The organism is Citrobacter freundii complex sp. CFNIH4 (assembly GCF_002934505.1).
Lineage (GTDB): Bacteria > Pseudomonadota > Gammaproteobacteria > Enterobacterales > Enterobacteriaceae > Citrobacter > Citrobacter freundii.
This window is the reverse complement of record NZ_CP026231.1, coordinates 3,090,135-3,147,805: the sequence shown is the minus strand read 5'-3', so window position 1 is coordinate 3,147,805 and position 57,671 is coordinate 3,090,135. Positions and strand designations below refer to the sequence as shown.

The 57,671-nt window shown below is 51.7% G+C and carries 39 protein-coding genes, 1 other RNA gene and 3 pseudogenes (1 of these 43 only partly in view); 22 read left to right on the top strand and 21 right to left on the bottom strand.

What is annotated here, in order from left to right:
• Window positions 1-17 precede the first annotated feature (17 nt).
• Entirely contained in the window at window positions 18-908 is an 891-nt protein-coding gene (locus tag C2U41_RS16075; protein WP_103849169.1) for a LysR family transcriptional regulator, read from the top strand.
• 76 nt (window positions 909-984) lie between these two features.
• Here C2U41_RS16075 and C2U41_RS16070 read toward each other — a convergent pair whose 3' ends face one another.
• The 3 genes from C2U41_RS16070 to C2U41_RS16060 are packed head-to-tail and all read right to left on the bottom strand — an operon-like array spanning window position 985 to window position 3,936.
• A complete protein-coding gene (locus C2U41_RS16070) occupies window positions 985-2,499 on the bottom strand; it encodes a tripartite tricarboxylate transporter permease (protein WP_003826025.1) in 1,515 nt (504 codons plus the stop codon).
• Between the two features lie 10 nt (window positions 2,500-2,509).
• On the bottom strand, window positions 2,510-2,944 hold the full coding sequence (locus tag C2U41_RS16065) for a tripartite tricarboxylate transporter TctB family protein (protein ID WP_103849168.1): 435 nt from the start codon (window positions 2,942-2,944) through the stop codon (window positions 2,510-2,512).
• Window positions 2,945-2,958: 14 nt separating this feature from the next.
• A complete protein-coding gene (locus tag C2U41_RS16060) occupies window positions 2,959-3,936 on the bottom strand; it encodes a Bug family tripartite tricarboxylate transporter substrate binding protein (protein WP_003839716.1) in 978 nt (325 codons plus the stop codon).
• Window positions 3,937-4,089: 153 nt separating this feature from the next.
• On the opposite strand from C2U41_RS16060, the gene tctD reads away from it, so the two are divergent.
• A complete protein-coding gene (gene tctD / locus C2U41_RS16055) occupies window positions 4,090-4,764 on the top strand; it encodes a transcriptional regulator TctD (protein ID WP_003826032.1) in 675 nt (224 codons plus the stop codon).
• Window positions 4,751-6,202 carry a sensor histidine kinase gene (locus C2U41_RS16050; RefSeq protein ID WP_103849167.1) on the top strand — a complete coding sequence of 484 codons (1,452 nt, stop codon included), beginning with the start codon at window positions 4,751-4,753 and terminating at the stop codon, window positions 6,200-6,202. The genes tctD and C2U41_RS16050 overlap by 14 nt, the downstream gene beginning before the upstream one ends.
• Here the strand turns inward: C2U41_RS16050 and C2U41_RS16045 are convergent.
• From C2U41_RS16045 to C2U41_RS16030, 3 genes and pseudogenes are all read right to left on the bottom strand, one after another.
• Window positions 6,195-7,268, bottom strand: a complete 1,074-nt coding sequence (locus C2U41_RS16045) for a fimbrial protein (RefSeq protein WP_103849166.1) — start codon at window positions 7,266-7,268, stop codon at window positions 6,195-6,197. The genes C2U41_RS16050 and C2U41_RS16045 overlap by 8 nt on opposite strands.
• Before the next feature lie 10 nt (window positions 7,269-7,278).
• Window positions 7,279-8,883: pseudogene (locus C2U41_RS16040) on the bottom strand (fimbria/pilus outer membrane usher protein); the annotation flags it as partial.
• A 146-nt stretch (window positions 8,884-9,029) separates the two neighbouring features.
• Window positions 9,030-10,010 (bottom strand): IS5-like element ISKpn26 family transposase, encoded by a 981-nt coding sequence (locus tag C2U41_RS16030; RefSeq protein ID WP_032170067.1) that lies wholly within the window; start codon window positions 10,008-10,010, stop codon window positions 9,030-9,032.
• 68 nt (window positions 10,011-10,078) lie between these two features.
• On the opposite strand from C2U41_RS16030, the pseudogene C2U41_RS16020 reads away from it, so the two are divergent.
• The 9 genes and pseudogenes from C2U41_RS16020 to C2U41_RS15980 form a co-directional block, all read left to right on the top strand.
• Window positions 10,079-10,372 (top strand): annotated as a pseudogene (locus C2U41_RS16020) (polysaccharide biosynthesis/export family protein); the annotation flags it as partial.
• Window positions 10,373-10,374: 2 nt separating this feature from the next.
• Window positions 10,375-12,504 (top strand): GumC family protein, encoded by a 2,130-nt coding sequence (locus C2U41_RS16015; protein WP_003839730.1) that lies wholly within the window; start codon window positions 10,375-10,377, stop codon window positions 12,502-12,504.
• A complete protein-coding gene (locus tag C2U41_RS16010) occupies window positions 12,501-13,712 on the top strand; it encodes a lipopolysaccharide biosynthesis protein (protein WP_046670403.1) in 1,212 nt (403 codons plus the stop codon). The genes C2U41_RS16015 and C2U41_RS16010 overlap by 4 nt, the downstream gene beginning before the upstream one ends.
• Window positions 13,709-15,079, top strand: coding sequence for a capsular biosynthesis protein (locus C2U41_RS16005; protein WP_103849201.1), 1,371 nt, complete (start codon window positions 13,709-13,711; stop codon window positions 15,077-15,079). The genes C2U41_RS16010 and C2U41_RS16005 overlap by 4 nt, the downstream gene beginning before the upstream one ends.
• A gap of 4 nt (window positions 15,080-15,083) precedes the next feature.
• Window positions 15,084-16,073, top strand: a complete 990-nt coding sequence (locus tag C2U41_RS16000) for a glycosyltransferase (RefSeq protein WP_046670405.1) — start codon at window positions 15,084-15,086, stop codon at window positions 16,071-16,073.
• A gap of 14 nt (window positions 16,074-16,087) precedes the next feature.
• Window positions 16,088-17,299, top strand: coding sequence for a glycosyltransferase family 4 protein (locus C2U41_RS15995; RefSeq protein WP_044699634.1), 1,212 nt, complete (start codon window positions 16,088-16,090; stop codon window positions 17,297-17,299).
• A gap of 1 nt (window position 17,300) precedes the next feature.
• Complete coding sequence (locus tag C2U41_RS15990; RefSeq protein ID WP_103849202.1) at window positions 17,301-18,413, top strand: glycosyltransferase family 4 protein; 1,113 nt, start codon at window positions 17,301-17,303, stop codon at window positions 18,411-18,413.
• A 2-nt stretch (window positions 18,414-18,415) separates the two neighbouring features.
• Entirely contained in the window at window positions 18,416-18,823 is a 408-nt protein-coding gene (locus C2U41_RS15985; protein WP_032938074.1) for a hypothetical protein, read from the top strand.
• Window positions 18,824-18,853: 30 nt separating this feature from the next.
• A complete protein-coding gene (locus C2U41_RS15980) occupies window positions 18,854-20,245 on the top strand; it encodes a DUF4832 domain-containing protein (protein ID WP_057102117.1) in 1,392 nt (463 codons plus the stop codon).
• A gap of 46 nt (window positions 20,246-20,291) precedes the next feature.
• Here C2U41_RS15980 and galE read toward each other — a convergent pair whose 3' ends face one another.
• The 3 genes from galE to C2U41_RS15965 all read right to left on the bottom strand — a co-directional run bounded on the left by galE (window position 20,292) and on the right by C2U41_RS15965 (window position 23,165).
• Window positions 20,292-21,308 (bottom strand): UDP-glucose 4-epimerase GalE, encoded by a 1,017-nt coding sequence (galE, locus tag C2U41_RS15975; RefSeq protein ID WP_057102116.1) that lies wholly within the window; start codon window positions 21,306-21,308, stop codon window positions 20,292-20,294.
• A gap of 67 nt (window positions 21,309-21,375) precedes the next feature.
• Window positions 21,376-22,314: a glucosamine inositolphosphorylceramide transferase family protein gene (locus C2U41_RS15970; RefSeq protein ID WP_057102115.1), complete on the bottom strand. Its 939-nt coding sequence runs from the start codon at window positions 22,312-22,314 to the stop codon at window positions 21,376-21,378.
• A gap of 215 nt (window positions 22,315-22,529) precedes the next feature.
• Window positions 22,530-23,165 carry a carbonic anhydrase gene (locus C2U41_RS15965; RefSeq protein ID WP_003037157.1) on the bottom strand — a complete coding sequence of 212 codons (636 nt, stop codon included), beginning with the start codon at window positions 23,163-23,165 and terminating at the stop codon, window positions 22,530-22,532.
• Between the two features lie 258 nt (window positions 23,166-23,423).
• Between C2U41_RS15965 and C2U41_RS15960 the strand changes: the two genes are divergently transcribed.
• Window positions 23,424-23,951 carry an anti-virulence regulator CigR family protein gene (locus C2U41_RS15960; protein WP_103849203.1) on the top strand — a complete coding sequence of 176 codons (528 nt, stop codon included), beginning with the start codon at window positions 23,424-23,426 and terminating at the stop codon, window positions 23,949-23,951.
• Between the two features lie 78 nt (window positions 23,952-24,029).
• On the opposite strand, the gene C2U41_RS15955 is transcribed toward C2U41_RS15960, so the two are convergent.
• A complete protein-coding gene (locus tag C2U41_RS15955; RefSeq protein ID WP_044713271.1) occupies window positions 24,030-25,778 on the bottom strand; it encodes a sigma-54 interaction domain-containing protein in 1,749 nt (582 codons plus the stop codon).
• 381 nt (window positions 25,779-26,159) lie between these two features.
• Between C2U41_RS15955 and dpaL the strand changes: the two genes are divergently transcribed.
• The 6 genes from dpaL (at window position 26,160) to C2U41_RS15925 (ending at window position 34,285) form a co-directional block, all read left to right on the top strand.
• A complete protein-coding gene (gene dpaL / locus C2U41_RS15950) occupies window positions 26,160-27,374 on the top strand; it encodes a diaminopropionate ammonia-lyase (protein ID WP_044699678.1) in 1,215 nt (404 codons plus the stop codon).
• A 32-nt stretch (window positions 27,375-27,406) separates the two neighbouring features.
• Window positions 27,407-28,591, top strand: coding sequence for a YgeY family selenium metabolism-linked hydrolase (locus C2U41_RS15945; protein ID WP_103849204.1), 1,185 nt, complete (start codon window positions 27,407-27,409; stop codon window positions 28,589-28,591).
• Between the two features lie 67 nt (window positions 28,592-28,658).
• Window positions 28,659-30,251 carry an N-acyl-D-amino-acid deacylase family protein gene (locus tag C2U41_RS15940; protein ID WP_103849205.1) on the top strand — a complete coding sequence of 531 codons (1,593 nt, stop codon included), beginning with the start codon at window positions 28,659-28,661 and terminating at the stop codon, window positions 30,249-30,251.
• Between the two features lie 78 nt (window positions 30,252-30,329).
• Complete coding sequence (locus C2U41_RS15935) at window positions 30,330-31,616, top strand: MFS transporter (protein ID WP_003839760.1); 1,287 nt, start codon at window positions 30,330-30,332, stop codon at window positions 31,614-31,616.
• A 469-nt stretch (window positions 31,617-32,085) separates the two neighbouring features.
• Window positions 32,086-32,700, top strand: coding sequence for an acid-sensing system DNA-binding response regulator EvgA (gene evgA, locus C2U41_RS15930; RefSeq protein WP_103849206.1), 615 nt, complete (start codon window positions 32,086-32,088; stop codon window positions 32,698-32,700).
• Window positions 32,701-32,704: 4 nt separating this feature from the next.
• Window positions 32,705-34,285 (top strand): transporter substrate-binding domain-containing protein, encoded by a 1,581-nt coding sequence (locus C2U41_RS15925; RefSeq protein ID WP_233901269.1) that lies wholly within the window; start codon window positions 32,705-32,707, stop codon window positions 34,283-34,285.
• Here the strand turns inward: C2U41_RS15925 and C2U41_RS15920 are convergent.
• The 8 genes and pseudogenes from C2U41_RS15920 to smpB form a co-directional block, all read right to left on the bottom strand.
• Window positions 34,207-35,375, bottom strand: a protein-coding gene (locus C2U41_RS15920; RefSeq protein ID WP_100216202.1) for an IS3 family transposase whose coding sequence is annotated in 2 segments (ribosomal slippage) — window positions 34,207-35,126 and window positions 35,126-35,375 — 1,170 coding nt in all. Because the reading frame shifts where the segments join, the coding sequence is not laid out codon by codon here. The genes C2U41_RS15925 and C2U41_RS15920 overlap by 79 nt on opposite strands.
• A gap of 56 nt (window positions 35,376-35,431) precedes the next feature.
• Window positions 35,432-35,998 (bottom strand): integrase arm-type DNA-binding domain-containing protein, encoded by a 567-nt coding sequence (locus C2U41_RS15915; RefSeq protein ID WP_181013982.1) that lies wholly within the window; start codon window positions 35,996-35,998, stop codon window positions 35,432-35,434.
• Window positions 35,999-36,163: 165 nt separating this feature from the next.
• Window positions 36,164-36,527, bottom strand: a transfer-messenger RNA (tmRNA) gene (gene ssrA, locus C2U41_RS15910).
• A 72-nt stretch (window positions 36,528-36,599) separates the two neighbouring features.
• Complete coding sequence (locus tag C2U41_RS15905; protein ID WP_103849174.1) at window positions 36,600-37,763, bottom strand: HlyD family efflux transporter periplasmic adaptor subunit; 1,164 nt, start codon at window positions 37,761-37,763, stop codon at window positions 36,600-36,602.
• A gap of 7 nt (window positions 37,764-37,770) precedes the next feature.
• Entirely contained in the window at window positions 37,771-39,957 is a 2,187-nt protein-coding gene (locus tag C2U41_RS15900) for a type I secretion system permease/ATPase (protein WP_060855078.1), read from the bottom strand.
• Window positions 39,954-41,363 carry a TolC family outer membrane protein gene (locus tag C2U41_RS15895; protein ID WP_003845860.1) on the bottom strand — a complete coding sequence of 470 codons (1,410 nt, stop codon included), beginning with the start codon at window positions 41,361-41,363 and terminating at the stop codon, window positions 39,954-39,956. Before C2U41_RS15895 ends, C2U41_RS15900 begins: the two co-directional genes overlap by 4 nt.
• Window positions 41,364-41,463: 100 nt before the next feature.
• Window positions 41,464-52,349: pseudogene (locus tag C2U41_RS15890) on the bottom strand (BapA/Bap/LapF family large adhesin).
• A 582-nt stretch (window positions 52,350-52,931) separates the two neighbouring features.
• Complete coding sequence (gene smpB, locus C2U41_RS15885) at window positions 52,932-53,414, bottom strand: SsrA-binding protein SmpB (RefSeq protein WP_003031211.1); 483 nt, start codon at window positions 53,412-53,414, stop codon at window positions 52,932-52,934.
• A gap of 154 nt (window positions 53,415-53,568) precedes the next feature.
• Between smpB and ratA the strand changes: the two genes are divergently transcribed.
• Window positions 53,569-54,012: a type II toxin-antitoxin system toxin RatA gene (ratA, locus tag C2U41_RS15880; protein WP_003031213.1), complete on the top strand. Its 444-nt coding sequence runs from the start codon at window positions 53,569-53,571 to the stop codon at window positions 54,010-54,012.
• Complete coding sequence (locus tag C2U41_RS15875; protein ID WP_003839823.1) at window positions 53,996-54,292, top strand: RnfH family protein; 297 nt, start codon at window positions 53,996-53,998, stop codon at window positions 54,290-54,292. Before ratA ends, C2U41_RS15875 begins: the two co-directional genes overlap by 17 nt.
• Before the next feature lie 50 nt (window positions 54,293-54,342).
• Here C2U41_RS15875 and bamE read toward each other — a convergent pair whose 3' ends face one another.
• The 3 genes from bamE to nadK form a co-directional block, all read right to left on the bottom strand.
• Window positions 54,343-54,687 carry an outer membrane protein assembly factor BamE gene (bamE, locus tag C2U41_RS15870; RefSeq protein ID WP_003826401.1) on the bottom strand — a complete coding sequence of 115 codons (345 nt, stop codon included), beginning with the start codon at window positions 54,685-54,687 and terminating at the stop codon, window positions 54,343-54,345.
• A 149-nt stretch (window positions 54,688-54,836) separates the two neighbouring features.
• Entirely contained in the window at window positions 54,837-56,498 is a 1,662-nt protein-coding gene (gene recN / locus C2U41_RS15865; protein WP_032937967.1) for a DNA repair protein RecN, read from the bottom strand.
• An 85-nt stretch (window positions 56,499-56,583) separates the two neighbouring features.
• The gene (nadK, locus tag C2U41_RS15860; protein WP_003031220.1) at window positions 56,584-57,462 is read right to left on the bottom strand and encodes an NAD(+) kinase; all 879 of its coding nucleotides are present in this window, start codon (window positions 57,460-57,462) and stop codon (window positions 56,584-56,586) included.
• A 122-nt stretch (window positions 57,463-57,584) separates the two neighbouring features.
• On the opposite strand from nadK, the gene grpE reads away from it, so the two are divergent.
• Window positions 57,585-57,671: the start of a nucleotide exchange factor GrpE gene (grpE, locus tag C2U41_RS15850; protein ID WP_003031221.1), read on the top strand. It continues 507 nt past the right edge of the window; the window shows 87 of its 594 coding nt (coding positions 1-87); its start codon is at window positions 57,585-57,587; its stop codon lies off the right edge, out of view.

Sequence of the window (57,671 nt, the reverse complement as noted above, 5' to 3'; positions counted from 1 at the left end):
AATCAGGGGTTTGCAATATGGATAAGTTACGCGGCATGGAAACGTTTGTCGCCGTGGTGGAGAGCGGGAGCTTTACTTCTGCGGCGACGAGGCTCGAGATGTCTGCGGTGATGGTGGGAAAATATATCGCCCAACTGGAAGCGCAGCTCGGCACGCGTCTGCTGGAGCGCAATACGCGTCGCCAGAGTCTGACCGATGCCGGACGCGTCTATTTTGAAGAAGCCCGTCGCGTGCTGGAGCAGGTATCGATAGCCGAACGTTCGGTAGAGCGTCTGCGGCTGGCACCAACAGGGACGCTGCGCATAAGCGCGCCCACGTCTTTTGGCGCTTGCGTGATCTCGCCACTGGCCGCTGCGTTTTTACAGACCTGGCCAGAGGTGCGCATTGAACTGGATCTAACCAACCGGATGGTTGATCTGGTTAATGAAGGTGTCGATCTGGCGATCCGCATTGGCGATATCCATCAGACTGACGTGGTGGCGAAATACCTGTGTCCCTATCGTATGGCAATTTGTGCTTCGCCAGAATATCTTGCCCGCCATGGCACCCCCCGGACGCCCGCGGATCTGGTGGATCATCTGTGTCTGTCCCATACCGTGTGGACGGCTCGCAACGAGTGGATACTGCCTGGCGTGACGGGGGAAGTCAGATGGAAACGCGATGCGATCCTGCGCTGTAACGATGGTCATGGCCTGCGTATGGCGGCGGTAGCGGGGGCTGGGCTGTTATTGCAACCGGAGGTGCTGTTGGCAGAAGAGCTGGCTACTGGCAAGTTGGTTCGTATTCTTGAAGGATTTACGCCACAGCCGCGACCGATTCATTTGCTGTGGCGACAGGATTTGCGTCCGTTGCCCAAGCTGACACGGTTTGTTGAGCACCTGCTGGAAGGAATGCGAAGTTTGCGCTGAAGATGAAAATGCCGGATGGCGCTGCGCTTATCCGGCCTACAGTGGCGATTAATCGTAGGCCGAACAAGGCGCGTTACTAACCGATATCCACCTGCGGTTTGCTGTTGCGTTTACGGATCATGCGCAGCACCGGCGGGACCACGATAACCAGTACCGCCATCACCAGCAGCACTTTCGCCACGCCGCTGGCCCACAGAATATCCATACTCCCGTTACTGATAGACAACGCCCGGCGCAGGTTCTGCTCCAGCATTTCCCCGAGAACGAAGCCCAGAATCAATGGCGACATTGGGAAGTGCATTTTACGCAAAATGTAGCCCAGCACGCCGAGGGCGACCATCAACACCAAATCGAAGGTAGTGCTGTGGACAGCGTACACACCTACCGCGGAGACTGCCGCAATAGCGGGTACCAAAAACCACAGCGGAATGGTCAGCATGCGGGTAAACAGACCGATCAGTGGAATGTTCATCACCAGCAGCATTACGTTAGCGATCAGCAGCGCCGCAATCAGCCCCCAGACGATATCCGGCTGTTCAGTGAACATCGCCGGCCCCGGGGTGATGTTGTACAGCGTCAGCGCACCCATCATCACCGCCGTGGTACCGGAGCCCGGCACGCCGAGCGTCAGCATTGGGATGAAAGAGCCGCAGGCCGAGGCGTTGTTGGCGGCTTCTGGTGCCGCTACGCCACGAATATCCCCCTTGCCAAAGCTGTCGCTGTTGCCGCTGAGCTTTTTCTCGGTCATGTAGGTGATGGCACTGGCAATGGTGGCGCCAGCGCCAGGCAGAACGCCGACGAAAAAGCCAATCACTGATGAACGCAGGGTGGCTCCTACGCACTGTGCGCCTTCTTTGGCGTTGAACAACATGCGGCCCGTTTTACGCACCAGCGTCTGGCCACTGCTGGTATGTTCCAGCATTAACAGTATTTCAGAGACAGAGAACAGCCCAATCACCACTACGATAAACTGCACACCGTCGGAGAGATGGACACTGTCAAAAGTAAAGCGATAAACCCCGGTGTTGGCGTCTACGCCGACGGTCGCAAGTCCGAGACCGATAAGCGCTGCCAGAAATGATTTCAGCGGATTTTGCGCCATCATGCTGCCGAGACAGGCAATGGCGAAAACCATTAAGGCAAAGTATTCTGCCGGACCGAAGGCCAGCGACCATTGGGCTAACGCCGGGGCAAACAGAATGATGCCGCCGATGGCGATAAGTGAACCAAAGAAAGAGCTGACCGCCGAGATAGAGAGCGCCACGCCGCCGCGTCCTTGCTGCGCCATCGGATAACCATCCAGCGCGGTCATAATCGCCGCCGCATCGCCGGGAACATTCAGCAGGATGGAGGAGATGCGCCCGCCATATTCACAGCCAATGTAGACCGTAGCCAGCAGGATCAGCGCGGATTCTGCGGGCAGATGCAAAGCAAAGGCCAGCGGCAGCAGGATCGCCACGCCGTTGATTGGCCCAAGGCCAGGCAGCAAACCCACAATGGTGCCTACAAAACAGCCTATCAAGGCGATGACCAGGTTTTCCGGCGTCATTGCCACCGCGAAACCCTGAGAAAGATAAATCCAGGTATCCATCGTTTCTCCGTTAACCCAGCCAGGCGCCGAGTGGTAAGGTGACGTCAAGCAGTCGGTCAAAGGCATACCACAGCAGAATGCCGAGCACCGCGCCGGAAATACCCGCAGCCGGGATGGTTGCGCCGAACAGCATGCCAATCACCACGGTGAGAATGGCAGTGGAGATGGGAAAACCGAGCCACTCAAAACCCCAGGCGTACATCAACAGAACAATTACCATCGTCAGCAGCTTTTGCAGCACGTGGCGACGGGGCCAACTGATGGTATCCGGATGGCGCAACAGCAGCGCCACGGCGCATACCAACATCAGACTGATAATGCCCAGCGGGAAGGGACGCGGCCCTACGGGTTCATAGCTGTATTCGCTGCTGATTTGCCAGGCCACGAACAGCCCGGCTATGCAGAGCAACAGCCAGATACCTGCAAAAATACGATCGCTCATCATCTTTGCCTCTGCGTTTACTTCGCCAGACCGAAGGCTTTCGCCTGCTCACGATAATCCGTAACCTGTTTTTTCACGTAGTCGTCGAGCTGTTTGCCGCTCATGTTGAACTCAAACAGACCGCGCAGATCGCGTTGTTTTTTAAACTCATCGGTCTGCTGGAGTTTGTTAAAGGCATCAACCCACCACTGATACTCAGCGTCGCTGACTTTTGGCCCAACGTAGAAGCCACGAATGATAGGCCACACGAGGTCATAACCCTGCTCTTTGGCGGTTGGCACGTTGGCTAACTGGCCCGGTAGGCGTTCATCAGAGAACACCGCGAGCACGCGGATTTTGTCGCCGCTGAGGTAGGGCACCATCTCACTGAGATCGCCGGAAACCACCTGTACGTGATTTCCCATCAATGCGGTAACCGGTTCGCCACCGCCTTCAAAAGCCACATAGCGCATCTTATGCGGATCGACATTGGCTTTTTGCGCCAGCAGCGCCGACTTCATCCAGTCCTGGCTACCGATAGAAGCACCTGCGCCAATGACCACGCTGTTAGGGTCTTTCTCCATTGCCGTAAGCAGATCTTTCAGCGTCTTCCATGGCGCATCCTGACGTACGGCAATCATGCCGTAGTCGGTGCCGACACTTGCCAGCCAGCGGACATCATCCACACCGTAGCGACCAAACTTGCCCTGAGACAGGTTCAGCAGGGAGCCGCCGGAGAAGGCCACCACGGTTCCCGCTTCAGCCGGGCGTTGAGCGACGATAGCGTTATAGGCCACGGCACCAACGCCGCCGGGCATGTAGGTTACGCGCATCGGTTTTTCGATAGCGCCGGTTTCCATCATGCTCACCTGAATCAACTTACAGGTGAGATCGAAACCACCGCCGGGTTTAGCAGGGGCGATACATTCAGTGCGCGATGGCGCTTGTTCGGCCAGTACAGAGGTACTCATCAGTAAAATGCTTGCAGTAAGGGTACGAAGTAACTGTTTTTTCATTGTTTATCCTCACGCCGGAAAACCGGATTTTCGGGTACGGAAGAAGATTTTTGTGATTATGTGAGCCGATGTGTAGCAGTTCGGTTGCGTGATTGTTAAAACATTAACCTTTCAATTCCCTTTCAATGCGGCAGAAACTTTACAGGATGTGATATGCGTCTCTTATTAGCGGAAGATAACCGTGAGTTAGCTCACTGGCTGGAGAAAGCGCTGGTGCAAAACGGTTTTGCCGTTGACTGCGTTTTTGATGGCCTGGCGGCCGATCACCTTTTACATAGTGAAACGTACGCGCTGGCGGTGCTGGATATCAATATGCCGGGGCTGGACGGCCTCGAAGTCGTTCAGCGCCTGCGTAAACGCGGACAGACGCTTCCCGTTCTGCTGCTTACGGCGCGCAGCGCGGTGGCCGATCGGGTGAAGGGACTGAACGTCGGGGCCGATGATTATCTGGCAAAGCCGTTTGAAATCGAGGAGTTGGATGCCCGGCTGCGGGCCTTGCTACGGCGCAGCGCGGGGCAGGTACAAGGCATCCAGCAACTGGGGGAACTGGCGTTTCACGATGAAGGCTATTTTCTCTTGCAGGGGCAGCCGTTGGCGCTCACGCCGCGCGAACAGGCGCTGTTGACGGTGCTGATGTACCGTCGGTTGCGACCGGTTTCACGCCAGCAGTTGTTTGAGCAGGTCTTCAGCCTGAGTGATGAGGTCAGTCCTGAAAGCATTGAGCTGTATATCCATCGTTTGCGCAAAAAGCTACAGGGAAGTGATGTGCGCATCGCCACGTTGCGTGGTCTGGGCTATGTGCTGGAGCGTAGCGATGAAGTGGGTTAAACCCCAATCGTTATACCTGCAACTGCTGATGTTTTTGGGCCTGCCGCTAATGTTGCTGTGGGGCCTGTCAGCATTTAACAGCTATGTCAGTGCGCTACAGGCGGCGACCCAGGCGTATGACCGCACGCTGCTTTCATCCGCCAGGACCGTCTCCGAGCGGCTGGTGGTGCGCAATAAACAGTTAGAAGTGAATGTGCCATGGGTGGTGCTGGACAGCTTTGAATTGAATATGAACGACCGACTGTATTACAAAGTGGTTGATCCGGCGGGGAAGGTTATCTCTGGTTATGACGATTTACCGGCGATGCCGCCTGCTACCTCGCGCACGCGGCTTTATCCGGCGCTGGCATGGTTTTATCACACTGAATATCGCGGTGAGGCAATCCGTGTGGCGCGTCTGCTGCAGCCTGTCAACGAAGGTGGCATTGTTGGCATGGCGGAGATTTATGTTGCCGAAACGCTGCAATCGCGGCGTTATCTGGCGCGACAGCTGTTGTTTTCCTCGTGGGTTTCGCAAGGGCTGCTGGTACTACTGACTCTGGTGCTGGTTGGCTGGCTGCTGCGCCGGGTGCTACGCCCGATGCGCCAGCTGTCATCGCTGATGGTGCGTCGTGAGCCAGGTCTGCTGACGCCGCTGCCGGAGTTGCTGCCGTGGTCGGAAACCCGTCTACTGATTGTGGCGTTTAACCGCTATCTGGACCGACTTCGCGGCCTGATTTCTCGCCAGGAGCGCTTCAGCGCGGATGCTTCCCATCAGCTTAAAACGCCGTTGGCAGTGCTGAAAACTCAGGCGGCGGTGGCTCTCGCCAGTCAGCAGCCGCAGCAGTGGTACGAGAGTCTGCAAGCCATGAGTACCACGCTGGATAACACCATTCAACTGACTGAAAGGCTGTTGCAGTTGTCGGCGGTGAAGCGCAAAGAGCAAGGGGAAAGGCATTTCTCGCCGGTTAATCTGTATGAGGTGGTGCAAACCAGCTGTTTTACCCGACTGGCGCAAGCGCGTAGTAAAGGGATCGATCTGGGCTATGAAGGGGATCAGGACGCGGTGTGGATTGAGGGCGATGAAGTCCTACTCGGCGAACTGTGTGGGAATTTACTGGATAACGCACTGAAATACACGCCGCCGTATGGCGTGGTGACTGCCCGACTGCGGCGAGAAGGAGAGGCTGTGGTCCTGGTGGTTGAAGATAGCGGGCCAGGCATTGATGAACAAATGGTGCATCAGGCGCTGCTCCCGTTTCATCGTCTGGATAACGTCGGCAATATTCCTGGGGCAGGAATCGGTCTGGCGCTGGTCAACGACATTGCTCGCCTGCATCGTACGCACCCACAGCTATCCCGGAGTGAAGCATTAGGCGGGTTAAGCGTACGGATGCGGTTTTTATGTCTGGAGCGAGAAGGGCAGGACGATCGGTGTCGTCCTGCGCCCGTTATTTAAAGGTCACTGTCGCATTGACCGGGATACTAAATGCGCCTGGTTGAGGAGGGTTCTTCAGCCAGAACAGGGTCGCCATGAACTCTTTGCGCCGACTGTCGCTCTGGTTGTTAAACGCGCCGCTGGTAAAATCGATGCGGTTGCCGCTGATAATATCCCCGGCGCCGGGCCGTGCAGCATCCTGAAGCGTAACGCCGATATCCGGCGTACCCTGACCGGTAAAAACCGTGCCGCTGTTGTGCGTGGTGCCGGTAAAGGTTATCGCGTAATTGATGCCGCGACATTCATGCTTCCCGGCAGCTTCTGCAGCGATAACGGCAAACTGTTTGCTGTGGCTGTTATCCTTGCCCGCTTTGGCTTCGGTAATGCTGATCCTGCCAAACTCGACGGTATCCGTTCCTTTGTCTGAGGCAATAGAGACGATCGGTTCGCAGTTGATATAACTGATGTTATTCAGGCCGGCCAACGCGGGACCAAAATTTTTTGCCGGTCGACTGGTGGAACAGTTTGTACCGCAAGCGTTAATGCCGCCGATACCATCGACGACGAAAACTTTGTTGATGGTACGACCGGCCAGCGCGGGTAAAGGATCAGGTAGTTTTCCGGTAGCAACCAGACTGAGATTAAAGGTAAAAGAGAAAGTTTGCGAAAGTGCCGGGCAGGAACGGGTATTTCCGTTGTTACAGTGGTTATTTGAACCTGTGCGGGGCAGCGTTGCCTGATATTGAGTCGTCACAGCCTGCGCGCTTCGATCATAAGATTGACCATTGATGCTCACCACCAGTTTCATATTGGTTCCCAACAAAAAATCCTCAAATTCGTGGTCGGGATCGATGTAGATTCTGGCTGCTTCGCCCCGGGGCATATGGTCTGTGTCGTGGCAGGTGACGCTAACGGTTTGTGGATTGGACACCCACACGGTGTCTCCGGCGGCGGTACTGTGGCTGATTTTAATGGGAGCAACGTGTACAGAGACGCTGTTTGCTGTACAGGTAACCGCATAGCTTGTACTACTGAAGATCGGCAAACAAAACAGCACCACGAGTTTAACTATTTTTAACGGATTCATTGATTGCACCTTACGAACCGACGCACTGGGCAGTAATTTGTGTATATCCGATTTTCTTCACCGGCTGGTGATGGTTATCCGGCATTTGAATAAAGCAGTGTTCATTGGTATGTGAGCCCCAGCGCACTTCCAGGCGCGAATTATCTTCCACGCCGCTGGCATACAGAGCGCCATGCAAACCGACCAGGCCGTGATTGCGGCCTTTTGCATCCCGAACGATCGCACCAACCGGCGGGGCTATGTTGCCAGGTATGACGGCATTCACCAGATAGTTGCGCCCGCTGAAGGTTTCAAACACGACTTTGCCGATGGCTTTCTCTGTCGGGACAATTTTTTTCTGTGCCTGGGGAATATCCAGACCGGCGCCAATATCGGCGGTATTCAGACTCACCACGTTGTAATGCCAGGCATCTGCCGTAGTCAGGACCGCATAGCCGTTACCGTCTATCGCCACGCCGTTTTGTTGCTGGATATGGACGCCGTTGGCATTTTGAGCCTCGACCAACACCATGGTGTCACCCGGAGAGTGCATAAGCGTAACGCCGCCTGCGTGCAGCATCGCCCCGCCGCTGATGCCCATATTCATATTCTGGTAGTTGCGCCCGGCGCTATAGCCTCCCTGAACGTTCATCTTGTCGCCTTGCCAGGCGGCGTTAACGCCGGCAGCGGAATCCTGTCGATCGGTGGTACTGCCTTGAACGCCCCAGCTCAGACGATCGTCAAATGCGGTGTTGCTGTAGCTGGTGGAGTAGCTGTCGCCATTCTGCTGGCTATGCATCACGTTGGCAGAGACAAAGCCGTGGCTGTCCATGAAATCAAATGGGATGGATAACGTCAGGTTGATACTGCGGTCCTGGTAGTCGTACTGGTTGCGGGTGTCCTGCACGTATACGCTCCAGTTGATTTTCCCCAGCGTATCGTTGTAACCCAGCTGTATCGTGCGGTCGTGACTCCCGTTGTGCCAGTAGTTTTGCTGGCTGGCGCTGACGTAAAGCGAGGCGTTATCCCACAAACGCTGATTAACAGAAACCTCAAAACGTTGGCGGCGATTATTGTAGTTACTGGTGTAGTAATGCTTTTTGTTGTGCTGCTCGCCAGGGTAACGCAGCTGCTGATTGGGGTCGTCATAGGCGATGTCGTAATAACCCGAGGACCAGCTGTTATGCTCGTTAATGGTGTCGCTAAAGCTGTAATAGCCGGATGTATTGTAGCGGTAGCCAACCAGACGAAAATCCGTGCCGTACTGGTTCAGCGATTTAGAATACAGGAAACGGTAACTTTGCCCCGTGGACGCTTCTCCGCTGGCAAGCTGTGCTCGGGCGGTGGTGATATCAAAGGAGATCGCGCCGAACTGATGCAGATCCTGAGCGACCCCAGTGGCAATCGCGTTGTAACTTTCCGCCGTCAGTAAACCGCCGTACAGCGTGGTTCCAGAGCTGAGGCCATAGCTCAACGTTCCCTGGACAAAACGGGGCCGCCAGCCGCCACTGTAACCGTCACGGTATTCCCCGGCCGTAAACTGAAAACGGCTGTTACCTGCGCGCAGCATGTTCGGTACCGCCGAATAAGGCACGCTGAAATTGCGACGGCTGCCATCGGCTTCAATAACGCTAAGGAAGGTGCGAATAAGCAGGTCATTTCTTCCCAAGCTGACTCGCTGATTAAAATTTCGCGGATCTGGGCCGATTTTTTTCCCGCAAACACATCGAATCAGCCTATTTAGGCTATTTTTTCCACCATTTCTGGCGTTATTTCCGGTTTTTACTGAGATCTCTCCCACTGACGTATCATTTGGTCCACCCGAAACAGGTTGGCCAGGGTGAATAACATCGCCAGTTGGTTATCGTTTTTCAGCAGCCCCTTGTATCTGGCTTTCACGAAGCCGAACTGCCGCTTGATGATGCGAAACGGGTGCTCCACCTTGGCACGGATGCTGGCTTTCATGTATTCGATGTTGATGGCCGTTTTGTTCTTGCGCGGATGCTGCTTCAAGGTTTTTACCTTGCCGGGACGCTCGGCGATCAGCCAGTCAACATCCACCTCGGCCAGCTCCTCGCGCTGTGGCGCTCCTTGGTAGCCGGCATCGGCTGAGACAAATTGCTCCTCTCCATGAAGCAGATTACACAGCTGATTGAGGTCATGCTCGTTGGCCGCGGTGGTAACTAGGCTGTGGGTCAGGCCACTCTTGGCATCGACACCAATGTGGGCCTTCATGCCAAAGTGCCACTGATTGCCTTTCTTGGTCTGATGCATCTCCGGATCGCGTTGCTGCTCTTTGTTCTTGGTAGAGCTGGGTGCCTCAATGATGGTGGCATCCACCAAAGTGCCTTGGGTCATCATGACGCCTGCTTCGGCCAGCCAGCGATTGATGGTCTTGAACAATTGACGGGCCAGTTGATGCTGCTCGAGCAGGTGGCGGAAATTCATGATGGTGGTGCGATCCGGCAGGGCGCTATCCAGGGATAATCGGGCAAACAGGCGCATGGAGGCGATTTCGTACAGGGCATCTTCCATGGCACCGTCGCTCAGGTTGTACCAATGCTGCATGCAGTAAATACGCAGCATGGTCTCCAGCGGATAGGGCCGTCGGCCATTGCCCGCCTTGGGATAAAACGGCTCGATGACAGCGGTCATATTCTGCCATGGCAGAATCTGCTCCATGCGGGAGAGGAAAATCTCTTTTCGGGTCTGACGGCGCTTAGTGCTGAATTCACTATCGGCGAAGGTGAGTTGATGGCTCATGATGTCCCTCTGGGATGCGCTCCGGATGAATATGATGATCTCATATCAGGAACTTGTTCGCACCTTCCTTAACTCAACGCCTGACCGGAGATTATTTTACCACTCCGATGGTGACGGTGAGCATTGCCGAGTTCCGCAAATACTATGTTTCAGGCGAGGTGAAAAGTCCAAATGGCTTCGCCTATGAGCCAGGGCTTACCGTCGAGAAATCTATTGCGCAGGCGGGTGGGTTTACAGACCGTGCGGACCGTCAAGATATCAACATTCGTCTGTCGGGTAGCAATCAGCTGCTTGAGAATGTCGATTTAACGCACTCTGTTCATCCAGGGGATGTCGTGATTATTGGCATGGGGTTCTTCTAACGATGAAACTATCTATAGTGGAAAACGGCAAAAAACGAGAAAGCAGTGTCGAATTCTCCCGCTTTGCCAAAGAGTTGAAAAAGAACGCCTGGAAAATCGCACTGGCCGGTATCGTTGCCGGGGTCGTCGCGTATCCATTAATCAGCATGATGTCCTCAAAGTATGTTTCAACGGCGACGGTGCTGATTAAGGCGCAAGCTGATAACGTTTCTCCGTTTCCACAGGTTGATGGTTTCGATTCAACGCGTAGTGGTTACTACGAAACACAATATGCGTTGATGCATTCACGTATTGTGCTGGAGAAAGCCATACGTGATATGAAGCTGGATGAAAACCCGGAGTTTACCGGGGAAAAAGCCGGTGCTCGGGGGGCTGATAGCAATGAAAGTCGGCAACTGAGAATGGAACAAGCGCTGAAAACGCTGGCGAAAAATCTGAATGTCATTGGTATTCGTACGACGAACCTGGCGTCTATTACCTATGAATCAACGTCCCCACAGGTTGCGGCTGACATTGCGAATGGCGTCGCGCAGGCTTTCATCAACTACACGGTGGAGCAGAAGCGTCTGAAGGTGGAGAAAGCTCGCGAACTGAATTTTGAAAAAATGGAAGAGATTCAGAAATCGATAGCTAAGCAAAAAGACGAGATGGACAACTATCTGAAAAATGCCGGGCTGCTGACCTTCCGTGGAATCGATGGTTTTGAAACCGAGCAGTTAAGTATCGTAACCAATCGCCTGGCCGATGCAACTCAGCGTCGGGTTGCCGCTGAATCCGTCTATAACGAGGTGAACGGGGGAGGTAAGTCCATTGAGAGCGTTATCTCGCTGCCTTCGGTCTCTAATCATGCTCAGATCCAGGATTTGCGCATTGCGTTGATTCAGGCGCAACGAACGTTGTCCGAACAGCGTAAAGTCTACGGGCCAAAAAATCCCGCCATTTTAAAAGCGGAGGCCGATGTTCAGTCGATCCAAAACCAGACTGGACGAGTGTTGGGTGAGCTGAAAGTCGGTTTACGCCAGCAATATCTGGCGGCGCTGGCGGACGAAAAAAACTATCAACAGCAGGTGACTGAGCAGAAAGAGATCTTCCAGAAAATGGCGTCAAAACGGGATGCCTGGAACAGTCAAAAGCTGTCGTTAGATAAAATGGAAGACCTGTATAAATCGCTTTATCAACGTACTCAAGAGCTGTCTCTGTCCGGCGTGAATGCTGATGCGGTGTTATACGACCCTGCGGTACCCGCCTTAAAACCGGCGAAACCGAATAAATCTTTGCTGTTGCTGATGGTGGTCATGCTGGTGGTGGTGTTCAGCATCATGTATTTCATTGTTAAAGCGGCAATGGATAACTCAATCGGTACCCTCAGTCGCATGAAAAAACGGCTCAATGTTGCTCCGCTGGGTGAAATCCGTCGTTTTAGCGGAACCTCAGGGCGCGCGCAGGTGCGGGACATGATCATGAAGAACCCGCTGAATGCCGATATTGTGCACGGTATCCGTACCCGGATTATGCTGGATAATCGACCTTTACAGACGCTTGCGGTGGCGTCGACGGAGCACGGCGATGGGCGTTCTTTGTTGGCGAATCTGTTAGCTAACTCTTTTAGTTTCGACCAGAAAACACTGCTTATTGATGCGGATTTCTTTAACACTGACGGGCTCTCTTCTGAACTGGCGTCGGCAACATCCGCAGGTTTGGCGGAACTGTTGCGCGGGGAGGTTCAGCTTGAAAAGGCGCGGATTACGCTCAGTGATCATCTCGATTTTATTCCGCACGGCAAGACAACCATCTCTTCTTTACTGATGCTGTCGTCGGGGCACGTTGAGCCCTTAATGCGTGAACTGAAATCGCACTATCAGCGCATTATTATTGATGTCGCTGCTGTGAATCAGAGTCAGGATGTTCAACTGATTAAACGCGCCGTTGATGGGGTGATTTTCATCGTGAAAGCGGGGACGGGGTCCGCCGGGCAAATCGCCAACGCGCTGGATAAGCTGGAAGAAAATAACGGCGTGGTAATTGGCGCGGTACTCAATGCGGTTGAAGAAAAAGATCTTGAGACGCAAGAAGGTCTGCGTTCACTGAACTTCAGTACCGATCAACTGATGACCACGCCAGGCCGCGTATGAGTCTACTGAAGAGCGCTTCCACAATAGCCGGTTCATCAGTCATCTCGCAGTTGATTGGTGCACTGTCTATTTGGTTGATTTCACACAAGTACGATATGGCTGAGGTGGGGCTTTATGCACTCAACTACAGCATCGCCGTGGTGGGCGCTCAGGTGTGTACCTTTGCATCACAGCTGTTAATTCCTAAACAGCAGGATGACGAACTGGTACAGAATGTTGTGTTTTGCCTGATCCAAAGCACGATCATTGCCTTACCTTACGCCGTGCTCACCGCGTGGCTGTTTCACCAGAACATCCTGTTTCTCTATTTGCTGACGTTGGCAACGGCGTGGGTTTTGATCTCGGAAAACCTGTCGCTACGCACGGCCAACTTTCGTTTTCTGATTTTCCAGCGTATTTCTGTTTCAGTGGTGGTATTACTTTCGGTTCTGATTACGCATTATGTACAGCTGTTTTATTGGTCGTGGGCCTGCGCGACGATGGCGCTGACCATAAGCTGTATTTTGCATTCGTTTGATATTCGTTCGGTGGCAGCCAGACATCTGCGACCCGCCAGTAATTGGCATTTTTTCAAACAGAATATTCATCACATTACCAAAGTGGGCAGTGCGGAAGTGCTGGCGATGGCCAGCAGCAATTTGCCGATTATGCTGATTAACTTTTGGTTCTCGGCGCTGACGGCGGGTTATTTTTCCGTGGTTAGCCGCTTTTGCCTGGCACCGGTGGTGATCATCGGCAACGCGGTACGCAATACTATTTTCTCCAAGTGGTCTATCGACTTCAGAAATAATACCTTTAACTATCAGGAATATACCAAGGTACGTATGCTATTGCTGGTACTAGGGGTTATCTGTACCCTTGGGGTTTTTATTTTCTATCCGATTGTGATGCGTCTCGGTTTTAGCGAAGACTGGATTAACTCCATTGAGACGTCGCGCTACATGTTGCCCTATTTATTCCCTGCGCTGGCGATAAGCCCTCTGACGGTGATAGAACTTATTTTTGGTTCCCATCGCTATTTTCTGCGTATCCAACTGGAACAGCTGGCGATTGTACTATTCGCTTTTGTCGTGACGCCCTATTTTTATAAAGATTATGCAACGTCGGTCATCTTGTTTTCTTCACTGACATTTATTCGCTACGCCTTCATTTATCTGAAAATGAATAAGCGAGCCAATCTCCTGAAAGACAAGCCGGTGATAATATGACACTGAATACCGGATACTATTTACAGGTTTATACTTTTGTCACGCTGATCCTGTGTGGCTTGGTGCAATACTTTACCGGTATGCAGTCAGTGCTGTGGATACCTTTTTTCCTCACCTTATTGATGGTGGGATTATTGGTGATGCAGACGCGTGATGGCTCGCTGCAACTGGATGCGCAGGAGACGATTGTTCTGGCGTTGTATTTCTCGTTCCTGGTACTGGCTGGGACATCGACGTTGATTCAGGGCGGAATCACCGTCGCGATTGTGGCATTTAAAAACGAAATTGCATTGTCGCTGGTGATGATCTGTTTGCTGCTAGGGTTTTGCCGGGAGTCGCAGATTTATCGTGTAACACGCTATCTGTACTGGATTTTTTACGCGCAGATCCCGGTAATGATTTATCAGGTTTTACTGGTCGTTCCCCAGCGCGTCGCGGTGCGCGGCGAAGATGAGAAATGGGACTCCGTGGTTGGCACGTTTGGCGGTGACCCCATGGGGGGCGGGAATACTGCCGCAATGGGGCTGTTTTGCCTGTTAATTATGTTGTTAAAAGTCTCCGAATATAAGCATGGGCTCACCACGTTCAAATCCATGGCGCTGCATATTGTTCTCGGTATCGGGTTATGCATAATTGGTGAAGTGAAGTTTGTCATCCTGCTATCGCCAATATTCCTGGCGTGGGTGTGGCTCTCACCGAGCTACATCAAAGACGTTAGTAAGGTTAATCTGAAGACGTTATTGGTTATTGTGGCGGGAATGCTGTTGCTCATTAGCCTGTCGATTGTGATCCTCGCGTACTATTATTCTACGGCGTTCGGTGGCGATCCATCGAAAAGCTCGTTAAGTATTTTTATCGACTCCTTAAGCTATATCTTTGATCCAAACTACATTATGTCTACCGGTGAATTAGGGCGCTTTACGACGTTCCTGTTCTGGTTGAAAAATAACGATCTGTGGGGGCTTTCAGGAACGTTATTTGGCTACGGACTCAACGCCACTAACAGTGGTAGTACGGTGTCGCCGGGATTTTTGAATATTATCTACAACTTAATTCTCGACTCGACTTCCCTGAGTATGCTGCTGTGGGAAGTGGGGGCGATTGGTACATTACTCTTTGTTAGCTTATTCATTTATATCCTGAAAGTTTGTCAGCCAAAGCCATTACTGAGACTTGAACAACTGGACCAGCAGGATCTCCAGTTGCTGAGTTTTGCACCGGCGTTTAACGCTTTTGCTATCAGTTGCTTAATTAGCTTACCTTACAGCCAGATACTGATGATTACACCGATGTTACAATTCCTGTTCTATTTATCACTAGGTGCAAGTTTAGTGATTCGTCGAACCGTCCTTCGCTGCGTAGGGTAATTGTATGGACAATAAACCGTTTATTTCAGTGAGTATTAAAACACTCAATGAATCTAAATGTATTGAGAAGACGATTGACAGCATCCGTAAGCAGCTTATTGACTATCCACATAAAATTATTGTGGCAGATAGTCTCTCAACGGATAACACCCAACAGCTTGCGATCGATAAAGGGGTGACCGTAGTGTCCTTAACTGACCCTGGCGATCGCTGCTGTGGCGTCGGGCACCAGTTAGGTTATCTGTATAGTGAAGGGGAATATCTGTTGTTGATGGACGGCGACATGGAGCTGGAAGAAGGATTTGTGGATCAGGCAGTCGCCTTTTTGCAGGCTGAACCAGAATATGCAGGCGTTGCGGGAACTGTTGAAATGGATGATGCCGTTAACTATGAATTTAAGTCTCGTAAGCAACGCATTAATAAAATCTATCCGCTCGGGGATAGCGACCATTTAGGCGGTGGTGGATTATATCGTCGCTCTGCGATTGAGAAAGTTGGTTATCTGACTAATCGTAATTTGCACGCGTATGAAGAGGCTGAGCTGGGTCTGCGTTTAATCGAAGCGGGCTATAAACTGCGGCGTCTGGATATTCCTTATTTTATTCATACTTCGCATACCATGCCGACCTTTCAGATGCTCAAGCACCGTTGGAAAAGCGGATACTATCAGGCCCCTGGCGAGCTTTTACGTTGTGCCTGGGGAAAACCTTATTTCGGCAAAGCGTTAAAAATGGTCAGGAACGAGGCGATTTTTTCTGTTTACTTGATTGGCTTGTTCATTGCGGCGGTGACCTTCAATCTTGAACTTTTCGACATTGCATTTCTGCCCTTACTTGCATTTATTGTCCTGAAAACCGTACAGAATCGATCGTTATTAAACGGCCTGCAAAGCGTAATGAACCTGGCCGTGCTTTCTGCCGGGCTGGTTAAAGGGTTGACTAAACCAGTACGCGATCCGTTGACTCCACCCAACAGTAAAATCATTCATGAATAACCGGGGCAGGCGCCATGAAAGTATTATTAGTTAACAAGTTTTTTTTCATTAAAGGCGGCGCGGAAACGGTTTATTTTCAAGAGCGCGATATGCTGAAACAGGCCGGAGTGCAGGTTATTGATTTCTCTATGCATCATGATAATAATCTCCCCTCGGACTATGCGGATTATTTCGTCAGCAATGTGGACTACCACAAAGAGAGCAATCTGCTGGGCGGTATCAAAACGGCGGTTAACTTTATTCATAATTCGCAGGCCTGCAAAAAAATGCTGGCGCTATTAGAAAAAGAGCGCCCGGATATTGTCCACTTTCACAACATCTACCATCAGTTAACACCGGCGTTGATTAAAGTTGCGCGTAATTTTGGCAGCAAAACGGTGCTGACTGCGCATGACTATAAGATTGTGTGCCCCTCGTATTCCATGCTGCGCGACGGCAAAGTGTGCGATTCCTGTATTACCGGGACGGTTTTCAATGCCTTCAGGTATCGTTGCCAGGAAGGTTCAGCCTCAAAAAGCTTACTGCTCTCCCTGGAGGCAACCTGGCAGTACATTGCACAAAACTATCAGGCACTGGATGTGATTATTTCACCGAGTGTTTTTTTACGAGGTATCCTGCTGCGTACGCTGCCAAATTCGCGCATTGATGTCATCGTCAATGGCGTTGATGACAGTCGTCCCCTGGCCGAAGTAAGCGATGAGGGCTATATGCTGTACTTTGGCCGTCTGAGCCGTGAAAAGGGCGTGGCAACGTTGTTGGAAGCGCATAAAAAAATGCAGAACAGCGCGCCGCTGAAAGTTGTGGGGCACGGTCCGTTGCATGATGAATTAGCCGCCAAATACCCTGATGTTGAATTTTTAGGTTATGTGCAACAAGGAGAAGCCCTCGACAAGCTTATTAAGCATGCGCGAGCGGTGATCCTTCCTTCTGAATGCTATGAAAACTGTTCTATGGCGATATTGGAAGCGATGTCTTTAGGCAAGCCGGTTATTGGATCGCGCATTGGCGGCATCCCGGAACAAATTCGTGACGGTATCGAAGGGATTTTATTCGAACCAGGCAATGCGCAGGAGTTGGCAAATGCGATGGACGCCCTGGCTGACTCGCAAGAGAAGGCGCGGAATATGGGCTTACATGGCCGTGCGCGGTTGAGTGAAAAATATGCGCTCAGTAAACATATGGATACCTTACAGGCGTTGTATAAAGAACTGCTGAGCAGGCCATAGAATGAGTAAAAAAATAACGGTTTTTGGAACGCGTGGTATTCCCGATGTATTGGGCGGTGTGGAGACACACTGTCAGAATCTTTATCCTGCCATTAAGCAGCAGTTCGACGCGGATATTTGCGTGATTGCTCGCTCGCCATATGTAAATTACAAACGATCGGTCTATAAAAAAGTCGAAACCTACGCGCTGTGGGCACCCAAAAAGCGCTCGCTGGAAGCTATTGTCCATTCCGTTTTAGCGGCGTTTAGGACACGTATCGACCATTCGGATATTGTGCATGTCCATGCTATCGGCCCTGGCCTTGTGATCCCACTCTTACGCGTGATGGGTAAGAAGGTGGTTTTCACCCACCACGGACCTGATTACGATCGTCAGAAATGGGGTTTCGTTGCAAAAAAAATATTGCTGCTGGGCGAACGTTGGGCGGTGAGATATGCCAACGAGGTGATTGTGATTTCTGAAGTTATTAATCAACTGATCCAGAAAAAACATGGTCGCTATGATGCGCATTTAATTCACAATGGCGTAAATGAGCCGCGGTTGTTATCAGAGCTCACCATCGACAATACACTCTCCCGCTTTGGGCTGCAGCCGAAAAATTATCTCGTTGTGGTTGGGCGGTTTGTGGAAGAAAAAGGGATGCATGATGCCATTGCCGCCTATCAACACAGTGGTTTGACCATGCCGTTAGTGTTAATTGGTGATGCGGATCATCCAACCGAATACAGCATTCGCCTCAAAAAGCTTGCCGCCGACACGCCTGGTGTCGTGATGACCGGTTTCTTACGTGGTGATGAGCTGCAGGCGGTGTTTTCGCAGGCCAGGCTATTTGTGATGCCTTCATACCATGAAGGATTGCCCATTGCGCTGCTGGAGGCAATGTCATTTTCTCTTCCGGCCGTCGTCAGTGATATTCCTGCTAACCTTGAAGTTCAACTGCCTGCCGAGACCTATTTTAAGGTGGGAGATGTAACCGGTCTGGCCGAAAAATTAGGCCAAGGGGTAACAGCAAATAGCGTGGACTATCGTGTATATTTGCAAAACTACAATTGGCATGAAATCGCCAAAAAGACGGTTAACGTCTATCACTCAATTGATAAATATATAGGTTAATTTTGACCAGTCCTCAAAATCGTCCCCCCGTCATCGAACGATTTTATACTCATCTTGATGAGACGATTGCGCAGGGGTTGACCCCTGAACAAAAAGAAGGGGTGGAAAATGCGATCCTGGCCTCGACGCTGGCTTCGCGGCATCAGATCGATATTCGCAGAAGCTTTCCCTTTTTCAGTAAGCGTTATTATCTGGTTTTTTTGTTTGGCAGAGATTTACGCCGCCAGCACCGCCAGGAATCGACCCTGTCGAGAATGTTGCTCACTTTTTTGCTGCTGATTGCCGTGCTGTTCGTCACCTGCTGCGTATTGTTGACGCTGTATATGATCAAATCCGCGTTAGGTATTGATGTGTTCCAAAATTTTCACGTAGGTATCTGGGATTGGTGGTTAAGTCTGAAAAACCACTAGCGTTAACAAACCTGTGGAGGCATTACTGCGATGAAGTGTAAATGGGTTTCTGCGCTGTTGTTAATGTCCTTTCCGTTAACGGTCATCTCCGCATTAACGACCGTAACCCCCAAAGCATTAACTGGCCCGCTGACCAATCCGGGGATTGGCGTGGCAAGTTTTCATCAGGGATACGGTGAAACGCTGGGGCTGGCGGACTATCCCAATACCGGATTTGAATACGACCGTTTTTACTGGCGGGACCTGGAGCCAGTCGAAGGCCAGTATAATTTTGCGTTGGTGGATGATGCCTTCAAATACGCGGCGGCACATCGTCCAGCGATGAATGTCGGGCTACGATTTATGGTACTGGCAGAGCCGGAAAGCGGCTCGCAAATTCCTGACTGGCTGATTAAAAAAGGCGTGAAAGGTACCTGGACGCCGGATAAAAAGACATTTGCCCCGGATTTAGACGATCCTCTGTTCATTCAATACAGCCAGCGTCTGTTGAACGCATTTGGTAAGCGCTACGATGGTAATGAGAATCTCGCGTTTGTTGATATTGGCATGGTGGGATCATGGGGAGAATGGCATAACAGCAACTTCCCGAACCTGAAGCCATTACTGGAGCGATACACCACGGCGCAACTGGATCGCTACGTCGCGATGCACTTTTCTGCTTTTCCGGTGACGCCAAAAACCATGCTGATAAGCGGCGGACAAAGTCTGGCGAATGCGATGGAGCGTGGGGCAGGATGGCGTGCGGACTGTTGGGGGGACCTGCGCGTATTTTCGGACTCCTGGAACCATATGACTGATGATTACCCGCAGCGATTGCTGGCTGCGCAGCAGAGTTATTCAGGGTTCAACGACGCCTGGAAACGTGCGCCGGTCAGTCTGGAAATCTGTTCATATATGCAAGACTGGAAGAATACTTTTCATTATACGCGTGCCGAAGTGCAGGGTATTTTTGACTGGGCGGTCAAACAGCACGCCAGTACCATTAACTTGAAATCGAGAGCGATACCCAGCGACTATCGACCGATTGTCGACGATGCGCTGACCAAATTAGGCTATCGATTTCGCCTGGCGTCCCTGAGCCATGAGTCCGTGTGGGACAGCGGACAAACGCTGACATTGGACAGTACCTGGTACAATGAGGGTATCGCTCCGATTTATATGCCTTATATGTTGGCATTCCGTGTTGTGGACAATGCTAATAAGGTGGTGGCTCAGGGGAATTCCGCGGAGGATATTCGCCGCTGGCTCCCCGGTAAGTATCAGGTCAGTTATGCGTTATCTATGCCAGGCCGACTGGCAAAAGGGCAGTACGCGATTGAGGTTGCGATGTTGGATAAGTCGGGTGCGGCGAGAATTAACTTTGCCAATGAAGGGAAGCAGAACAGCGGCTGGTACCGGGTATCAACAATAACAGTACAATAGTAAGACACAGCAGCGAGCCTGACGGTCAGGCTCGCTGCTGTGAACATTAAATTTGATACCCATTCGGGTTATTTTTTTGCCAGTTCCAGGTGTCACGCATCATTTCATCAAGATTGTAGACCGCCTTCCAACCGAGCTCTTTGTATGCCAGTGACGGGTCAGACCAACATTCGGCAATGTCTCCGGGTCTTCTGGCGACAAACTGATAATGAATTTTGGTCTGCGCCGCTTTCTCAAACGCCTTAATCAGATCAATCACGGAATAACCGACCCCGGTACCGAGATTAATCACCTTGTAGGCAGCGCCTTTGTTCTGGCAATCAAGCGCGGCTAAATGACCAGTCGCCAGATCCATGACGTGAATATAATCACGCACGCCGGTTCCGTCAGGGGTTGGATAGTCATTACCATACACCGATACGGTTTTAAGCTTACCAATCGCGACCTGGGAGATGTATGGCACCAGGTTGTTTGGGATACCGTTAGGATCTTCACCAATGCGACCCGATGGATGGGCGCCGACCGGGTTGAAATAGCGCAGGCAGGTAATGCGGAAATCAGGTTGCGCACGTGAGAAATCGGCCAGAATCTGTTCGACCATTAATTTAGAGGTGCCGTAGGGATTGGTGGTACCGCCCGTACGTGATTGCTCGCTCAACGGCACGCTTTCCGGATTACCGTATACCGTAGCTGATGAGCTAAAAATGAATCGGTTAACGCCTGCGGCCAGCATCTCATCCAGTAAAACCAGCGTTCCGGTGACGTTGTTTTCATAGTAGGCAAGAGGTTCTTTTATCGACTCGGAAACCGATTTGAGCCCTGCAAAATGAATGACATCGGTGATGTGATGGTTGGTAAAAATGTTTTTTAAGGCCTGTCTGTCGAGAACATCGGCGATATAGACAATGGGTTCCTTTCCGGTAAGTTCCGCGACCCTGTCCAGCGATATCCGACTCGCATTTGCCAGATTATCGATGACAACGACATCATCGCCTCTTTCCAGTAGTGATAAAACAGTATGTGAACCAATATAACCTGCACCACCTGTGACAAGAATTGCCATACAGACTCCAGAAAAATGCTAGAAACCCGAACAATTTTCTACCAATGTCACCTGAGAATCCAGTGAATCAGTTGTGTTGCCGGGAAAGGTAGATGTTTCTGTATTTTACCATAAATTTATATGATAGTTTTTTTAAGATAGCCAACAGACTGAACTTATTGATTTTTGTATCATAAGCAATGTAATTATTTGAGAAATTCAGCGTATGAACACCGTCACTGTGGTTGATCGATGAATTGATTTGTTCGATCAGATTCTCATCAAAGTTAATATCGTTAAGTGTCACTAATTCTTTGATATAGATTGATTTTCCATAAGTTTCGGGCGTGCATTCCTGGGTGAGGAAGTACATTTTATTATCGACAAGATAAGGGGTACCAGCTCCTCGATGATGATGATTACTCACCTTTAATGTAGGGGTGATCCGCTGCCACTGACCGTGAAGATGCTCTGCGGAATGAATAATTATTTTATTATCCATGGTGGTCGACAAAAGATAGCAAGTCTCATTTATTGAAAGAAAAATGTTATCTGTGACTTCGGTGTCAGAGAGTAGAACTTTAATTTTCTTCCAGCGCGCAGGAAACTCTACCGACTGGAACAGGAGCACTTCTTTTCTTTCTGATGATTCCGGGATCATGAAGAGTTGATTGTTGATATTAATCAGAAAAGGAAATGACAAATGACACCTCAGGTCGTCAAATCCTTCAAGTTTCACATCATCAATTTCAGTTAGTTCACGATCAAGAATGCGGCAGCGGAGCGTGCCTTTCGAGTTGCGGAAGCTAAAAGCTTCATAAAAAACATACAGTTTGTCGTCTTTTTCAATAAGAAAAGGATCGGCCTGAAACGTATATTTCTTTTTTAACTGCTGCGCAGCAGATTTATTCAATATTTCCAGCGTGTTATCAGGAAATAAGTGTGTGCCATTATCCTTAATAAGCATGATATCCCACGACTCATGATAGAATAACATGTTTATTATTCTTTTTATTTTCGCTTGCATTCGTACCTGCTCCTTTTTATCGCTTGCACCATGTATGAACAGCTACTTGCGGGGCAGCTCATGAGACTTGTCGCAATGTAGCAATGTTGTATGAATGTGCGAAAACCGCGTGGTAACACCTGCGGTTATTTTAATGTTAGTGACAAGGATGTTTTTTGTCCATAGCACCAAAGTAGGTAAAAATTATCCAGAGCATCCTTGCTCCAGTGGAAGAATTACTCGAAATGCACCTGCGGGTTTTCAGCAAGGGAAACGTAGGTTTTGCTGTTTTTATCCAGGGTACGGATTTCACCGCTTTCGATGTCATATACCCAGCCGTGCAGACGAAGAGCATTATTTCTCAGTCCAACCGCGACACAAGGATGCGTTTTAATGTTGTTGAGCTGCGCGATAACGTTCTCTTCCACCATGGCGTTAACTTTATCGATTGGGTTAGCCCAGGTTTTTTTCTCGACCACGGCTTTCGCGGCATCGGCATAGTGCAGCCAGTGAGCCACAGCAGGCATCGGATCCAGAGGCTGGCTATCGGCGATGGCTTTCATCGCGCCGCAGTTGGAGTGTCCGCAGATGACGATATCCGTCACTCCAAGTGCCACAACCGCGTATTCGATGGTTGCGGATACGCCACCCGGTTCCGGGCCGAAAGAGGGGACGATATTACCGGCGTTGCGGATAACGAAAAGCTGTCCGGGATCTTGCTGAGTAACGAGTTCTGGCACCAGGCGGCTATCGGAACAGGAGATGAAAAGCGCTTTAGGATTTTGGCTGGATGCCAGGCTGCGAAAGAGTTCCTTGCGTTGAGGGAAAATCTCTTTTTGGAAGTTGAGGAAGCCCTCAATGATATGTTGCATAGCAGTGTCTCTTTTCTCTGTTTAAGCAGGTTATGATGAAGATCACACTTTCCAGTTTAACACCAGCCGACAGAAGAGAAAGACTTTATAGCAGTTCTGCAACATCTTTGGCTAACTTTTCTCCACCGCGGCGAGGCGAATAGCGTGATGTGTGCTATGTGCTTTCCCTTTTTTGCCAATAAATCGGAGTTGTAGCGATAGCCAGCATTCACGCGATACCGTACATTTTTATATGTATCCACATTTTAAGGAATCATCATGTCCAGACTTCGTGCTTTAGCAACAGCTTTAGTCGCCGTTGCCGCGATGACGATGTGCGCCACCCCAGTATTGGCCAACCCCGGTAATGGCAACGGCAATGGTAATAGTGGCAACCATGGAAATAGTGGCAACCATGGAAATAGTGGCAACCATGGAAATAGTAGCAATCATGGTATTAGCGGGAATAAGGGCAATAGCCAGAAAGGCAATTCGCAGGCAGAACAACGTAAAAATTATGGTAAGCCGGACCATGTTGATAGTGACATCAGCTATAACGTGGCCAGACAGTATGCCGTCAGATATGGTTTGACGGGCTATAAGTCACTGCCTCCGGGTATCGCCAAAAATCTGGCGCGAGGAAAGCCGCTTCCTCCGGGGATCGCTAAGAAAAGTGTTCCATCCTCTATGCTGAACCAATTGCCGTATTATCCAGGTTATGAATGGCAGGTTGTGGGCGACAATCTGGTGTTGATTGCACTGAGTACGGCGATTGTCACCGCGGTAATTAATGGTGTGTTTGATTAAGTATTTTCGGGCTTAATGTGCTCTGTTCTACCGATGAGAAGCCCGCGTTGTGCGGGCTTCTCAGTTAATAAGGAAAGCTTACAGTCCGTACAGTTTTATTTTTCTATAGAGCGTGGCAATGCTGATCCCCAGTTCTGTCGCGGCTTGCTTTTTTCCCTCAACGCTTGAGCCGAATCGCTGGATGACGTTTTCGATAGCCTCCCTTTCCGCCTGTTTTCCTTTGTTGGCAAGCTGTCGGGGTTGCGCGGTCATCGTCGTTTTTCTACCGTCAGCGGCGGTAAGCAGGTAAGGGGGAAGATGGCTGGCGTTGATCCCAGCGGCTTCTCCGCGCATCACAAAAATGTATTCGATCACGTTGCGTAATTCACGAATGTTGCCCGGCCAGTGCCAGGCATAAAGGCGATTAATAACGTCATCAGGCAGTTTTTGCGGTGGTCGCTGGTAACTGACCGAAAACTCATCGGCAAAATACTGTGCGAGGACTGCAATATCAGCCCGGCGTTCACGCAGGGAAGGAAGTACCAGAGGGACTACGTTCAGGCGATAGAAAAGATCTTCACGAAACTGATTATTTTCCACCATCGCGTTAATGTTTTTGTTAGTTGCGGCAATAATGCGCACATCAATATTGATGGTGTTATTAGAGCCAACGCGGGTGATCGCCTTTTCCTGCAATACCCTGAGCAGCTTGGCCTGCAGGTGTAGTGGCATATCGCCAATCTCATCCAGAAACAGGCTGCCGCCGTTGGCCAGTTCAAATTTCCCCATTCGCCCTTTAGGATCAGCCCCGCTGAATGCGCCGCGAACATAACCAAACAGTTCGCTTTCCAGCAGTTGTTCTGGGATAGCCGCGCAGTTGATTGTTACGAAAGGCGCGGCTTTACGGGGACTGCTCTGGTGAATGGCAAATGCCACGACCTCTTTCCCCGAGCCACTTTCCCCGGTGATGAGCACGCTGGCGTAACTGTTGGCGATTTTACCTATGGTACTTCTGAGCTGTTCCATTGAGGGAGAGTGACCAATTAGTCGTACCTGTATGTCGGACTCATAAGGGGATGGAGTAAGGTTACTCAGGTAGTCGTGTGCATCACGAAAGATAACCATGGTTAAGCGATCGTTATCCTGTGAGGAGAGCGAAATTTGTTTGCACAGTACATGATGTTTCTGACCTTCAAGCGTCAGCCACGCTTCTTCATCGCCATACAGGCTGTCCCCGGTTGTTTCAATGGTCAGAGGTAATCCCTGAACCTCACGGTTGAGGATGCGATCAGCTGAATGATTGGCATGCCAGATAAGACCCTTGCCATCAATCGCTACCACGCCGCGGTCCATGGCATCGATCAGACGCCGAAATGCGCCAAGCGTTTCCTGTGCGCGTAAACGTTCCAGGCATTCAAAGACCTTACTGGAGATCATTACGGCGATTTGCTCAATAAAGGTGACAAATTTATCAATCTGGCTCAGTAACGTGTCACGCTGTGCCTGGGTTGAGCAAATAATCCCGATCACGCCAATCACGCGATTATTGAGAAAAATAGGTGCGTTCAAATCCAGCATTTCAGAACAGTAGTGGTGTTTTTCACATAACTGACACAGCGGATGTTCGCCGGGGTTTTTGATCAGTACCGTTTCTCGCACCTGCAATACGTGACGATAAATGTAGCCATTTTTGGCCACATTCTCATTGAGCATATGTCGGTATTTCCCGGTACCCGCGATGCGCATTAAAGATTCATCAATGATTTCAACGTCCGTGCCCGTTATGCCAGAAATAGCGTCGGCGTAATTGCATATATCATCCTGAATATTGCTGAGTACTGAAATCATGGTACTTCTCCGGCGGTGTGTCACCTTTCTCAAGGAAAATGATAAATAGGCGAAACAATGCAAAAATGATTTGCGAAAAATCAATCTACCACGCTGTTTTTGAATGTTTTTCTTATTTTATCTTCCGCGATCACACTATTTATCAATGATGAGAATTTATCAAAACGAGGCGATAAACTGAGGCATTGATATTTTCGGTTGTCAATTTCAAATTTCATTTAATTTATTGAAATTAAAGCCTTTATTAAAATATTTATAAGAATTTACTCAATTCATAAAAAGCTGGTAAGTATTTTGCTCTATTGCCAATACCGATAACGGAAATATCTCTGTATTGCACCGATTACAGGGAATGAAATACCAGGACAATGAGGTTTTATGATGCAGGAAAACTTATCATTTTTTATCAACCAGACACCGTTTACCGAACATCCGAACGCGCCGCTGGCACCGTTTAGCCGCCAGGAACTGGTAAAAGCGTTGAATTTTCATCGGTCTATTCCGGGCTACGCGCCGACGCCGCTGTATACGCTACCGGCGCTTGCACAAAAACTGGGCGTAAAAAATATCTACCTCAAAGATGAATCTCAGCGTTTTGGCCTGAAAGCCTTCAAAGCGCTGGGTGGCTCCTATGCGATGGCGTGCCATATCGCTGAATTGGTTGGTAAGGATATCAGTGAACTGCCGTTTGAGGTGATGACCAGCGAAGAGGTACGCCACGATCTGCAAACTGTCACGTTTGCTACCACCACTGATGGCAACCACGGTCGCGGCGTGGCATGGATGGCGCGCCAACTGAAGCAAAACGCCGTGGTTTATATGCCGAAGGGCTCTTCGCAGCAACGTCTGACTTCTATCCGTAACGAAGGTGCTACCGCTGAGATCGTCGATATGAACTATGACGATGCGGTTCGTATGACCGCGGAGCAGGCCGAAAAGTATGGCTGGATTGTCGTGCAGGATACCGCCTGGGAAGGATACGAAAAGATCCCGCAGTGGATTATGCAGGGCTACGGCACGCTGATGCTGGAGGCGATAGATCAGCTGCATCAGGTTGCGCCGACTCACATTTTTGTGCAGGCAGGCGTCGGCTCGTTTGCCGGCATGGTTCAGGGAATGGTGACGGCAGCCTGGGGGGAGAATCGCCCGAAAGTAATCGTCGCCGAAGCGTTAATTGCCGATTGCCTCTACCGCTCAGCCCGTTCGAAAGAGGGGGATGCCATTGCGGTGGGCGGTGATTTACAAACCGTGATGGCCGGTCTCGCCTGCGGTGAGGCGAACAGTATCGGCTGGAAACTGCTGCGCGACTATGCCAACGCATTTGCTTCCTGCCCTGATGAAGTTGCAGCGTTAGGCATGCGCATGTTGGGCAACCCGCTGGCAGGCGATCCACAGATTATTTCGGGTGAGTCAGGTGCGGTTACTACCGGTCTGCTGGCACTGTTGATGACCTCACCTGAACTGGCGCAAACGCGTGAGCAACTGGGGCTGGATGCGCACTCTCGTGTGCTGTTAGTCAGCACCGAAGGGGATACCGACCCGCAACAATATCTGGATATTGTCTGGGGCGGACAGTACCCGGGCATCAACAAATAATTCCCTGATTAAGAGATATAACGGAGAAACCCATGTTATCTGCAAACCGCATTGAAGAAGTCATTAAAAACTGTCAGGCGCTGATCCAACAAAAAAGTTATTCCGGTCAGGAAGGGGAAGTGGTTAATGCCATAAAAACAATGATGCAGCATTACCAATTCGATGACATCCACGTTGATAAGTACGGCAACATTGTTGGCGGTATTGTCGGCAACCAGCCAGGGAAAACGTTGGTTCTCGATGGTCATATCGATACCGTGCCGGTGAACGAAGAGAAGTGGTCCCGCAACCCATACGGCGGCGATATTGAAGATGGCAAAATTTATGGTCGCGGCACAACTGACATGAAAGGTGCCGTGGCGGCGATGATCTCCGCCGTGGGCTTTTTCGGTCAGGACAATCAGCGAAATTTTGCCGGGAAAATCTACGTTGCGTGCATCGTGCATGAAGAGTGTTTTGAAGGTATTGCCGCTCGCCTGGTCAGCGAGCGCTATAAGCCAGACTACGTGATCATCGGTGAAGCTTCCGAGTTAAACCTGAAAATTGGTCAACGTGGCCGCGCTGAAATTGTGGTCGAAACCTTTGGTAAACCCGCGCACTCCGCTAACCCGCAGGCGGGGATTAACGCGGTGTACAAAATGGCGCAATTGATCGACAAAATTCGCACGATCACGCCGCCAACGCATCCGGTTCTGGGGCCAGGCATTCTGGAACTGACCGACATTAAATCTTCGCCGTACCCGGGGGCCTCGGTGGTACCGGATTACTGTCGCGCAACCTACGATCGCCGTTTGCTGGTGGGTGAAACCAAAGAAAGCGCGATTGCTCCGCTGGAAAATGCGCTTGCGGAACTTATTGCTCAGGATCCGCAGTTTAAGGCCCGAGTGTCCTACGCGGTGGGTCAGGAGTCTTGCTATACCGGCGCCACGATTGAGGGAGAGCGTTTTTTCCCAGGCTGGGTGTTCGACGAGTCCGACGAATTCGTGCAGGCAGCGTTGGCGGGCGTTCGCGAGGCTGGCTTTAATCCAACCATTACGCAGTACTCATTTTGTACCAACGGCAGCCACTATGCGGGCGAAGCGGGAATCAAAACCATCGGCTTCGGTCCTTCACGAGAAAACCTGGCACACACCATTGATGAGTATATCGAGATCGAGCAATTAACCGGCTCGGCCAGCGGCTATTACAGCATTATCCAGACACTCTATCGCCAATAAAAATAAAGATAACCACCTCTTACCTTACAGGCGGTGTAGCTCAGCAGCACCGCCATGGAGAATAACGATGAAAACCATTTTCAAAAACGGAAATGTAATCGATGGGACGGGCAGTGAAGGCAGAATTGCCGATGTGATGGTTGATGAAGGACGTATTGTCGCAATCGGCCAAATTGAGGTTGGCGTCAATGAGCAGGTTATTGATGCAACCGGAAAAATAATTTGCCCTGGCTTTATTGATACCCATACGCACTCTGACCTGTCAGCCATTATTAACCCCGCGCTGTCGGCAAAAATTCGTCAGGGTATCACCACCGAACTGTTGGGCCAGGATGGCGTCGCCTTAGCGCCGCTACCAGAAGAATATATTCCAGCCTGGCGTAAAAATATCGCCGGACTGGACGGTGACACCGACAAAATTGACTGGAAATATAAAAATACAGACGGTTATCTCAATCTGCTGGCATCGCGTCATCCGGCGACAAACCTCGCGTATTTAGTTCCTCATGGCAACGTGCGCATGGAAGCGATGGGCCTGGATGGGCGTCCTTCGACCCGTGAAGACGTGGCGAAGATGTGTGAGGTCCTTGAGCGGGAGTTAAAAGCCGGGGCATTTGGACTTTCCACTGGTCTTATCTATATGCCTTGCGCCTTTGGTGATACTGCCGAAATGATTGAACTGTGTAAGGTCACGGCGAAATATGACGGGATTTTTGTGGTGCATCAGCGCAGTGAAGCTGACGATATTATCAACTCAACCCAGGAACTGATTGATATAGCCACAGCTACCGGCGTCTGGCTGCATATTTCGCATATGAAGGTTTGCGGCAAGAAAAACTGGGGGCTGATCGACCAAATGCTGGGCATGCTGGAACAGGCGCAGAAAGAGGGGATTCGTATCTCTTTCGACCAGTATCCGTATGTGGCGGGCAGCACGATGCTCGGCGTGATCCTGCCGCCCTGGGTTCACTCCGGCGGTACGGACAAATTACTTGAGCGTCTCGCCTCGTCCGAACTGCGCGCCAAAATGATTGACGATATTCAGCAGGGTATTCCTGGCTGGGATAACTTTATCGATTTTGCCGGTTTGGACCAGATTTTTGTCACCAGCGTGAAAACGGCAAAAAATCAGGATGCTGTCGGTTTGAACCTCGTCCAGTTGGGCGAGCTGCGTGGAAAAGATCCGTACAACGCCACCTTCGATCTGCTCTTTGAAGAGGAAAACGCCGTGGGGATGGTCGACTTCTACGGTACCGAAGAGCACGTGATTAAGTTTCTCTGTCGACCTGAACAAAACGTCTGTACCGATGGCTTGATGGGGGCTGGCAAACCGCACCCGCGCGTGTTTGGCGCATTCCCTCGCGTGCTCGGTAAATATGTTCGTGAAGAGGGATGTCTGAGCTGGGAAGCGGCAATCCGCAAGATGACGGGGAAACCTGCTGAAGTATTGGGTTTGCAGGATCGCGGACTGCTGAAGGTCGGTTATGCAGCGGATATCGTGATGTTCGATCCGAACACAATTGCGGATAAAGGCACTTTTGTTGAACCCAATCAGTACCCGGAAGGGATTGAAATTGTCATGGTTAATGGGCGCATTGCCTTAATCAATGGCACGGAAAGTTATGCCTGTAGCGGTACGGTTATTAGAAAACAATATTAATAAATAACGCTAAACACGCATGGATCTATCGCGACTATTTATGGCCGCGGTAGATCACTACACCCTAAGGACATCACAATGAACCTACAAACGTCTTTACCTTCAGGTAAACCCAAGACCTGGAAAGCAAGATATACCGTCCTGACACTGATCTGGCTGGCGTGGCTGCTCTCTTTTCTCGACAGAATGGTGATGAGCGTTTCACTCCCTTATATTGGCAAAGATTTAAATCTTGATACGACTCAACAAGGTTTAATTATTAGCGCCTTTTTTATTGGTTATGCCGCGTTTCAAATTCCCGGTGGATTACTGGCGGATAAGTTTGGCTCGCGAAAAATCATGGCCATTGGTATTGCATGGTGGTCTGTGTTCACCAGCTTAACCGGCGCTGTGCTGACGCTGCCGCTGATGTTAGCAGTACGTTTCTTCTTTGGTATCGGTGAGGGATGTTTTCCGTCGGCCTCATGGAAGATGATATCAACCTATTTCCCGTCGAAAGAACGTGGCCGCGCCACGGCGATTCAGTCAACGGTAAACACCTTAGGCCCAGCGCTGGCGGTAGTCGTGGCGGCAAGCATCATCGGGGCATTTGGCTGGCACATGGTTTTTATCGTGCTGGGTATTCCCGGTCTGTTTATCGCCGCAGGTATCTACTTATTTACGCGTGACAACCCGAAAGATCACCCTGCCATTACGCAACAAGACCTGGCGGAGCTGGCTGCTGACGACCAGGGGAGCCTGCAAAACACCAGTGCTATCGCGTTTAAAGACGTACTCAAAATGCCGGTGCTCTGGCAAATGGCCAGTATCTGGTTTTTGTTTGATATCACCTTCTGGGGTTTTTCAACCTGGCTGCCAAGCTACCTGATTACCGTACGAGAGTTTTCTCTGGCAAAGACCGGTGTCATGGCGGCCATTCCCTTCCTGTTCGGGGCCGGTGGAACATTATTAGGCGGTTATTGCTCAGATAAATTCAAACCCCAGCGTAAAACGCTGTATGTCGTAACCTCTGTTATTGCCGCGGGTTTCCTGTATCTGACCTTCAGCGTGAGCAGTGCAGATATGGCGGTGGTTTATCAGTGTATTTCAGCCTTGTTCATGTTCTTCGCTATGGCAACGTTCTGGGGTATTTTGATGGATACCATTCCCAGCAACATCATGGGGCGGGCATCCGGTATTGTTAACTTTGGCGGCCAGATGGCAGGGGTTGTATCAGCGCCCATCATCGGCTGGTTGATCCAAAGCAGCGGCGGAAGCTATAACAGCGCCTTTATCTTTATGATTGCCGCACTGTTGTGCTCAGCTGTCGTTACACTGACAGTCAAAAGCTCGCATGCAGTAGGGGCATTGCCCAGTAAAGCCTGATTTATCGCTGCCTCCCTGTGGCACTGCTGCTCCAGAGCTGCGGGGAGTTTCTCTCTAAATTCAGCAGGTTTGTACTCTTGTTCTCCATATTTGACCTGGTATGAAATTTATTTTTAGATAGCTATTCACATATCCCCCCTCGCAGTTCTGATGAACTATATGCCGGTTATATGTCCCAAATCATTAAGAATAAATCATAATAAATGAGAGATTTGTCCTACGCGTGTAGGAATATTCCTTTTATGTTGTGTTAATGGTTTGATATTTAGATAGGCTCAAGGTTTAAAATTTGTAAATTACAGTGTTGCGTTTATACTTTGTTCTGCATTTTTATAAAAAATGAATAAAATATATGCGTGATTATGTTAGGATTTACCTGATAAAGCCTTATTTTCAGAAATTATAATGTTGAAGGCTCGCCTGCTCTATAGCCATCGCCTCTCTTTATTTATCGGGATTCTTATACGCAATGAACGCGATAATCGTTGACGATCACCCATTGGCACGCATTGCCATCCGCAACTTACTCGATACTAATGGTATCGCTGTGACCACCGAACTCGACAGCGGAGATCAAGTGGTTCAAACCGTTGAAAAAACTAAGCCGGAGCTGTTGATTATCGATGTAGATATTCCCGGTATCAGTGGCATCGAAGTGCTGGAGCAACTGAGAAAGCGGCACTATGCTGGTGTAATCATTATCATTTCAGCCAAAAATGAATTTTTTTACGGCAAACGTAGCGCCGAATACGGTGCCAACGGATTTGTGAGTAAAAAAGAAGGTATGAATAATATTCTTGCCGCAATCGAAGCAGCAAAAAATGGCTATAGCTATTTTCCCTTTTCCCTTGAGCATTTTACTGGTTCATCCGTCAGCGAGCAGGATAAGCTTGATACGTTGTCGAATCAGGAAATGAGAGTATTGCGTTATATCCTTAATGGCATGGATTACAGCTCAATTGCCAGCAAAATGAATATCAGTAATAAAACGGTGAGTACCTATAAACGCCGGTTGATGGAAAAATTAGATTGTTCATCATTAATGGAAATCTATGATTATGCGCAGAGAAATAAAATAGGATAGAGTAATGCTGGAACGCTTGTTTATTTTTTTGATGGTCATATTTACCATCGGGTTGTCTACGGGTGTAAGCTCAGCTCGGCAAGTTGAGCTAAAAAGTAACTATAATACTTCAGTACAAAATATCAGCTTGAACAGGGAAGAAACAAACTGGTTAGCGCATAAAAAAACCTTGGTTGTTGGTACCTGGTTACCTGAAGTCTCCCCCATTGTTTATCAAAATAGCGGCGAATATTATCGGGGAGTTAACGCAGATTACCTCGCGTTAATGCAAAAGAACCTCAATCTAAAAATCATTATAAAGCAGTATGATAATGAGCAAGAGGCGCTGGCCGCGCTCGCCAATAACGATGTTGATACGCTGATAACCCAACTGTCCCGACGCCAGGATGTTGGCGGAAATTTGTTGCGTACTTCGGTATTGCTGACGACGTGGCCGACGCTTGTAACATCGCTAAAAAACACTATGCTGCCGCTGACCACGAACCATCAGGTTAGCGTCGCGTGTGTGCGGGATTGCCCTTTTCTCGATGTTATCCAGGGGGCCTTTCCTGAGGCTAAAGTCTCATTTTATGACGACGAGTATCAGGCCATGGCCTCGGTAGTGAATGGTGATAACCAATATTATATTGGTAACAATATCACCAGCAGCCATTGCATCTCTCGATACTTCTCACAATCACTGGTTATTACGCACTACTTTGATAAGCAAGAACAATATAATTATTTTGTCGTTAACGAAGATCAGCCGGTATTAAGAAATATTCTTGATGGTTTCATTACGTCAATCAGTAATGAAATTCATATGCAAGTCATGCAGAACTGGCTGAACCGCGGCAACCTGGCCTATCTGAATGCACCTATACCTTTCACCGCTCAGGAAAAAGCGTGGTTGAAGAAAAAGCATGTCATCCGCATTTTAATCAACCCAGATTACCCGCCCTATACGCTGGTCGATCGCAGCGGTGAATTACGCGGTATTCTTGGCGATTTACTGAATATTATTCATCTGCAAACGGGGCTCGATTTTGAACCCATTTTAGCTAACTCTAAAAGTGAGCAGACAAAGCAAATAAGCGGCGAACAGTGGGATATGTATCCCACTATCACGCTCACTCATCAAAACCCGCACAATTCGACCTTTAGCGATCCTCTGATGAATGTGGCATTTGTGATGATCACTTCCCGTGAGGAAACCGCCGACTCGCTACTGGAGAAGCCGATTCGTATTGCGCTACCTGCCGGGCATGTGCTGGAAAGCGAGCTGAAGCAACGCTATCCGCAGGCCACCTGGGTTAATGCTGATACTGGCAGTGTTGCGATGGTCATGGTCAAGGAGGGCAGCGCTGATGCGGCAATTGCTACCGAATTGTCAGCAAGGTTTATGGTCGATCATTACTATCAGAAAAATATGCACTTTTTTAGGCTTCCAGATATGCCTGGTGCCTCTGTAAGTTTTGCGATTTCTTCTCACGAGCCTATGTTGAAGTCTGTTATGGATTGTAGTGGTCAACTAAAACTGGCCACGGCTTTAGAGTTTTTCCAGTATCGGTTTTCCGATTCGTTTGGGGGCAACCCACCGTTATAGTCATGCGGCCTTAGCGAGCTGTAATACCCGACGATATAGTCTGTGATCGCATGAGCAGCATCGCTAAAGTTTATATAACCTGTCACTGGCACCCACTCGTTTTTCAGACTACGGAAGAAGCGTTCCATCGGGCTGTTGTCCCAACAGTTTCCACGTCGGCTCATACTCTGCCTGATCTGGCAACGCCACAGTAACTGCCGGAACTGCCTGCTTGTATAGTGGCTACCCTGGTCACTGTGGAACATCACTCCGGCTGGTTTACCGCGAGCTTCCCACGCCATTTCCAGCGCTCTGATGGTCAGCTTGCTATCCGGCGAGAATGACATTGCCCAGCCCACTGGTTTCCTTGCGAACAGATCGAGAACAACTGCAAGGTAAGCCCAACGCTTGCCTGTCCAGATGTACGTCACATCGCCGCACCACACCTGGTTAGGTTCTGTCACTGCGAACTGTCGCTCAAGGCGATTCGGGATAGCGATGTGTTCATGACCAACACGTTTATACCGGTGGGTAGGCTGCTGACAACTCACCAGCCCCAGTTCTTTCATGAGCCTGCCAGCAAGCCAGCGTCCCATTCTGAAGCCTCTCAGGGTTGCCATAATGGCGATACTTCTTGCGCCAGCAGAGCCATGGCTGATGTTATGCAGCTCCCGAACCTGGCTGCGTAACACAGCTCGCCAGCCGTCTGGCTTTTCGGCGCTTTTCTCCCAGTATTTGTAGCTACTGCGATGAACCCCGAACACGTGGCAGAGTGTGACCACAGGATACTGCGCTCTGAGTTTCCCGATTAACGAGAATTGTTCAGGGAGTCTGACATCAAGAGCGCGGTAGCCTTTTTTAATATGTCGTTTTCCATTTCAATGCGTTGTAGCTTTTTCTTCAGCTCACGTATTTCAATCTGTTCCGGGGTTATAGGGGAGGCTTTAGGTATTTTGCCCTGTCGTTCATCCCGCAACTGCTTTACCCATCGCGTCATGGTAGAAAGACCCACATCCATAGCACTGGCCGCAGCTGCAACGGTGTAGTTCTGATCAAGGACCAGTTGAGCGGATTCACGTTTAAACTCTGCGCTGAAATTTCTTTTTTTCATTGAGGCACCTGTAATGTTCTGAGGTGAGCATATCACCTCTGTTCAGGTGGCCAAATTCAGTAAACCACTACATTCAGACGTGAAATGATACGGCGTAGAGTTTCCAATACGCCTCGTTGCTCAATAGGATCAAGGTGTTGTTTTAAGAGCTTAGGCCGGATCTCATTGATAGGGACATTACCCAGACCAGGAAAGACATTTCTCTCTAAGCTGCGCCAGATGTCTGCTGCATGGTCTTGTGAGATACCTGATGTCTTTACCTTCTCATCTAACCATTTCCGCGCTACGCCTTGGAGAGTGTGCTCAGTAGCACTCTTTAATGCCTTCGCCTTATCGTTGTTATGGATTTGTGGATCAACACCATTTGCCAGAAAGGAAAGATATTCATCACGTAAGGCTCTGGCTCTTGCCAGTGTAAGGTGAGGATAGGTCCCAAGGCTCATTTTGGTTCTTTTTTTACTCACTGGCACTGCATACCTGAAATACCAATTCTTCTTTCCTCCTTTCGAGAGGGGAGCGATTCGTAGTATCAAACCATCTCCGTCAAACAAGTTGATTTCTTTGTCGGCTGGCTTGGTGCTTTTGATTTCAGTGTCAGTGAGCTTCTTAGCGATTTTTGCCATTTTGGGACCCTCGGTTTTTGGACCCTTCTTAGTGGGTCCCATTCAGGGTGCCATAACTCGTAGTTCTCAGCAATTCTCACTGGACGACAATAGACGTAAAAAAGCCCGCAGAGCTTGTGCTGTGCGGGCTTAGTAGACTTCATTGAACTTCAAACAACTAAAAAGTGGTGGAGCTGGCGGGAGTTGAACCCGCGTCCGAAATTCCTACATCCTCGGTACTACATGCTTAGTCAGTCTTTACATTCGCCTGGCACCTGCGGACAGACACGCCACTACCAGACTAGCCTGATTAGATTTAACGCTTCAACCCCAGGCAGGGCCTCCACGCGATCTCTTTTGGGTTTGACCTCTCTTTGATCCCCGTCTTAAGAGCGGAAGCTAGGGAGAGAGGGCTCAGAGCAGGTTATTAAGCTGCTAAAGCGTAGTTTTCGTCGTTTGCGACTATTTTTTTGCGGCTTTTTACGAGGCCAACCGCCCCTCGGCATGCACCTTGGGTTTCGCGAATCCCGTCGAATCCAGAATCAGCCCCAATGTGTTAGAGCAAGTATAACAGACTTGTGACACGCGTGACCAGCCCCCGCAACCCCTAATCCTCAAGGATTTAGCGCTCACGCAGTGCTTCTTTTGCGCGATTAAACGGTTTGATTAAATAGTCGACGATGGTTTTTTCACCTGTTTTTATATCCACTGTGGCAATCATGCCCGGTACGATGGAGAAATGGCGTCCCAGTTTGTTCTGTAAGAAGTCCTGATGGGTGCGGATAAACACGCGGTAATAGAAGATTTCCGGTTTCACTTTATCCTGAATGGTGTCCGGTGAGATGGTTTCGACTACGCCTTCCAGGCCGCCGTAAATGGCGTAGTCATAGGCGGTTATCTTCACCAGCGCCCGCTGGCCGGGATGGATGAACGCGATATCACGCGGCGACAGGCGGGTTTCGATCAGCAGATGATCGTCCAGCGGCACAATCTCCATCATCTCGCCGTTGGGCGGGATAACGCCGCCAATGGTGGTGACCTGGATATTTTTCACAATACCGCGCATCGGCGCGCGTACGGTCAGGCGGGTGACGGAATCCTCGCGTCCTTTTAAAATAGCCGCCAGCATATCCACTTCGGCGTTAGCTTTTGACAGCGCTTCCCGCGCCTGCACAAAGTATTGCGAGCGCAGGTCGGTAATTTTTAATCCCAAATCGCTTTTTTGGCGTTGCAGGCGCAGCACTTCTACGTGGCTGGCGGCACCGCTTTTCTCCAGCCGTTGGGTGATGGCCAGCTCTTTATTTACCGAGACCAGCGCATCCTGCAGTTCCGCCATTGAATCCGCAAGCTGCGCGCGGCGGCTTTTATACAGGCGAGTTTCGGAGGCGATGAGATCCGGCCAGGCGCGCAGTGAATCGGGAAAGACCAGCGGCAAATCGTTAACTTCGGCATTGAGCCTTGCGCTGGAGGCCAGTGAGGCGCGATAACGGGCGGCGCTCTCCCCAACGTTGGACTCTGAACGGGTGGGGTCGAGGCGAGCAACAATTTGATTAGCCTGGACTTTATCTCCCTCGCGGACCGTCAGTTCGGCGAGAATACCGCCATCCAGTGATTGCAAGACTTGTTCACGCGAGCTGGGGATCACTTTCCCGCTGCCGGTTGAGACTTCATCCAGCTTGCCGAAATATGCCCAGATACCCAGGGCGGCAAACAGCAGCGTGCTGAGCAGAATAATGCGGCTGGCCCCGGAAAAACGGTGCTCGCGGCGAATATCGAGGTCGTCCATAGCGGCATCATGCGGATTGGTTTTCATTTTTCCACTCCCGACCGTGAGTAGGGGCAGGTGCCCGGCTCGCATTCAACGCCTGCGCTTTCGGGGCATCCATGACCAGTTGACCTTCTTTCAACACCACCACGCGTTCGACCAGTTCCAGAACCGGTACGCGATGGGTGGCGACAATCAATGTGCGGTTACCCAACCACTGGTTGAGGCGCTGAATAAATTCCCGCTCGGTATGTTCATCCAGCGAGGCGCTGGGTTCATCGAGCAGCACGATATTGGGCGATCGCAGCAGCATTCTAGCCAGCAGGATCGACTGCCGTTGTCCACCGGACAAACCGTTGCCGCCTTCCATAATGGGATGCGCCAGCCCTTTGGCGAGCTGTTTAACGAAAGCAGCCGCGCCGCTGACCTCCAGCGCTTCGAAGATCTGCGCGTCGCTGGCGTGCGGCGCACCGAGGGTCAGGTTCTCGCGTAGGGTGCCGAAAAACAGTCGCGCATTCTGGCTGAGAAAACCGATGTTGCGGCGTAAATCGGCCATATCAATTTGCGCCAGACTCAGGTTATCGAGCCGTACATCGCCCTGGATAATCTCCACGCCGCCGGCCATGGCCTGTAGCAGCGTTGATTTTCCGGCACCGTTACGCCCGAGGATCGCCACCCGTTCGCCGGGCATGACCTCCAGGCGCGAGATCCGTAGTGGAACGCGCTGATCATCACTGTGGTAGCGAAAGTGTGCGTTCTCAAACTGATAATGGCCGTGAAAAATCTCCTGATGCACCCGGTCTTCGTCGTACTGCGTTTCGGTGGGAAGCTGCATGATGCTGTCTAACCCCATTTTCGCCGCCTTAACCTGTTGCCAGCGGGCCAGCACGCCGCACAGATTAGCCATCGGGGCAATCATTCTGGAACCGAGCATTGAAGCCGCCACCACGGCGCCGGTGGTCATCGTGCCTTCAATGACCATTGGCGCGCCGAACATAATGATGGCGGCGTAGACCAGGCTTTGTACCGACATGCCCCAGCCAATCAGCCCTTGAGTCAGCTTACGCGTGCGTAGCCCTGACTCTCCGGTAATACGGATATAGCTGTTCCACTGCTGTAAAAAGCGGTTTTCCGCCTGCATCAGCTTGATGTCTTCCAGCCCCTGGACGCTTTCGACCAGCACCGCGTTACGCAGGGTGGATTCATGGGCAGCCTGGTTGGCAAGCACAGCCAGCTTCTTCTGTAACAGCAAGCCAGGCAGGATCATCAGCAGGGCCGCGACGGGTGCAATCCACGCCAGCGGCGGGGCGATAAATGCCAGCACCACGATAAACAGAAAGAAAAACGGCAGATCGACAATGGTCGACATGGTCGAAGAGGTGATCATCTCGCGAACTTGTTCCAGCTCGCGCAGTTGAGAAATAAAGCTCCCCGTCGAGCGGGGGACGGCGCTGTTGCGCAGCCGCAATGCGTGGCTAAACACGCGATCGGAAATGCGCATATCGGCGCGTTTGCCGAGCAGGTCCATTATGTGGGTACGCGCTTCGCGCAGCAAAAAGCCAAACAGCACCGCTACCAGAACACCGGTAGAGAGAACATACAGCGTTGGATAAGACTGGGCGGGGATCACCCGGTCATAGACCTGCATGGAAAAGATAATCCCGGCGAGCGACAGGACGTTAATCAGAAAGGCAGCAATCATGACCGGCAGGTAAGGGCGGATGTCCTTTAACACCAGTTCGCGCATCCAGTCGGGCTTGAAGCGCGAAATATAGCGGTCTACCCGACTGTCCTTCAGCGCCGACAGCGGGCGCAGCGCGGTAATGCTCACGATCTCCGGCAGAAGTTCTGCAATCGTTAACCTGTTACGCTGGCCCTCTTCGGCGATGATGAAAACATCTAACGTATCTTCGCCGTTAAAATGTTCTATTACCATCAGTTGGCCGTCGCGCAGTTCCGCCACCACTGGCAGGTGCCATTGACCGAACGCCTGCGTGGCGGTATTCAGCGCATGAAATGACAGTCCCGCCTGACGCGCCAGTTGCGACAGGGCCGTGGCCCGGCTTTTTCCCGCAAACCATGGGGCGTTGGCCTGGATTGCGCCAGGAGAACAGGCCACGCGATAGTGATTGGCAATATGCGTCATCGCCTGCGCCCACTGGCTCAGGGCGTGTTCGCCAATTACATTATCCGCATGTGAATCGAGGTCGCTCATAGCTTGATCTCCACCGATTGAATGCTGCGATTATTTAAGGCGAACGCCTGGCGAAGCGAGCCGGTGTTATAGAGACAGTTCAACTGGAGCTGGCGCAGCTGGTTTTGAGTCTGGAGTTCAGCAAAACGGGCCTGATACACCTCTTGCTCGGCGTTAAGCACGTCGAGCAGCGGGCGCGAGCCAAGGTCCAGATATTGCTGTTGATAAAGCTCGCGCGTTTGTTCGCTCAGCCGCTGTTGGCGACGTAGAATTTGCAGGGCGGTGGCGAGGCTCATCGCCTGGCTGCGGGACTCCAGTAATTTCTGCCGTACTTCGAGTCGGGTGCGCTGGATGGAGTATTGTGCAGATTCTACCGCATGGCTGGCGGCGTTGCGTCTGGCGGTGAGTCCGCCTCCCTGATACAGCGGCATTTCAACTTTTACCCATGCAGAATACTGGGTTTTGTCGAGTACCTCATGGCTGGGGTATTTGTCGTTGAGATAGTGCTGAACCGACGGCTCCAGAGAGATGGTGGGCGTCATCTGCGCGTTAGCGTAGTCGAGGTTTGCCTGCGCTACATTCGCTTGTGCCCAGGCCGCCAGGACCGCGGGAACCAGTTTATCGTCCGGTTTGACTACATCACAGCTGCTGTCCAGTTTGACCGGGAATTCATTGCTGATGCCGTTAAGCGAGTTCCAGCCGAGGAAGCTCATCAATGTGGCCTTGCTGCTGTCGAGATTGGCCTGATACTGCGCCAACTGAGAACGTGCAGACTCGATACGCGCATCGGTTTGCACCACGTCTGACAGCGAGGTTGCCCCTTCATCATTGCGTTGACGGGTCAGTCGACCAATGCCGTTTAAGGCGGTGAGCTGCTCTTCGGCGGCATCCACCATTTGCTGCCACGTCTGCACCTGGACTATCGCGTTGGCGGTGGCGTGGGCGATGGTATCAATACTGAGTAACACATTCGCCTGCTGTTGCGCGGCTCCGGCGGTCTCGGCGCGGACCTGGCTTGCCACTTTGCCGAAGTCGTACAGCATTTGCGATACCGAAATCACCAGCGCCGGGCTAAAGCCGTGGTCGGTGTAGGTATTGCTGTAACCGTTGTTCATTCCGGCAGAAACCTGCGGGTAATATTTTGACTTCGCCACGTCGATTTGCTCGTTTTGCGAGAGCAGTTTGCCGATGGATTCACGAATAGAAGGATGCCAGCTCACGGCACGACTCACCGCGTCGTTGAGCGTCAGGCTACCGGGAGCGGCGGCACTTAGCGGCAGATCGGCAACCGCGCCGTCCAGCGAGGGAAGCATCTGGCTAGTGGCCAGTCCTTCCGGCGTAATAATTTGCGGTTCATCTTCGGCATTCACCCGCAGGGTACAGAGCGTTAATGCCAGCAGTAAGGCAACAGGCGCGACATTTCTCATAGATTATCCCTTACAAAATACGGCAGCGACGACTGTTATTGCCCCGGATGTCATCGCATCCGGGGCTGTAGTTATGGCGCTTTAACGCTATATGTTCACTTCAGGGCACAATGTGATTTTGTTGCACCAGCTCGTCGAGCGTGGTATGTACGTTCTCCAGCGTGATGAGATTGGTTGAGTGATAAGTGTTGCCCGTACCGTCACGGTCGATGGCAATAACCGTGTTGTTACCGCTGGTGGTAACGGTGAGGTAGTTGCCGAGCGTCGCGTTCTGCCCGTTCCAGCCCACCAGCAGGTCACCGATATCGATTTTGTCACCCTGGGCCAGCGAGAAGTTGGTCCAGGTGTCCGCTGTTCCGTTACCGCCGGTAGCGTCGTTGGCATTGAGCAGGTGATAAATCAGCGTATCGCCGTAGGCGCTGCCAGTCAGGCGATCGGCATCGACGGTACTCACCACTTGCGGATTCATATTGATGGTCAGCGTAGCGGTATCGGTATGGCCATTCAGGTCGTTAAGGGTGTAGGTAAATGTCTCTTTGGTGACGATGGTGGAGAGCGAGACATCGCTGTTGAGGGCATAGGTGTAATGACCATCAATGCCAATGGTCAGTTTGCCGTACAACCCGTTAATGATGGCGCTGGTCGTGCTGCTCAGCGGATCCAGCGTGGCGGCGCTGCCGCCCGTGCCATTCACCGTTAGCAAGGTATGCACGCTGGCAATATGGTCTCCGTCATAAATATTGCCGGTGACGCTATTCGCTGTGGAAGTCTCGAAGTTTTGCAGGTCGATTATCGTGCCTTTCACGCTGGGGGTGATGGTGATATTCCCCAGCCCCAGAGCCCCGACGCTGCCGGTATAGTCGAGGCGATAGTTGCCGGGGTGCAGTACTACCCCGCTGAGGGCAATATCAATATTGCCGCCAATCAGCAATCCGCCATTGAATGAGTTACCGGCAATCTTGACATTGTTGCTGTCATACAGCGCCCAGGTGACGGTCAGTCCGCCCAGCGTCAGACCTGAAGCGACGTTAAAATGCAGTATGGCGTTTTGCACCGCCGTTCCCGTCGCGACTTCAATGACGCCAGTACCATTTTGTGAGGTGGGTGAAAGGAGTTGGGCGCTCCAGCTGGCGTTGCCAACGCTGTTGTCGGTAAACGACCTGGATGTATCGGCCTGGGTGGTGACCGCCATCTGGCTGCTGATGTCGTTTACGGCATCCAGCGCCTGTGGGGTTGCCGTAATGTTCAGCGACGCGCTGCCGGTATCGCCGTTTGGTGCTTTGACCTTATACACAAAGCTGTCCGGCGTATTGATACCGTCTGCGCCCAGTCCGCTTCTCAGCGTGTAGGTATAGTTCCCTTTCGCATCAATAGTCAGTGTGCCGTACTGTCCGTTAATGGTGGTAGTGCCTGTTGTGTTAACGGTGACACCGTTAACTTCGGTGATAACGGTATTAGCCGGAGCCGAGTCGTTGGCCAGCAGATTTCCATTGGTTGCTGCACTCAGACTGTCGACGGCGTAGGTGTGATCGGCCTGAATATTCAGGGTATAGCTGGTCAGTAGCGTCAGGCCGCCGGAAGCATTAAGCAGGAACAGATAGTCACCGCCCGGCAGTGTAATGGTATACGCCGGTGAGCTGCCGCCCAGCAGGGCGGTGACCCAGTTCGGCTGTACCCGGTACTGCTCATACTGCTGAATAGACTCGTTGAAGCGGTAGACATAGAGATCAAAGCCGCCCAGCGTTACGCCAAGTACGTTGGCCTGAACCGTGATCGTTCGTGTCGCGCCGTCATCAACGTTGAATTTAATCGGGTTGGTCAAACCGTTGACCAGGCTGACATCCAACAATTGTCCCAAACCAACGCTGGCGAGCGTGAAGCCGGTTTGTTGTGATGGATGGTTGTCGACTGCGATGACCTGCGTCCCGTAAGTCAGCGCAGCCACATCGTCTGCCGCCGTTACCGTGCTGGTGGTTGGGGCCTGACCCAGCGTGACCACCAGTTTTGCCGAGGAGTGATCGCTGCCATGTGTTAGCGTGTAGGTGAAGCTTTCGGAACGTCCATACACTGAGATTGACGTATTGGTCAGAGTATAGGTGTAGCTACCATTCTGATTGATATGCAGGGTGCCGTATTTACCCTGCACATCAATGCCGCCCGCCGGGATGTTCACCACGTTGCCGTTACCGTCAGTGATGGTGGTGACCAGTGTGCCGGAAGGGGCGTTATCCTGCCCATTGGCGGGATCGGTATCGGTGATGATATTGCCAGACTCGGTAGTACCACCGGTGATGGTCCCTGCGCTGGCTTTTACCACCGAGACATCAAGGCTGGTGTATGCCCCAGTCGCCAGTAGGTTGGTGTTGTAGCTGACCACGCGGTAATCCCCGCCAGTCAGTCCGCTGTAATTGAGCGTTACGCCCGAGGCGCCCAGGGTGAGCAGGCTGGCAAAGTCTGGTTTCCCGGTATCCACCACCGTTACCCAGGCATTCAGCGCGGTGTCGAAGCGCTGGATGACGACTTCAAGCGTGTTTAATAGCGACAGCACCACGCCGGTCGCTGCGGCATTGATTGTAATGGATCCGCTGCCGCCAGAAGCGATGCTGAAATTGACGCTTGCTGTATCGTTCCCCAGCACGTTGGCGACATTTCCCAGCGCATTGACCAACAGGAAGCCATAATCGCTTTGATGCTCGGTGCTGACGGTGACATCGGTTTGTAGAGGCAGACTGGTGACATTGTCTTCAGCCAGCAGCGGCAATACCGGCGCGATAGCGCTTGTTGGCAATGAGGTATTTCCCGCCGCATCGGTCGCCGTGGCGGACAGCGACTGACCCTCAATCTGGCGAACCGGCAGGTTGACGCTGTAGACACCGCTGCTGTTGGCGATTGCCGTCACGCTGGTGCCGCCGGGCAGAGAGATGGTAACCGTGCTTCCCGCTTCGGCGACGCCACTGATGGTACCGCCATCGGCGCTGATCAGTATCGTTGGCGCGGTCGGCGGCGTGGTATCCACAATCACGCTGAACGAACCGGACACCCCGCTTACGCCGTTGGCGTTTGTTGCCGTGGCGGTAAACGCGTGGTTACCTTCGCTGAGCGCGCCGGATGGGGTAAAGTTCCAGAGGCCGTTACTATCTGCGGTCGTACTACCCATGAGTACGCCGTTGTTGTACAGATTGATGATGGCGTTAGCCTGCGCCGTTCCGCTAAGGGCTGGACGGGTATCATTGGTGGTTTTACCTGCCGCGACCAGACCTGTAATTGTGCCCACGTCGTCAAATACGCTGGCAATAACCGGCGCAGGCGGTACACCAGTAAACGGTGCCAGCACGTTACCCGCTGTGCCGATGTTGCCTGCGGCATCCTGTGCGCTGACCAGCAGCGTTTGCCCACTGATTTGCGGTGGGCTCAGCGTGAAGGTGAAATTACCGGAGGCGTTGGCTGTTGCGGTACCAAGTACGGTTCCGCTGCTGGAGGTGATGATTATCGTACTGTTTGCTTCGGCAACGCCGGTCAGCGTGGTGCCGTTGGCGTTGACCGCCAGACCGGTTGGAGTACCCGGTGCGACGGTATCGACCACAATTGCAGAGGCAGACGATAGCCCGCTGGTATTACCTGCGGTGTCTGTTGCTGTGATGGTGAAGGAATGCGTCCCCTGACCCAACGCCGTAGGTGGCCTGTAATTCCAGCTGCCGCTGCCGTCCGCCGTTACGCTGGTTACAAAGGTGCCGTTATCATAAATATCGACCCGAGCGTTGGCTTCCGTGGTGCCGTTTAACGTTGGGCGTGCGTCGTTGGTTGGCTGATTATTGCCAATCGCCCCGATGTTTGGCCCAACATCGTCAATAATGCTGCTGATTGAAGGCTGCGTTGGTGCCGTGGTGTCGACCACTACGCTAAAGCCTGCCGTTGCGCCGCTGGTGTTACCCGCCGCATCGGTAGCGGTGACGGTGAAGGTGTGCGATCCATTCGCCAGCGGCGTGGTTGGGGTAAACGTCCAGCTGTTATTACTTTGTACCAGCGCCGTGCCCAGCAGGGTGCTGCCGTCATAGATGCTGACAGTGCTGCCCGCTTCGGCGGTACCGTTGAGCGTTGGTCGGGCATCGTTAGTCAGTTGCCCGTTGCTAAGCCCCGCGTTGAACACACCGCCTGCGACGTCATCCACCACCGAGGTCAGGAGCGGCGCTGACGGCGCGATCGTGTCAACGTTGATAATAAATTCGCTTGAGGTGGGGCTGACGTTCCCGGCGGCATCCGTGGCAATGGCGGTAAAGACATGCTGGCCGTTGCCCAGTGTGGCAGGCAGATATTCCCAGGTGCCATCTACTGCCGCTGTCACCGTCGCCAGCAGCGTGCCATTATCGTAGATGGCTACCCGGGCACCGGCTTCCGCCGAGCCGTTCAGTACGGGACGAGTATCATTGGTGTAAGCGCCGTTCGACAGCGTTCCGGTTCCCGGCACCACGTCATCAAAAGCCTGGATAATCGTTGGCGCAAGCGGGGCAACAGTATCAACAACGATGTTAAATCCAGCGGACGTTGGACTAACGTTTCCGGCTGCGTCGGTTGCTGTCACCGTCAGCGCGTGGTTACCGTTGCCAAGCGCGGTTCCCGGCGTGAAGCTCCAGGCGCCTGTACCATCCGCTGTGATTGAACCGATAAACGATCCGTTATCGTAAATTCTCACCGTGGAATTGGCCTCTGCCGTGCCGCTGAGGGTAGGGCGCGCATCGTTTGTCGCCTGGCCGTTGTTCAGATTTCCGGTCAGCGGGCCGACATCATCTGCAACCTGAGTAATCACTGGTGCTGCCGGTGCTTGTGTGTCGACGGTGTAGGTAAAGCCGCCTGAAGGCAGACTGGTATTGCCTGCGCTATCTGTCGCCGTGACGGTCAGAGTATGCAGGCCGTTACCCAATGCCGTTGAGGGCGTAAAATTCCAGGTTCCGCCTGCGCCGACGATGGTGGTGCCAATGGGCTGACCATCGCTCAGGACGGTAATGGTCGCGCCAACTTCACCGGTACCACTGAGCGCCGGGCGACTTTCGTTACTGATTTGCCCGTTGGAGATTGGCCCGGTTGTCGGCGCGGTATTGTCCTGAACGGTCAGAATTACTGGTGCAGACGGGGCAACTGAATCGACCAAAACGGTGAACGAGGCAGAAGCTCCGCTGGTGTTGCCCGCCACATCCGTTGCGGTCACCGTAAAGATATTTTCCCCCTGCGCCAGCGCGTTTGTTGGGGTGAAGCTCCAGCTACCGGAGCCATCGGCATTTGCGGTGCCAATGATCGTTCCGTTACTACGAATGGTGACAATAGCATTAGCTTCGGTCGTGCCACTTAGTGTTGGTTGGGCATCATTGGTCAGTTGGCCGTTGGTCAACAGCGTGCTTCCCGGCTGATCGTCGATGACCGAGGTAATACTTGGCGCGGCGGGCGCCAGCGTATCGACAACTACGACGAACGGTGGCGCTGCCGGGCTGATGTTGCCCGCACCATCCGTGACGGTGGCTGTCAGCGAGTGGCTGCCTTCACTGAGCGCAGGGGCTGGCGTAAAGCTCCAGTTACCGCTGGCGTCGCTGGTGGTTGTGCCAATCACTGTGTTGCCATCACGGATGGTGACAATTGAATCTGCCTCGGTAACGCCCGTGAGCGTTGGGGTATTATCGTTAGTTGACTGTCCGGACGTCAGGTTTTGAATGGTGCCAACGTTGTCTGTGACTGTGACAATGGAGGGGGCATTCGGAATTAAAGTATCAACAATGATCAGAAAATCAGCGGAGGCATCGCCTTGGTTGCCAGCAGCATCGGTTGCGCGAGCGGTAAAGAGGTGATTGCCTTCTCCCAGCGCGTCTATCGGAGTAAAGCTCCAGAATCCGCTGCTGTTTACCGTGGTTGTGGCATAAGCGATACCGTTATCGTAGAGGGTGATGGTTGCTCCCGCTTCGCCGGTTCCGTTTAAGGTCGGGCGTGAGTCATTGGTCATTTGCCCTTTATCCAGCGGCCCACTGCCGGGCGAAACGTCATCGATAATGCTGGTGATGAGCGGTGCCAGCGGCGCGGTGGTGTCGATGGTAATGGCATAATTGGGTGACTGCCCGCTGGATCCTGAGCGATCGCGTTCAATGATTCACCCGCCGTCTGCGCTGGTGAAATCGTGACGGTGTAAGCGCCGGTATTGCTATCAGCTACGGCCTGGCCCAGTACCGTGGTACCATTTCTGATGATGACGGTACTGCCCGGTTCAGCTGTCCCGCTCACCAGCGTACCGTTATTATCTATGGTATCTACAGCGGGGGCGCCCGGCGCTTGTGTATCGGTTGTTATAACGATCGGGTTGGCCGCCGGAAGGCTATTACCTGCCGCATCCTGCGCACCAAAGGTCAGCGTATGTTGCGCATTGGCAGAAAGCGGAACGTCCACGCTCCATTTACCATCGGCTCCCACCGTGATGTTTAGCGGGATGAGATTGCCATTATCATAGATTAGGATCGTACTACCCGGTGTTCCCGTTCCACTGACGGTGGGCGAGAGATCGTCCGTCACGCTTCCATTGCCGAGTGTACCGGTAATCACGCCGACGTTATCTTCGATATTCGTCACGAGTGGCGCTGTGAGCGGGGTGGTGTTCACCGTAAACGAAATGCTGTTTGAGCTACTGCTGATGTTACCTGCCGCATCGGTTGCGGTAGCGGTCAGCGTGTAGTTGCCGTTTGCCAGCGCAGCCCCGGGCGTAATACTCCAGGTGCCGCCAGCCACCGTTGCCGTACCGATCACTACACCGCTGTTATACAGGGTGATGATATCCCCGTCAGTGCCAGTACCGCGAATGGTTGGCGTGGCGTCATCGGTCACGGCATTGGGCAAGAGATCGCCTACCGAGCCACCGACGTTATCATTGGCGGCGATAATCACCGGAGGTGCAGACGGCGTCGTGTCGATGTTCAGTGTTATGGCATTCGACGGCTGGCTAACGTTGCCAGCCGGATCGGTTGCGGTAAGGGTTATCTGGTAAGTACCAGGGGAAACCGGTGCTGATGGAGTAAAGCTCCAGGTTCCGTCTGCACCTACTGTTGCTGTTCCCTGCAAAGGGGGAGTGCCGTTCAGATAAACGGTAATCAAATCCCCAACGTTCCCTGTACCGCTAAAGGTTGGCGTGGTGTCATTGGTGTTGCCATTCGTGACCACGCCCGTTACCGGAGCCACATCGTCAGTAATGATAGGGGCGTCAGGCTGCGCGGGAGGCGTATTGTCTACCGTCAGAGTGAAGCTAGCCGATGGGATCCCCGTATTACCTGCAGCGTCAGTCGCCGTGGCGGTGAATTTGTGTGGCCCCTCGATGAGCACGGGATCTGGGGTAAATGTCCAGGTTCCATTTGGTTGAACGGTGGCGGTGCCAATACTGACGTTATTGTCAAAAATAGTAATGGTTGCGCCCGGCTCGCCCGTACCGGAGAGGGCCGGAGCGGTACTTTTCGTACTACCGCCGTTCGCCAGAGCAACGGTGGCGCTGCCCACGAGTCCTTCACCGGCGATAATCACCGGAGCCGCTGGTGGGGTGGTATCAATGGTCAGCGTGAAATTTCCGGCATTGCTGGCGTTACCCGCTGCATCTGTTGCGATAGCCGACAGCGCATGTGGACCTTCACTCAGCGGTTGAGTGACCTGGAAACTCCAGGCGCCCCCGGACACGACCGTTGCGGTTCCAATAAGTGTGGCGCCATCATAGATAGTGATGGTGGAGTCGACGGTCCCGGTCCCCTTCAGCAGCGGCAAGGTATCGTTTGAACGGCTACCGGTGGGCAGATCGGTTGGTGCATTCCCTACGTCGTCGGTTGCGGTCAAAATCACGGGGGTCCCAGGTGCTTGGGTATCCACGGTAACACTGACTACGATGGGCGAGGTAATGACGTTACCGGCTGCATCTGTTGCTGATACCGTAAACTGGTGGATGCGATCGTTGAGCGCCAGATTGGTTGGAACGGTATAGCTCCAGGTCCCCGAGCTGTCGATAAGCATCACCGTCATCAGCAGACTGCCATCGTACAGGCTCACGAGCGAGCCCGGCTCACCGGTACCTGAGAGGGTTGGCGTGTTGTCGTTGGTAATCCAGGCATTGCTCGTGACGTTACCAGCGCTGCTGCCAACATCAGCGTTAACCAGCGTTATGACTGGCACTGTCGGCGCGATGCTATCGACAATGATTTTCCAACTGGCGGCAGTGCTGGTGTTATTAGCGGTATCGGTTGCCGTCACTGTAAATACGTGTGCCCCCTGGCCCAATGCCGAGGTGGGCGTATAGTTCCAGTTACCGTTGATATCAGCGGTAATGGTCGTAAGCAGAGTTCCGTTATCGTAAATTTTGACCTGAGAGCCGGCCTCAGCTTTGCCCTCAATTTTCGGTTTATCGTCGTTGGTTAAACCATTGTTATTGATGGAGCCTGTGATATCGGCGACGTCATCAGTAACGGCAATGATAACGGGTTGGTTTGGCGCGGTGAGATCCGGGGCAACAGCCGAAGTTGGCAGGCTTTCGTTACCAGTGCTGTCCGTTGCGGTGACGTTTACTGTTTCATTGTTGATTTTCGACGGGGTGATCTGGACGGTGAAATTGCCGCCGCTGTCAGCCTGACCCACGCCAATAGGAGCCCCGTTGCTGTCTTTGACGGTGACGGTACTTCCGGCTTCGGCGTGACCGCTAACCGCTCCACCATTTCCTGCAACTGTGACGCCTGTCGGCGCATCAGGTGCGGTGGTGTCCGGTGCGTTGACAGAGGCGTCGTCGCCCTTGTTGCCTGCGGTGTCGGTCGCATTTGCCGTAAGGGTCTCGCCGTTGGTTTGTGGCGGAACCAACGTTGCGGTGAAATCCCCATTTGTATCGGCAGTTGCTGTTCCAATGATATTGCCATCCGGATCCAGAATATTGACCGTACTGTTGGGTTCGGCCTTGCCGGTGACCTGGTCTCCAGTGCCATTAACTAGCAGGTTTGTTGGGGGCTGTGGCGCGGTAATGTCTGGTGCAAGCGCAGTTTCTGGCAGGCTTGGGTTTCCTGCCGGATCGGTTGCGATGGCTTCAATGGTTTCGCCATTGGTCTGTGGTGGGTTAATGGTGATGGTAAATGAGCCATCCGGCCCGGCGACGCCGCTGCCGATCTGAGTTCCGCCACTGCCGGTGATAACTACGGTATTGCCTGGCTCGGTCGTTCCGGTGACGACAGTCCCATCCGCAGATACGTTGAGATCATCAGGTGGCAACGGTGGCTGGGTGTCGATGTTGATATTGAACGCTGGTGACATGCCTCCTGTACCTGACTGGTTTGTCGCGGTGGCGGTGAAGGCGTGTAGCTCATCTGATAACGGGGAGCTGGAAGTCCATGTCCAGTTACCGTTACCGTCAGCCAGTACGCTGACGATAATTGTGCCGTTGTCGTAAATAGTCACTGTGCTGTTGGCATCGGCAGTGCCAGAGAGCGTGGGGGTGTTATCGTTGGTGGCCTGATTGTTGCTCAATGGCCCGGTTGATGGGGAGAAGTCATCCATCACGCTGACGATAACCGGTACGCCAGGATAGCCCGAGTTCGTCGCATTGAATGGGGTATCTGGCCCGATGTTACCGGCCTGGTCCTGAATCTTCGCGATTAGCGCTTCACCGTGCGTCTGTGAAGGTGAAATCGCGATGACGAAATTGCCGGTTTGGCCGACCGTTATTGAACCCAGAACCTGATTATTGCTACCGATGATCATCACCAGGCTTCCAGCCTCAGCACTACCGGTTACCTCAGTGCCTTCCGGATTAACGGAGGAAATGACCGCGCCTTCAGGCGGGGTAGTATCGACGGTGAATGTAGGTACGCTCGTTTCCGCGCTCACGTTACCCGCATCGTCAGTTTGCGTCAGCGTCAGATTGTGAACACCGTCGCTAAGCGGTGTGTCCGGTGTAAATGTCCAGTTGCCATTGTCATCCACCTGGACCATACCAATCAGAATGCCGTTATCAGAAATGCTGATGTAAGAACCGGCTTCGCCAGTGCCTGTGAGTGTTGGCGTGGCATCGTCGGTTACGCCGTTATTACCGATCAAGCCTTTAATGGAACCGGAATCGTCAGTTACTTCTGTGACCACAGGGGCGTCGGGGACAAGCGTATCGACAATAATCTCCCAACTGTCCGACATGCCGCTGCTGCCCGTACCGTCTGATGCACTGACGGTAAACTGGTGGGTACCGTCTGCGAGCGGAGAGGATGGCGTAAACGACCAGTTGCCGTTGGCATCGATAGCGACCTGGCCGATTTCTACACCGTTATCAAAAATATGCAATGTAGCATTTGCGGGGCCGGTGCCCTGGAGAGTGGGCGTATTATCGTTGGTGGATTCCTGCTGATTAACAGGACCAGTAATCAGCTCCTGGTCATCGATTACGCTGGTAATAACCGGCACATCTGGTGCGTTAGGTGTTGTCGTTGGCGGATCGCCACCATCGCCATCGCCATTACCGTTGCCACCACCATCGCCGTTACCGTTGCCATTACCGCTTCCGGCGTTGTTATCGCTTCCACCGCCGCCACCTCCACCACCGCCACCTGCGGCAAGGCCAATTCCGCCAGCAACCGCGATCCCGCCAAGAACCCACGGCCAGACGGCGCCGCCTTCATGGCTTCCCTCGGCAGTCATTAACGGAGTGAGATCGTCTAAATGCTGGAAGTGGAACGCTCCATCAGTATCCTGAACCCACCACAGCGCGCCATTGCTGTCTTCCAGAACAAGCTGGTTTTGCGCATCACCTTTTCCGACGTAGAAGTTTTTAATGGTGATGGTTTCACCCGAGCGGAGTGTGACAACCAGATCCTGATTAACGCGTGTTAGTTGACTTACCTCCTCACGCGACACTGACAGTTTCACGATAGAAGGCGAACTGAGCGTAACTTCAGAGGATTCAACATTTGTGGAAACGCCAGTTAATTTTGATACAACGGCGAGTAGACGCATATGTTCACTCCTGATGGCATGTCGGGAGTATTAATCCGCAACAGCGAGCTGGGAAAATGAGCAGACAGGGGCCCCGTTCATCATAAAGATGAATTTACACATGTAATTACATTGATTAGGTCATGCAGATGTTCGTTTACTTAGTAAATACGTTCGGGACCTGCCGACAGAATAGTTCTTTCGTATTAGATGATATAGTCAGAAAGAAAGTATTCTGCAACTTATCCATATTAAAAATATATTTGGCTAATTGAAAAGGATACTTTCCGGTGCGTATTTAATGATTTGTTTTTGGTTAACTTATTGTATTTTAATGTTTTTATTTAAATTGAAATGAGGGAGGACATAATAAACAACAGTAATAATAGTGTTATATAATAAGCCTAAATATAGGCGATATGGTCTTGAAGTTTTATTTTATTAGACTATGGGTCGCTACGGTAATGCCATGGCAGTTTATTTCATACCTGAACGATTCAGCACAAATAAACCATAAATTTGATGAATGTATTGGGTGGGTTTCAATAACTAAAAAATAAGAACCAGTCTCAGGGGGAGAGACTGGTCACAGAGGAGTAGCGTTTAGCGACCAGCATTTTTCATAATACGCGCTTTATCTAACTGCCATTCGCGTTCTTTCACATCGGAGCGCTTGTCGTGCTGTTTCTTACCTTTTGCGACGCCAATTTTCACTTTGCACCAGGCATTTTTCCAGTACAGTGAAAGCGCAACGACGGTATAACCGTCACGATTCATACGACCATACAGGGAGTCGAGTTCACGCTGGTTTAACAACAGCTTACGGGTACGGGTGGGATCACATACCACATGCGTTGAGGCAACAGCCATTGGCGTGAAGTTGGCGCCAAACAGGAACGCTTCGCCGTCTTTAAGGATGACATAGCTATCGCCGATGTTAGCTTTACCTGCGCGCAGAGATTTGACTTCCCAACCTTGCAGAGCGAGTCCTGCTTCGAACTCTTCTTCAATAAAGTATTCGTGTCGTGCGCGCTTGTTAAGCGCGATTGTGGCTGAGCCAGGTTTGTGTGCTTTTTTCTTCGTCATAATGCCGCTCAGTATAGGTAATCTGGAATCGAAAAACACCCCATTTCATCCAGCGGGGCGCAAGGCGCTATCTTAGCACGAGTTAGGCTATAGCGTTTTTTTTAGCGGGGGATAAATGGTATTATTTGTGTGATTGATATTGATGGAAATTGTTATGCCTCAGATTAGCCGGACCGCTTTAGTACCTTACAGTGCGGAACAGATGTATCAGCTAGTGAATGATGTTAAATCCTATCCCCAGTTTTTACCGGGTTGCACCGGTAGCCGTGTGCTGGAGTCAACTCCGGGACAGATGACCGCGGCTGTGGATGTCTCGAAAGCAGGGATTAGCAAAACGTTCACCACGCGCAATCAATTGACCAGTAACCAGAGCATCCTGATGCATCTGGTCGACGGCCCGTTCAAGAAACTCATTGGCGGATGGAAGTTTACGCCACTGAGTCATGAAGCATGTCGTATTGAATTTCATCTCGATTTTGAGTTTACCAATAAGTTAATCGAGCTGGCGTTTGGTCGTATCTTTAAAGAACTGGCTTCAAACATGGTGCAGGCCTTCACGGTTCGCGCGAAAGAGGTTTACAGTGTCAGCGTCGGCTAAAATTGTCGTTGAAGTGGCGTATGCGCTGCCAGAGAAACAGTATCTACAGCGTGTAACGCTGCAACAGGGTGCTACGGTGGAAGAGGCTATCCGCGCTTCCGGGCTGCTGGAATTACGTACCGATATCGATCTCAGCAAAAATAAAGTCGGGATATACAGCCGTCCGGTTAAGCTTGCTGATGTTCTGCATGACGGCGATCGGGTGGAAATATACCGGCCACTGATTGCTGATCCGAAAGAGCTGCGCAGACAGCGAGCAGAGAAATCCGCAAAAAAATAGCAGACAATAAAAAAGGTGCTCATTGAGCACCTTTTTTTGATCTGTTAATCCTACTTGTTGTCGGTCAACGCAGGTTTGTTATCAATGTTCGTCAAAACGCCGCTGCTGTTAAAAGTCAGCGTCAGTGTTTGCTGGGTTACGCCTTCATGACCAGGTTGCTGACGGAACACATAAAACCAGGTGTTAGTGCCAAAAGGATCGGACATCATTGGTGTACCCAGAGCATAAGCAACCTGCTGTTGCGTCATACCCGTGCGCACTTTGGCGACATCGGTAGGTGTCAGATAATTTCCCTGGTTGATGTCAGGGCGGTAAACCACTCGCTCCAGAGTGGAACAGCCTGCAGTCAACATCAGTAGTACTGCTGCAGCAGCAGTCAGCGTTTTACAGCGCATAGTGATTTGATTCCTTTTCGGGCCCGAGCAGTACGCGGCTCATATGTAATATGCCGATGATAATAGACCTTTCACCACTTTAAAACCTTTTGCTGTCGGGTCGGTCGGCGATTTTATGTTGAACTCAGACCTTAACAAGGTAAAAAAGTTTATGCCGCCAGCAGTTCTTTTGCATTTGCGAGGGTATTGCGCGTTACTTCGCTACCTCCGAGTAAGCGGGCTAATTCCTGCAGACGAGCGCGTTTATCAAGTGGCTGCATGTGTGTTTCGGTCATCGCGCCGTCAGTTTCTTTGCTGACATAGAAATGTTGATGACCGCAGCCAGCAACCTGCGGCAGGTGAGTAACACACATTACCTGGGTTGACTCGCCCAACTGACGCAGCATTTTTCCCACCACCGCAGCAGTCGGGCCGCTGATGCCGACATCCACTTCATCGAAAATCAGCGCCGGTGTTTCCATTTTACGTGCGGTAATAACCTGAATAGCCAGCGCAATGCGCGACAATTCCCCACCGGAAGCGACTTTCGCAATCGGCTGCAACGGCTGGCCTGGGTTAGTGGTCACTTTAAACTCTACGCGATCGGCACCGTCTGAGCTCAAATGATGTTCCTCAAATTTCACATCAATGCAAAAGACACCGTGCGGCATTGAGAGAGTATGCATGCTCTCTGTAATAAGCTGTCCCAGTTCCTGAGCATAATGCTGGCGCTGTTGGTGCAGCATTTTTGCCGTTTCCAGTGCCTGCTGGTGGTGATTGTTCACCGCCAGGGTTAAGGTTTCGAGAGAGTCGGCCTGATCGTCTAACTGCTGTTGTTCATCCAGCAATGACTGATAGAACTGTGGCAGCGCTTCAGGGGCAACATGATGCTTTCGCGCCAATGAGATTTGTTTGGAAATACGCTGCTCAAGTTCGAACAAACGGTTAGGGTCTAAATCCAGACGATCGCAATAGTGGCGCAGCTCGTCGCTGGCTTCGCTGAGCTGGATAGTAGCCTCTTCCAGCATGTCCAGAATACCGGAGAGCTTACCGTCCATTCCTGCCAGTTCACTAACCAACTGTTTTGCCGTGTACAGCTGGCTTTGCAGATTAACGTCTTCGCCGTCTGCCATGATAGCCAGTGCCTGTTGGCTGGTGGTGAGCAATTGCCCGCTGTTAGCCAGACGCTTGTACTCTTCATCAATTTGCTCAAATTCACCTGGCTGCGGGTTGAATTCGTTCAGTTCTTTTAACTGGTATTGCAATAGCTCTGCCCGGGCTGCGCGTTCCTGACTCTGTTGTTGATGATGTGCCAGGTCACGGCAGCTTTGGTGCCACAGTTGGTAGCGCACAGCCATTTCCTGAGTCAGGGATGCTTCATTGGCGTAGCCATCAAGCAGGGATTTTTGGTGTTCTGATTTTGTCAGGAGCTGATGCGCATGCTGACCGTGGATTTGAATAAGCAACTGGCCCAACTCGCGCAGCTGTGACAGTGGTACGGCAGTGCCGTTAATGAAGCCACGTGAACGTCCGTCGCTGCTGATAACGCGACGTAGCAAACACTCACGGCCTTCCTCAAGCTGGTTTTCTTCCAGCCAGCGCAGGGCCGCGGGGGTGTCTTTTAAGGTGAAGCGGGCGCAGAGGTCGGCTCGCGTGGCACCTGCACGTACCATGTCGGCATCTGCGCGTCCGCCCAGGCACAAACCGAGAGCATCAATGGCAATGGACTTACCCGCACCGGTTTCACCGGTAATAACGGTCATTCCGTTCTGGAAATCGATCTCAAGTTCACGAACGATAGCAAAATTGCTGATGGTCAGTTGTGCCAACATAGCTGTTTTCCTGTATGAAAAAACATAACTGTAATTACATACAGTATAAACTGGTTTTTTATACAGTAAAGAGGTTGGCGTTAAATTAGAATAATTTTTTTGACCAGCCTAGCTTAGTGCTTAATGTGTTGAAATAGCTGTAATCTTTTGGATGTATCAGGTTCAGATGATAATCACAGCGGCGAATTAATACGTCTTCACCTTCCTGTATAGGCAGGGCGATCTGGCTGTCACAGCTGATTTCCAGATCGTTACGGCGATGAGAGAAGCGCAGGCGAATGGTGCTGCTACTGTTGATCACCAGCGGTCGTGCGGAGAGCGTATGCGGGAACATCGGCACCAGCGTAATAGCATCTAAAGAAGGCGTCAGGATCGGACCTCCGGCAGAGAGTGAGTAGGCAGTAGAGCCGGTCGGTGTGGAAATAATTAAGCCGTCTGAACGCTGGGAGAAGGCAAAAATTTCATCGATATAGACTTCAAATTCAATCATGTGCGCCACTTTTCCGGGGTGCAACACAACTTCATTGATCGCAGTGCTAATACGCTTCTGGCAGTCCAGTTGGCACACCTGGGCTTCGAGTAAAAAGCGCTTTTCGCTGATGTAGTGGCCTTCCAGCACGTCAGCTAACTGTTGTTGCGCATTGTCTGGGTCAAGGTCGGTCAGGAAACCGAGGTTGCCGCGGTTAATGCCAATAACCTTGATGTCATAACGTGCCAGGGTGCGTGCGGCGCCCAGCATATTGCCGTCGCCACCGACAACCACGGCGAGGTCTGCCTGCTGGCCAATCTCTGCGAGCGTACCGGTTTTCACATTTTTCAGCTGCAGCTCGTGGGCGATTTGTTGCTCAACGATTACCTCATAACCTTTGGCGCACAGCCAACGGTAGAGCATTTCATGTGTGGTCAGTGCAGTGGGGTGACGTGGATGCCCCACAATGCCAATACACTTGAAATGTTTGTTCATTTTCTCGAGGTCCTTGTAACGAAGATTAGTGACAATGTGAGTACTTCCCTTGAAACCCTGAATCTTATCCCCATAATAATCCAGGTTAGCGAGATGAATGCGAAAAAAACGCGGAGAAATTCATGAGTAGTAAAGAACAGAAAACGCCTGAGGGGCAAGCCCCGGAAGAAATTATCATGGATCAGCACGAAGAAGTTGAGGCGGTTGAA

Excerpts from the sequence above, each read along its gene's own strand:
- nadK (WP_003031220.1), bottom strand. The coding sequence starts at position 57,462 with ATGAACAAACATTTCAAGTGTATTGGCATTGTGGGGCATCCACGTCAC.
- C2U41_RS16010 (WP_046670403.1), top strand. The coding sequence starts at position 12,501 with ATGAGTCTACTGAAGAGCGCTTCCACAATAGCCGGTTCATCAGTCATC.
- recN (WP_032937967.1), bottom strand. The coding sequence starts at position 56,498 with ATGTTGGCACAACTGACCATCAGCAATTTTGCTATCGTTCGTGAACTT.
- C2U41_RS15905 (WP_103849174.1), bottom strand. The coding sequence starts at position 37,763 with ATGGACGACCTCGATATTCGCCGCGAGCACCGTTTTTCCGGGGCCAGC.
- bamE (WP_003826401.1), bottom strand. The coding sequence starts at position 54,687 with ATGCGCTGTAAAACGCTGACTGCTGCTGCAGCAGTACTACTGATGTTG.
- C2U41_RS15925 (WP_233901269.1), top strand. The coding sequence starts at position 32,705 with ATGCTGGAACGCTTGTTTATTTTTTTGATGGTCATATTTACCATCGGG.
- C2U41_RS16075 (WP_103849169.1), top strand. The coding sequence starts at position 18 with ATGGATAAGTTACGCGGCATGGAAACGTTTGTCGCCGTGGTGGAGAGC.
- smpB (WP_003031211.1), bottom strand. The coding sequence starts at position 53,414 with ATGACGAAGAAAAAAGCACACAAACCTGGCTCAGCCACAATCGCGCTT.
- C2U41_RS15945 (WP_103849204.1), top strand. The coding sequence starts at position 27,407 with ATGTTATCTGCAAACCGCATTGAAGAAGTCATTAAAAACTGTCAGGCG.
- C2U41_RS15980 (WP_057102117.1), top strand. The coding sequence starts at position 18,854 with ATGAAGTGTAAATGGGTTTCTGCGCTGTTGTTAATGTCCTTTCCGTTA.
- C2U41_RS16050 (WP_103849167.1), top strand. The coding sequence starts at position 4,751 with ATGAAGTGGGTTAAACCCCAATCGTTATACCTGCAACTGCTGATGTTT.
- C2U41_RS15965 (WP_003037157.1), bottom strand. The coding sequence starts at position 23,165 with ATGCAACATATCATTGAGGGCTTCCTCAACTTCCAAAAAGAGATTTTC.
- C2U41_RS16045 (WP_103849166.1), bottom strand. The coding sequence starts at position 7,268 with ATGAATCCGTTAAAAATAGTTAAACTCGTGGTGCTGTTTTGTTTGCCG.
- C2U41_RS15935 (WP_003839760.1), top strand. The coding sequence starts at position 30,330 with ATGAACCTACAAACGTCTTTACCTTCAGGTAAACCCAAGACCTGGAAA.
- C2U41_RS16070 (WP_003826025.1), bottom strand. The coding sequence starts at position 2,499 with ATGGATACCTGGATTTATCTTTCTCAGGGTTTCGCGGTGGCAATGACG.
- tctD (WP_003826032.1), top strand. The coding sequence starts at position 4,090 with ATGCGTCTCTTATTAGCGGAAGATAACCGTGAGTTAGCTCACTGGCTG.
- C2U41_RS15915 (WP_181013982.1), bottom strand. The coding sequence starts at position 35,998 with ATGGCAAAAATCGCTAAGAAGCTCACTGACACTGAAATCAAAAGCACC.
- C2U41_RS16060 (WP_003839716.1), bottom strand. The coding sequence starts at position 3,936 with ATGAAAAAACAGTTACTTCGTACCCTTACTGCAAGCATTTTACTGATG.
- C2U41_RS16030 (WP_032170067.1), bottom strand. The coding sequence starts at position 10,010 with ATGAGCCATCAACTCACCTTCGCCGATAGTGAATTCAGCACTAAGCGC.
- C2U41_RS15970 (WP_057102115.1), bottom strand. The coding sequence starts at position 22,314 with ATGCAAGCGAAAATAAAAAGAATAATAAACATGTTATTCTATCATGAG.
- C2U41_RS15900 (WP_060855078.1), bottom strand. The coding sequence starts at position 39,957 with ATGAGCGACCTCGATTCACATGCGGATAATGTAATTGGCGAACACGCC.
- C2U41_RS15995 (WP_044699634.1), top strand. The coding sequence starts at position 16,088 with ATGAAAGTATTATTAGTTAACAAGTTTTTTTTCATTAAAGGCGGCGCG.
- evgA (WP_103849206.1), top strand. The coding sequence starts at position 32,086 with ATGAACGCGATAATCGTTGACGATCACCCATTGGCACGCATTGCCATC.
- C2U41_RS15895 (WP_003845860.1), bottom strand. The coding sequence starts at position 41,363 with ATGAGAAATGTCGCGCCTGTTGCCTTACTGCTGGCATTAACGCTCTGT.
- C2U41_RS15955 (WP_044713271.1), bottom strand. The coding sequence starts at position 25,778 with ATGATTTCAGTACTCAGCAATATTCAGGATGATATATGCAATTACGCC.
- galE (WP_057102116.1), bottom strand. The coding sequence starts at position 21,308 with ATGGCAATTCTTGTCACAGGTGGTGCAGGTTATATTGGTTCACATACT.
- C2U41_RS16005 (WP_103849201.1), top strand. The coding sequence starts at position 13,709 with ATGACACTGAATACCGGATACTATTTACAGGTTTATACTTTTGTCACG.
- ratA (WP_003031213.1), top strand. The coding sequence starts at position 53,569 with ATGCCTCAGATTAGCCGGACCGCTTTAGTACCTTACAGTGCGGAACAG.
- C2U41_RS15940 (WP_103849205.1), top strand. The coding sequence starts at position 28,659 with ATGAAAACCATTTTCAAAAACGGAAATGTAATCGATGGGACGGGCAGT.
- dpaL (WP_044699678.1), top strand. The coding sequence starts at position 26,160 with ATGCAGGAAAACTTATCATTTTTTATCAACCAGACACCGTTTACCGAA.
- C2U41_RS16000 (WP_046670405.1), top strand. The coding sequence starts at position 15,084 with ATGGACAATAAACCGTTTATTTCAGTGAGTATTAAAACACTCAATGAA.
- C2U41_RS15990 (WP_103849202.1), top strand. The coding sequence starts at position 17,301 with ATGAGTAAAAAAATAACGGTTTTTGGAACGCGTGGTATTCCCGATGTA.
- C2U41_RS16015 (WP_003839730.1), top strand. The coding sequence starts at position 10,375 with ATGAAACTATCTATAGTGGAAAACGGCAAAAAACGAGAAAGCAGTGTC.
- C2U41_RS16065 (WP_103849168.1), bottom strand. The coding sequence starts at position 2,944 with ATGATGAGCGATCGTATTTTTGCAGGTATCTGGCTGTTGCTCTGCATA.
- C2U41_RS15960 (WP_103849203.1), top strand. The coding sequence starts at position 23,424 with ATGTCCAGACTTCGTGCTTTAGCAACAGCTTTAGTCGCCGTTGCCGCG.